Annotated in this window: 49 protein-coding genes and 1 tRNA gene (2 of these 50 running past the window's edge); 26 read left to right on the top strand and 24 right to left on the bottom strand. The window is 57.9% G+C overall.

What is annotated here, in order from left to right:
* Positions 1 to 62 carry the final stretch of a 50S ribosomal protein L31 gene (rpmE, locus tag QOY30_RS01370; protein WP_283742852.1) on the top strand. It extends 160 nt beyond the left edge of the window, so only the last 62 of its 222 coding nucleotides appear in the window; its start codon lies beyond the left edge, outside the window; its stop codon occupies positions 60 to 62.
* A gap of 272 nt (positions 63 to 334) precedes the next feature.
* Positions 335 to 1,978, top strand: a complete 1,644-nt coding sequence (locus QOY30_RS01365) for an ArnT family glycosyltransferase (RefSeq protein ID WP_283742851.1) — start codon at positions 335 to 337, stop codon at positions 1,976 to 1,978.
* Between the two features lie 25 nt (positions 1,979 to 2,003).
* On the opposite strand, the gene QOY30_RS01360 is transcribed toward QOY30_RS01365, so the two are convergent.
* From QOY30_RS01360 to aroC, 3 genes are all read right to left on the bottom strand, one after another.
* A complete protein-coding gene (locus QOY30_RS01360; RefSeq protein WP_283742850.1) occupies positions 2,004 to 3,668 on the bottom strand; it encodes an ArnT family glycosyltransferase in 1,665 nt (554 codons plus the stop codon).
* 1,055 nt (positions 3,669 to 4,723) lie between these two features.
* On the bottom strand, positions 4,724 to 5,032 hold the full coding sequence (locus QOY30_RS01355; RefSeq protein WP_283742849.1) for a hypothetical protein: 309 nt from the start codon (positions 5,030 to 5,032) through the stop codon (positions 4,724 to 4,726).
* A 41-nt stretch (positions 5,033 to 5,073) separates the two neighbouring features.
* Positions 5,074 to 6,168, bottom strand: a complete 1,095-nt coding sequence (aroC, locus tag QOY30_RS01350) for a chorismate synthase (protein WP_283742848.1) — start codon at positions 6,166 to 6,168, stop codon at positions 5,074 to 5,076.
* Between the two features lie 129 nt (positions 6,169 to 6,297).
* Here aroC and QOY30_RS01345 point away from each other — a divergent pair, with 129 nt between their 5' ends.
* The 3 genes from QOY30_RS01345 (at position 6,298) to QOY30_RS01335 (ending at position 8,446) form a co-directional block, all read left to right on the top strand.
* Complete coding sequence (locus tag QOY30_RS01345; protein WP_283742847.1) at positions 6,298 to 7,080, top strand: TatD family hydrolase; 783 nt, start codon at positions 6,298 to 6,300, stop codon at positions 7,078 to 7,080.
* A gap of 84 nt (positions 7,081 to 7,164) precedes the next feature.
* Positions 7,165 to 7,650: a hypothetical protein gene (locus QOY30_RS01340; protein ID WP_283742846.1), complete on the top strand. Its 486-nt coding sequence runs from the start codon at positions 7,165 to 7,167 to the stop codon at positions 7,648 to 7,650.
* Positions 7,651 to 7,714: 64 nt separating this feature from the next.
* Positions 7,715 to 8,446 (top strand): tRNA threonylcarbamoyladenosine dehydratase, encoded by a 732-nt coding sequence (locus tag QOY30_RS01335; RefSeq protein ID WP_283742845.1) that lies wholly within the window; start codon positions 7,715 to 7,717, stop codon positions 8,444 to 8,446.
* Here the strand turns inward: QOY30_RS01335 and QOY30_RS01330 are convergent, their stop codons facing one another.
* Both QOY30_RS01330 and thpR read right to left on the bottom strand, forming a co-directional pair.
* Positions 8,447 to 8,875: a pyrimidine dimer DNA glycosylase/endonuclease V gene (locus QOY30_RS01330; protein WP_283742844.1), complete on the bottom strand. Its 429-nt coding sequence runs from the start codon at positions 8,873 to 8,875 to the stop codon at positions 8,447 to 8,449.
* On the bottom strand, positions 8,875 to 9,420 hold the full coding sequence (gene thpR / locus QOY30_RS01325; protein ID WP_283742843.1) for an RNA 2',3'-cyclic phosphodiesterase: 546 nt from the start codon (positions 9,418 to 9,420) through the stop codon (positions 8,875 to 8,877). The genes QOY30_RS01330 and thpR overlap by 1 nt, the downstream gene beginning before the upstream one ends.
* Positions 9,421 to 9,509: 89 nt before the next feature.
* Between thpR and QOY30_RS01320 the strand changes: the two genes are divergently transcribed.
* Together QOY30_RS01320 and QOY30_RS01315 are read left to right on the top strand one after the other, a co-directional pair.
* Positions 9,510 to 13,367: a DUF3683 domain-containing protein gene (locus QOY30_RS01320; protein ID WP_283742842.1), complete on the top strand. Its 3,858-nt coding sequence runs from the start codon at positions 9,510 to 9,512 to the stop codon at positions 13,365 to 13,367.
* 8 nt (positions 13,368 to 13,375) lie between these two features.
* Positions 13,376 to 14,992: a cyclic-di-GMP receptor FimW-related protein gene (locus tag QOY30_RS01315; RefSeq protein ID WP_283742841.1), complete on the top strand. Its 1,617-nt coding sequence runs from the start codon at positions 13,376 to 13,378 to the stop codon at positions 14,990 to 14,992.
* On the opposite strand, the gene phoR is transcribed toward QOY30_RS01315, so the two are convergent.
* From phoR to QOY30_RS01300, 3 genes are all read right to left on the bottom strand, one after another.
* The gene (gene phoR, locus QOY30_RS01310; protein WP_283742840.1) at positions 14,989 to 16,311 is read right to left on the bottom strand and encodes a phosphate regulon sensor histidine kinase PhoR; all 1,323 of its coding nucleotides are present in this window, start codon (positions 16,309 to 16,311) and stop codon (positions 14,989 to 14,991) included. The genes QOY30_RS01315 and phoR overlap by 4 nt on opposite strands.
* A gap of 66 nt (positions 16,312 to 16,377) precedes the next feature.
* Entirely contained in the window at positions 16,378 to 17,067 is a 690-nt protein-coding gene (gene phoB / locus QOY30_RS01305; RefSeq protein ID WP_283742839.1) for a phosphate regulon transcriptional regulator PhoB, read from the bottom strand.
* Positions 17,068 to 17,142: 75 nt separating this feature from the next.
* Complete coding sequence (locus QOY30_RS01300; RefSeq protein WP_283742838.1) at positions 17,143 to 18,666, bottom strand: high affinity choline transporter 1; 1,524 nt, start codon at positions 18,664 to 18,666, stop codon at positions 17,143 to 17,145.
* Between the two features lie 218 nt (positions 18,667 to 18,884).
* On the opposite strand from QOY30_RS01300, the gene QOY30_RS01295 reads away from it, so the two are divergent.
* The gene (locus tag QOY30_RS01295) at positions 18,885 to 19,295 is read left to right on the top strand and encodes a hypothetical protein (protein ID WP_283742837.1); all 411 of its coding nucleotides are present in this window, start codon (positions 18,885 to 18,887) and stop codon (positions 19,293 to 19,295) included.
* A gap of 92 nt (positions 19,296 to 19,387) precedes the next feature.
* Here QOY30_RS01295 and QOY30_RS01290 read toward each other — a convergent pair whose 3' ends face one another.
* The 4 genes from QOY30_RS01290 to surE are packed head-to-tail and all read right to left on the bottom strand — an operon-like array spanning position 19,388 to position 22,561.
* On the bottom strand, positions 19,388 to 20,227 hold the full coding sequence (locus QOY30_RS01290) for a radical SAM protein (protein ID WP_283742836.1): 840 nt from the start codon (positions 20,225 to 20,227) through the stop codon (positions 19,388 to 19,390).
* Positions 20,224 to 21,162, bottom strand: a complete 939-nt coding sequence (locus QOY30_RS01285) for a peptidoglycan DD-metalloendopeptidase family protein (RefSeq protein ID WP_283742835.1) — start codon at positions 21,160 to 21,162, stop codon at positions 20,224 to 20,226. The genes QOY30_RS01290 and QOY30_RS01285 overlap by 4 nt, the downstream gene beginning before the upstream one ends.
* Positions 21,159 to 21,815, bottom strand: a complete 657-nt coding sequence (locus QOY30_RS01280; RefSeq protein ID WP_349496670.1) for a protein-L-isoaspartate(D-aspartate) O-methyltransferase — start codon at positions 21,813 to 21,815, stop codon at positions 21,159 to 21,161. Before QOY30_RS01280 ends, QOY30_RS01285 begins: the two co-directional genes overlap by 4 nt.
* On the bottom strand, positions 21,812 to 22,561 hold the full coding sequence (gene surE / locus QOY30_RS01275) for a 5'/3'-nucleotidase SurE (RefSeq protein WP_283742834.1): 750 nt from the start codon (positions 22,559 to 22,561) through the stop codon (positions 21,812 to 21,814). The genes QOY30_RS01280 and surE overlap by 4 nt, the downstream gene beginning before the upstream one ends.
* A 706-nt stretch (positions 22,562 to 23,267) precedes the next feature.
* Here surE and QOY30_RS01270 point away from each other — a divergent pair.
* Together QOY30_RS01270 and QOY30_RS01265 are read left to right on the top strand one after the other, a co-directional pair.
* Complete coding sequence (locus tag QOY30_RS01270; protein WP_349496669.1) at positions 23,268 to 25,427, top strand: HDOD domain-containing protein; 2,160 nt, start codon at positions 23,268 to 23,270, stop codon at positions 25,425 to 25,427.
* The gene (locus tag QOY30_RS01265; protein ID WP_283742832.1) at positions 25,427 to 27,676 is read left to right on the top strand and encodes an EAL domain-containing protein; all 2,250 of its coding nucleotides are present in this window, start codon (positions 25,427 to 25,429) and stop codon (positions 27,674 to 27,676) included. Before QOY30_RS01270 ends, QOY30_RS01265 begins: the two co-directional genes overlap by 1 nt.
* 134 nt (positions 27,677 to 27,810) lie before the next feature.
* On the opposite strand, the gene QOY30_RS01260 is transcribed toward QOY30_RS01265, so the two are convergent.
* From QOY30_RS01260 to QOY30_RS01225, 8 genes are all read right to left on the bottom strand, one after another.
* Positions 27,811 to 27,887, bottom strand: a tRNA-Pro gene (locus tag QOY30_RS01260).
* A gap of 30 nt (positions 27,888 to 27,917) precedes the next feature.
* Positions 27,918 to 28,880, bottom strand: coding sequence for an octaprenyl diphosphate synthase (ispB, locus tag QOY30_RS01255; protein ID WP_283742831.1), 963 nt, complete (start codon positions 28,878 to 28,880; stop codon positions 27,918 to 27,920).
* A gap of 85 nt (positions 28,881 to 28,965) precedes the next feature.
* The gene (locus QOY30_RS01250; protein ID WP_283742830.1) at positions 28,966 to 30,231 is read right to left on the bottom strand and encodes an MFS transporter; all 1,266 of its coding nucleotides are present in this window, start codon (positions 30,229 to 30,231) and stop codon (positions 28,966 to 28,968) included.
* On the bottom strand, positions 30,224 to 30,826 hold the full coding sequence (locus tag QOY30_RS01245; RefSeq protein WP_283742829.1) for a hypothetical protein: 603 nt from the start codon (positions 30,824 to 30,826) through the stop codon (positions 30,224 to 30,226). Before QOY30_RS01245 ends, QOY30_RS01250 begins: the two co-directional genes overlap by 8 nt.
* Positions 30,810 to 32,309, bottom strand: a complete 1,500-nt coding sequence (locus QOY30_RS01240) for a sialidase family protein (RefSeq protein ID WP_283742828.1) — start codon at positions 32,307 to 32,309, stop codon at positions 30,810 to 30,812. Before QOY30_RS01240 ends, QOY30_RS01245 begins: the two co-directional genes overlap by 17 nt.
* Positions 32,309 to 34,018, bottom strand: a complete 1,710-nt coding sequence (locus QOY30_RS01235) for an ArnT family glycosyltransferase (RefSeq protein ID WP_283742827.1) — start codon at positions 34,016 to 34,018, stop codon at positions 32,309 to 32,311. Before QOY30_RS01235 ends, QOY30_RS01240 begins: the two co-directional genes overlap by 1 nt.
* Positions 34,015 to 34,515, bottom strand: a complete 501-nt coding sequence (locus QOY30_RS01230) for a GtrA family protein (protein ID WP_283742826.1) — start codon at positions 34,513 to 34,515, stop codon at positions 34,015 to 34,017. Before QOY30_RS01230 ends, QOY30_RS01235 begins: the two co-directional genes overlap by 4 nt.
* Positions 34,512 to 35,642, bottom strand: a complete 1,131-nt coding sequence (locus tag QOY30_RS01225; RefSeq protein WP_283742825.1) for a glycosyltransferase family 9 protein — start codon at positions 35,640 to 35,642, stop codon at positions 34,512 to 34,514. The genes QOY30_RS01230 and QOY30_RS01225 overlap by 4 nt, the downstream gene beginning before the upstream one ends.
* 256 nt (positions 35,643 to 35,898) lie before the next feature.
* On the opposite strand from QOY30_RS01225, the gene QOY30_RS01220 reads away from it, so the two are divergent.
* From QOY30_RS01220 to ubiA, 5 genes are all read left to right on the top strand, one after another.
* On the top strand, positions 35,899 to 37,179 hold the full coding sequence (locus QOY30_RS01220; protein WP_283742824.1) for a protein kinase domain-containing protein: 1,281 nt from the start codon (positions 35,899 to 35,901) through the stop codon (positions 37,177 to 37,179).
* A 20-nt stretch (positions 37,180 to 37,199) separates the two neighbouring features.
* Entirely contained in the window at positions 37,200 to 37,586 is a 387-nt protein-coding gene (gene ridA / locus QOY30_RS01215) for a deaminase RidA (protein WP_283742823.1), read from the top strand.
* A 24-nt stretch (positions 37,587 to 37,610) separates the two neighbouring features.
* On the top strand, positions 37,611 to 38,888 hold the full coding sequence (locus QOY30_RS01210) for a serine/threonine-protein kinase (RefSeq protein WP_283742822.1): 1,278 nt from the start codon (positions 37,611 to 37,613) through the stop codon (positions 38,886 to 38,888).
* A gap of 30 nt (positions 38,889 to 38,918) precedes the next feature.
* A complete protein-coding gene (gene recG / locus QOY30_RS01205) occupies positions 38,919 to 40,940 on the top strand; it encodes an ATP-dependent DNA helicase RecG (RefSeq protein ID WP_283742821.1) in 2,022 nt (673 codons plus the stop codon).
* Between the two features lie 143 nt (positions 40,941 to 41,083).
* Positions 41,084 to 41,947: a 4-hydroxybenzoate octaprenyltransferase gene (gene ubiA / locus QOY30_RS01200; protein WP_283742820.1), complete on the top strand. Its 864-nt coding sequence runs from the start codon at positions 41,084 to 41,086 to the stop codon at positions 41,945 to 41,947.
* A 103-nt stretch (positions 41,948 to 42,050) separates the two neighbouring features.
* Here the strand turns inward: ubiA and QOY30_RS01195 are convergent, their stop codons facing one another.
* From QOY30_RS01195 to QOY30_RS01185, 3 genes are all read right to left on the bottom strand, one after another.
* Positions 42,051 to 43,187: an FAD-dependent oxidoreductase gene (locus tag QOY30_RS01195; protein WP_283742819.1), complete on the bottom strand. Its 1,137-nt coding sequence runs from the start codon at positions 43,185 to 43,187 to the stop codon at positions 42,051 to 42,053.
* Between the two features lie 141 nt (positions 43,188 to 43,328).
* Positions 43,329 to 43,493: a rubredoxin gene (locus QOY30_RS01190; RefSeq protein ID WP_283742818.1), complete on the bottom strand. Its 165-nt coding sequence runs from the start codon at positions 43,491 to 43,493 to the stop codon at positions 43,329 to 43,331.
* A gap of 28 nt (positions 43,494 to 43,521) precedes the next feature.
* Positions 43,522 to 43,995 (bottom strand): rubrerythrin family protein, encoded by a 474-nt coding sequence (locus QOY30_RS01185; protein ID WP_283742817.1) that lies wholly within the window; start codon positions 43,993 to 43,995, stop codon positions 43,522 to 43,524.
* A gap of 256 nt (positions 43,996 to 44,251) precedes the next feature.
* Between QOY30_RS01185 and QOY30_RS01180 the strand changes: the two genes are divergently transcribed.
* The 5 genes from QOY30_RS01180 (at position 44,252) to QOY30_RS01160 (ending at position 47,301) form a co-directional block, all read left to right on the top strand.
* Entirely contained in the window at positions 44,252 to 45,157 is a 906-nt protein-coding gene (locus tag QOY30_RS01180) for a hydrogen peroxide-inducible genes activator (RefSeq protein WP_283742816.1), read from the top strand.
* A complete protein-coding gene (locus tag QOY30_RS01175; protein ID WP_283742815.1) occupies positions 45,154 to 45,801 on the top strand; it encodes a class I SAM-dependent methyltransferase in 648 nt (215 codons plus the stop codon). Before QOY30_RS01180 ends, QOY30_RS01175 begins: the two co-directional genes overlap by 4 nt.
* A 371-nt stretch (positions 45,802 to 46,172) precedes the next feature.
* Positions 46,173 to 46,427, top strand: coding sequence for a winged helix-turn-helix transcriptional regulator (locus QOY30_RS01170; RefSeq protein WP_283742814.1), 255 nt, complete (start codon positions 46,173 to 46,175; stop codon positions 46,425 to 46,427).
* Between the two features lie 35 nt (positions 46,428 to 46,462).
* Positions 46,463 to 46,789 (top strand): hypothetical protein, encoded by a 327-nt coding sequence (locus tag QOY30_RS01165; protein ID WP_283742813.1) that lies wholly within the window; start codon positions 46,463 to 46,465, stop codon positions 46,787 to 46,789.
* 59 nt (positions 46,790 to 46,848) lie between these two features.
* Entirely contained in the window at positions 46,849 to 47,301 is a 453-nt protein-coding gene (locus tag QOY30_RS01160) for a DUF2147 domain-containing protein (RefSeq protein WP_283742812.1), read from the top strand.
* A 26-nt stretch (positions 47,302 to 47,327) separates the two neighbouring features.
* Here QOY30_RS01160 and QOY30_RS01155 read toward each other — a convergent pair whose 3' ends face one another.
* Positions 47,328 to 47,564: a hypothetical protein gene (locus tag QOY30_RS01155; protein ID WP_283742811.1), complete on the bottom strand. Its 237-nt coding sequence runs from the start codon at positions 47,562 to 47,564 to the stop codon at positions 47,328 to 47,330.
* 68 nt (positions 47,565 to 47,632) lie between these two features.
* Between QOY30_RS01155 and QOY30_RS01150 the strand changes: the two genes are divergently transcribed.
* The 6 genes from QOY30_RS01150 to fdhF all read left to right on the top strand — a co-directional run.
* Complete coding sequence (locus tag QOY30_RS01150) at positions 47,633 to 48,541, top strand: LysR family transcriptional regulator (RefSeq protein ID WP_283742810.1); 909 nt, start codon at positions 47,633 to 47,635, stop codon at positions 48,539 to 48,541.
* Between the two features lie 141 nt (positions 48,542 to 48,682).
* Positions 48,683 to 50,341 carry an OFA family MFS transporter gene (locus tag QOY30_RS01145; protein WP_283742809.1) on the top strand — a complete coding sequence of 553 codons (1,659 nt, stop codon included), beginning with the start codon at positions 48,683 to 48,685 and terminating at the stop codon, positions 50,339 to 50,341.
* Positions 50,342 to 50,352: 11 nt separating this feature from the next.
* Positions 50,353 to 50,859: an HPP family protein gene (locus tag QOY30_RS01140; RefSeq protein WP_283742808.1), complete on the top strand. Its 507-nt coding sequence runs from the start codon at positions 50,353 to 50,355 to the stop codon at positions 50,857 to 50,859.
* A gap of 15 nt (positions 50,860 to 50,874) precedes the next feature.
* Complete coding sequence (locus QOY30_RS01135; protein ID WP_283742807.1) at positions 50,875 to 51,312, top strand: NAD(P)H-dependent oxidoreductase subunit E; 438 nt, start codon at positions 50,875 to 50,877, stop codon at positions 51,310 to 51,312.
* A complete protein-coding gene (locus QOY30_RS01130) occupies positions 51,309 to 52,802 on the top strand; it encodes a formate dehydrogenase beta subunit (RefSeq protein ID WP_283742806.1) in 1,494 nt (497 codons plus the stop codon). The genes QOY30_RS01135 and QOY30_RS01130 overlap by 4 nt, the downstream gene beginning before the upstream one ends.
* On the top strand, positions 52,799 to 54,540 hold the 5' portion of the coding sequence (fdhF, locus tag QOY30_RS01125; RefSeq protein ID WP_283742805.1) for a formate dehydrogenase subunit alpha. Its footprint extends 1,096 nt past the window's final position; 1,742 of the gene's 2,838 nt are visible here — the first part of the coding sequence; it begins with the start codon at positions 52,799 to 52,801; its stop codon lies beyond the right edge, outside the window. The genes QOY30_RS01130 and fdhF overlap by 4 nt, the downstream gene beginning before the upstream one ends.

Here is a 54,540-nt window from a genome sequence, read left to right as displayed (position 1 = left end):
CTGCGGGCCGCATCGAGAAATTCCGCAACAAGTACAACACCGGCGCCAAGACCGCCGCTTGATGCAACTTCATCAAGAGTAAAGATCAAAAGGCAGCGCTCGCTGCCTTTTTCTTTTATTCCGACAGAAAACCCCGCCCAGTACAACGCCAGAACGAACGCAAGCCACCCACCCCTGTTCTCTGCCGGACAGGGTGATACTTACGCAAAGCTGGCGCAACGTTGGCCATTAGGTAAGAATGGGGGAACCAGCTGCGCCTGATTAGTATGCACACTATCCACAAGGCGAGCCCATCGCAGCACAAATGCTCAAGATCATCGAATAAAATACATAGATGTACGCTTACTACACCAAGTTAAAAGAACCCGAGATCACGCCGATCAAAGCGGGCTTCCTGTTCCTGCTGTGCGCAACCTGGTTGCTGACCGGACTCATCGGACACGATCCGTGGAAGCCGGACGAAGCTTATGGCTTCGGGCTGATTTATCACATCATCCAGAGCCACGACTGGATCGTCCCGACGCTGGCTGGCGACCCCTATCTGGACAAACCGCCGCTGTATTACTGGACTGCAGCGCTGTTTGCCAAGGCCTTCGCGCCCGTCCTGCCGCTGCATGATGGCGCGCGACTGGCTACAGGCTTCTACACCGCACTCACCCTGCTGTTCGTCGGCCTGACCGGGCGGGAACTGTTCGGCAACAATCGCGGCTGGCCTGCTGCAATCACCCTCATCGGCTGCCTCGGCATGCTGCTGCACGCCCACGAGATACTCACCGACAACACCCTGCTCACAGGCTGCGCCATGATGCTGTACGGCTACGCACTCAGCCTGCGCCGCGCCAAACTGGCAGGCGTGTTCATTGGCATCGGCCTTGGTATCGGCTTCATGAGCAAGGGCGTCGTCGCTCCGATGCTGTTCCTGCTCATCAGCATCGGCCTGCTGCTTTTCCGCAACTGGCGCACACGGGCATATTTCACCACGCTGGGCATAGCCCTGCTCTGTGCACTTCCCTGGCTCATCGTATGGCCATGGCTGCTCTTCCAGCGCTCTCCCGATCTCTTCATTGAATGGGCGTGGACACGCAACATCGGGCGCTGGTTCGACTACGTCCGCAGCGGCAACTTCCGCGAAGTGTTCTATTACCTGAAAGCCTTGCCCTGGATGGCTTGGCCGGCTGCGCCTCTGGCGGCGTGGACGGTGTGGGAAGCGCGCAAACGCATGGTGCAGGAAGCCGAGTTCCAGCTATTGCTGACCAGTTTCATCGTCATGCTTCTCGTTTTGAGTTTTGTGCCCGACATCAACGACCAGAACGGTTTGCCCATGCTGTTGCCGATCTCGCTTCTCGCCACGGCAGCACTTTCCACAGTGCGGCGCGGTGCGGCGAACGCACTGGACTGGTTCGGCATCATGACCTTCGCCCTGCTCGCCATCGCACTATGGTGGGGCTGGGCCGGCCTGTTGCTCGACAACAATGCCAAGATCACGCATTGGCTGAAGGACTACCAACCCGGCTTTGATCCGGCCTTCTATGCGATCCCTTTCTGGATTGCCGTTTCATTTACTGTGCTATGGATCGTGCTGGTGTGGCGCGTCGGTCGCTCGGTGCGCCGCTCGCTCATCAACTGGGCTATCGGTGTCACCCTTCTGTGGGTACTCGTCATGACACTGTGGCTGCCCTGGCTGGATACCGGCAAGAGCTACCGCCACATGGTCGATGACCTCAAGGCGAATCTGCCGCAAAAATACAACTGCATCGCCGGTGTGCGCATCGGCGACAGCCAGCTTGCAATGCTGCAATACTTCGGCGATATCAATACGCGTACCAAAGCGACTCGCGTATGCGACCTGTTGCTGGTGCAGGGCAATCGCATCGCCAAGCCCATCGAAGACGAGATCGGCTGGGACAAGATTTGGGAAGGTGGACGCAAAGGCGACCAGAACGAACGCTTCCGGCTATATCAGCGCGTCGGACAATAACCAGGACTTGGGAAACAAAGCTTCATCATTTCACGCCATCGACTTGCTCGATGCGGATGTCTTCCAGGGGTTCCGTACCTTTGGCCAGACGCAAGAAGCGCGGGAAGGTGCCGGTCTTATGCACCACCCAGCGCCCTTGCGCGACTTGTTCCATGCGCCCCAACCGCCCGCTCATCTGCGCCAATTGCTCGCCGCTGACCAGCAGGTAATAACGTCCGGTCTTGGGTAACTGTGCCGCGTCGTCCACCGCATAACAAGGCGAACGGTTGTACAACCCCAGTTCGCGCGCCACGATATCCATCTGGTACACATAGATCGGCGCCTCCGGCTTGCCCGTCAGTTGCACGTTCGCATTGTGCGCCACACTAATTGCAGTGAACGTCAGCGCATTCGTCAGCGCCAGAAATGTGTACAGCATCGCGATGCCGAACACCGGATACACCAGCACGGCACCGGCACGCAGCTGCTTGCGAGTGATATAGCCATACACCAGCAAGGCAGCGAGCATCGTCAGCACCACGGCCAGCACGACGAGATTAGCCACATATGCGCTCAGGCCCACAGCCAAGGCAACCAGCAGGATCGTTATCGCCAGCTGCACGATAAAAAGCGCACTACCATTCCCGCGCATCGCCAGCCAGTCATGCAGGAATTTCCCGCACAGGATCGCGGCGAACGGAAACAGGATCACCGTGTAGTGATCGAGCTGGAAGCTGGTCGCACTGAACAAGCCAAAGGTGACAAAAAACGCACCGCACAGGAACACAAAACGGGCACGCCCTTCGGTGTCGGGTGCAAAGAACTTGCGCACGCCGGAAACCATTGCCGCCATGAACACCGCCACCCACGGCAGGAACGCCCACAGGAACACCAGCACGAAATAGAACGGATTGCCGTTGGTGTTCTTGATCGGCCCGGTATTGAAGAAACGCCCGAACTGGCTGTCCCACAGGAAGAACTTGATGCCAGAGACATGCGTCTCCCCGAACACCACTTTCTCGGGATGCATATCGAATTGCCGGTACAGCGCGATCACTTCCGGCGCCGTGAACAGCAGCGACAGCGCGAGCGCCAGCAGCCACTTCCCGCTCCACAATTTGTGCCATTGTTGCCGGTACATCCACATGCACACCAGGCCGCTGGTGATGGTGATCAGCGTGAACACGCCCTTGGTCATCACCGCACAGGCGCTGAACAGCGCACCGAGCAGCAGATATTTGATTTTGGTTTGAGCGTCGTAGCGCAGCCAGTAATAGCAGGCGCCCATGATGAAGCCGGTCAGATAGGTTTCCGCCTTCACCTCGATGGAAGAATCCATCAAATGATAGACAGACACATATACCAGCAACGACAGCCATGCCGTCTCGCGTCCATAGAACAGACGCGCGATGCGGTAAGTGTAGTAGCCGCCGATCAGGTGGAACAAAAAGCCCGGCAGGATGTAGGTGAACGCGCTGATGCCGCCGATCTTGAAGGACAACGCCGTGATCCAGAAAGGCATATGCGGCTTGTCCAGCCAGTCCTTGCCGTCCAGCACTAGGTTCGCCCAGTCGTTATTGAGCGCGATGTGCTGGGAGAGGGCCGCGTAGGTGATGGAGTCGCCGCCGTTGATGACGGGGGAGAGCATGGCGGCTGCATTGATGAGCAGGGTGATTAAGATTAGCCATTTGGCTTGGTGGGAGATGTTCATTGTTGCAATGCTACCTTTTTATTTGCTTCCGCCAAACTCCCCGTTCGCGGTTTGTTCCCTCTCCCACCGGGGGAGGGCTAGGGTGGGGGAACACTCGGTGTATTCCCGCTTATCTTAAAACCAACAACGTCGGGGGTAGCCCGACAGCTAGTCACTTTTTCTTGCTTCGCCAAAGAAAAAGTAACCAAAAAGAAGGCGACCCCGGTGCACCGCCCCTTCGGGGTTCCCTGCGTTGCTCAACCAGACAGGCCTCCTCATAAACTCGCACGATCCGCTGCGCGTCCACGTGCTCAAACATATTCGTCGGACTACCCCTGTCTGGTCTGCGCTACTCGGCGGTGTACAGGGGAGAGCAATTCAAAACCGAACCCCAAAAACCAGCGAGGCGGGCAACGCCCGCCTCGCACAAATCCAAAGACGTGCGTGTAACGCACACAAAACCGCCTTTGATTTTCTTTCCCCTGTGCGCCGCCTCGATATTTCACCAACAAGCGGAGGTTTAGGCGAGCACTGTCCGAGCTCCGCGGTAGGGCACGTTTTGTGTGCCCTGTTAGGGCGAGTTGCGCAGCCCCGCTTGTTGGTGAAATATCGAGGGAACCCCGCAGGGGCGGCGCACCGGGGGCGACTTCTTTGGGTTACCTTTCTTGGCAAGACAAGAAAGGTAACTTGCTGCCGGGCAACCCCCGGCGGTTTTTCTTTAAGCCATACGGCTCAATGCCCGTTGGTTATTGCGCCCACATGCTATTTGACAGGCGTGGTAACGCTTACCAGAGAAGGCGGGGATCGATACCCAATCAGTAGATGGGTGAAATATTTCGAACCATCTGGTTTTCGACTGACCATACGTACCTTAATTGCGCCAAATCCGGCATTGCCTAATACAGATGCGAGCAATTCAATTTCTTTTCGTTCCGATCCTGAAATTGAAAGACCCTGTGGCTCTTCATGGAGGAACCCCATAGGTGCGAATGCTGATATTTCTAATCCGCTATTTGAAAGTACATTCCCAAGACTCCGCGCAAATGCAGCCCCCTCTGGATCGCCAGATACCCAACTTATGGTAATCTGCATTGGTAAATTTTAAGCTGTTGTTGCAGGACTTTAGCTTGTTGTAGCGTTACCTCTCGCCAAGCAAGTTGCTCTTTAAGACGTTCTTGTTCAAGCTTAGCCTGAGCTGTTTCGGCCTTTGCTTTCGCTGTCTCCGCCTCATTAGCAGAAATGCGTTCATCGGCAAATTTTTCCCGCACTCCACCGCTCCAAAATACGCCCGCAGTTCCAATCAGCGCAAGTGTTGCGCCAAGAACGAGCAACACATTCGACCATGTATAGATAAAGTCAGCAGCTTGCGACGTAATTGAGTACATTGGTCGTATCAAATATTTATGAGCCACAGGATAAATGACCTCTATCTCAACTTTGGCGTCTCACAAACCACATCCCCATTCTGCGCCCGATTGCGCAAAGCATGATCAATCAACACCAACGCCAGCATCGCCTCCGCAATCGGCGTAGCCCGAATCCCAACACAGGGATCATGCCGACCTTCGGTAGAAACCTTCACCGCCTCCCCCGCCTTGTTGATGGAGTTGCGTTCAATGCGAATACTCGAAGTCGGCTTGATGGCGTAATGCGCAACGATGTCCTGCCCGGTGGAGATGCCGCCAAGGACGCCGCCCGCGTTGTTCGTCAAAAAACCTTGCGGCGTGAGCTCGTCGCCATGTTCACTGCCGCGCTGGGTCACGCAAGCGAAGCCTGCACCAATCTCCACGGCCTTCACCGCATTAATCCCCATCAATGCATGGGCGATATCGGCATCGAGCCGGTCGAACACAGGCTCGCCCCAGCCCACGGGAACGTTGTGCGCCACCACGGCGAGTTTGGCGCCTATGGAATCACCGGATTTGCGCAATGCGTCCATGTAGTCTTCCAGCTGCCCGATGTAGCTCGCATCGGCAACGAAGAAGCTGTTACCTTCCTCATGCAGATCTCCCCAGCTCTTGAACGGGATCTCGATTTCGCCGAGTTGCGCGAGATAGCCGCGCACCTCTACACCGTATCTTTCGCTCAGCCATTTCTTGGCGATGGCACCCGCTGCCACGCGCCCCGCCGTCTCCCGCGCCGAGGCGCGGCCGCCGCCGCGATGGTCGCGGATGCCGAATTTCTGCCAGTAGGTGTAGTCGGCATGGCCGGGACGGAAGGTGTCGGCGATGCTGCCGTAATCCTTGCTGCGCTGGTCCTCGTTGCGGATCAGCAGCGCGATGGGTGTGCCGGTGGTCTTGCCTTCGAACACGCCGGAGAGTATCTCCACCGTGTCCGATTCGCGGCGCTGGGTGACATGGCGGGAAGTGCCGGGTTTGCGGCGGTCGAGGTCGAGCTGGACGTCCTCCTTGCTCAACTCCAGTCCCGGCGGGCAACCGTCCACGATGCAGCCGATGGCCGGACCGTGCGATTCGCCGAAAGAGGTGACGGTGAACAAAGTACCGAATGTGTTTCCAGACATGATGTTATCTCGCTAAATCAGTGCTTGGAGTTTACCATACGCAACATCGTGCAGACCCATGAGAGTCCTTGATGAGAGCCATACTGATGACTGCCGCGGCTGGCAATATCGATCCGAACGTGAATTAACGTGTACACCGACACCCACTGCCATCTTGACGCCGCCGAATTCGGCAACACTCAAGCCGACATCGTGCGCGATGCCCTTGCGGCTGGCGTGAACCGTATTGTCGTCCCCTCGGTAGCGCGGTCCAACTTCGACACCGTGCGCAAACTGTGCGAACAATATACGAACTGCTCACCCGCTTACGGCATCCACCCGATGTACACGGACGATGCCGCGCCGGTCGACCTGGATGTGATGCGAGATTTTCTGAAACAGCACCAGGCGGTTGCCATCGGCGAGATCGGACTGGACTTTTTCATCCCGCATTACAATCAGGCGCGGCAGGAGCATTTCTTTGTCGGGCAGCTGAAACTGGCGCGCGACTTCGACCTGCCGGTGCTGCTGCATATCCGCCGCGCGCAGGACACTATCCTCAAGCACCTGCGCCAGATCAGGGTACGCGGCGGTATCGCCCATGCCTTCAACGGCAGCCGGCAGCAGGCGGATGAATTCATCAAGCTCGGCTTCAAGCTTGGCTTCGGCGGCGCGATGACCTATTCGAGGGCGACACGATTGCGCGAACTCGCCGCCACCCTGCCGCCGGACAGCATCGTGCTGGAGACCGACGCGCCGGATATTCCGCCCGACTTTCTGGAGCGAGGACTGCCGAACGAACCGAAGTACCTGCCGCGCATCGCCGCAACGCTCGCGGAATTGCGCGCGTTGCCGCTGGAGGATATTGCGCGCATCACCTCGGAGAATGTATTGTCCGTACTGCCGAAACTGAAGACGCCCGCCGCACAATAAAATGCCACGAAAGCGGGAAGCCCGTTTATATTCTGATAATGTCCGCCTTGCTCAAGGCCGTATCGAACCAGCCAAGGAATTTAAATGAAGAAATTGCATTGTGTTGCACTCGTTTTCTCAACCCTGTCTCTCGGCGCAATGGCTGACGACTCCGGGCTATTCTATGTGGCCGGTGGCGCCAGTACCGGCGGGGCCAATTTCAGTCTCGGCGCAGGAACAGATATAGACGTGCTGGAAATCAGTTCAATCAAGCTGGGCAATGTAAATGGCAACAATCCGGCCAAATTTGTAGGCTTGTCCCTGGTTCAGAATGCCACTCCGGCCAAGGATTTCAACCTGCTGTTTCGTTTGGGTTTCGGCAAGGCGACCACAGACTTCGGCAATGGCTTGTATGCCTCCAAAGTTGGCTATGGTAACGGGGTCATCTTCGGCGTGGGCGGGCAGTACCGGGTGAACAGTCATCTGGCATTCCGTACGGAACTGAACCGCATCAATTATGCGGCTTCTGCCGATGGCCGGATGTCGGGGCTGGCCTATCCGCTCACCCTCAGCGCTTTGTACATCTTCTGATCATTTTCGCTCCCGCCTGCAGCCCGATGGTTGAACACAAGAACCCCATTTCCGCTTTCTCGTCATGAACAACCCCACCCCGCCCCAATTCACCCGCACCCACATCCTGCTTGGCGATGAAGGTATCGCGAAACTCAAAAGCAAGCATATTTTCATTGCGGGGCTCGGCGGCGTAGGTTCCTATTGCGCCGAAGCTATGGCACGCGCGGGCATCGGCCGGCTGACCCTGCTCGACCATGACAAAGTGGGAGTCAGCAACATCAACCGCCAATTGCCCGCCCTGCTTTCCACGGTCGGGCAATCCAAAGCCGAACTCATGCGCGCCCGCATCGCCGACATCAACCCGGAATGCGAAGTGACGCTGTTGTACGATTTTCTGACCATCGACAACGTGAACGACCTGGTGCCCGGCGACGTGGATTACGTGATGGACTGCATTGATTCCCTGTCCTGCAAGGTTGCGCTGGTGGTGGAAAGCCACAAGCGCGGCCTGAAAGTCGCGTCGAGCATGGGGGCGGGCAACCGGCTTGACCCTTCCCACATCAAGGTGGCAGACATCGGCAAAACGGATATGTGTCCGCTGGCGAAACAGATGCGGCTCAAGTTGCGCAAACACCACGGGATATACAAGGGCATATTGACGGTATTTTCGGACGAGCATCCGAGCGCGCCGCTGCCGCCTGAGCCAACGGGCCGGGGTCGTCCGCGCGCGGTGAACGGCACCATCAGCTACATGCCGCCGCTGTTCGGCTTCATGCTGGCAGGGGCGGTGATCAAGCGCCTACTGGAAGAATAGTCACAGCACTTCCCAGTCCTCGATTCCGCCGTCGATCAGTGTAAACAGCGGATGGAGGGAGGGGCTGGCGATATTGGTCAGCCGTTCATAGGCGGCAAAATCGCGCGCTTTGAGCTTTGCCTTCAGGTGTCTCAACTCGTATGCAACTTGCCCGTCTGTGACAGAAATCTTGACAGCGGGGCCCTTGTGTAAAATCTTGCTCGCATCGAAGTTATAGCCGCGTCGCGCGGCTTCAAGCTGCACGGCCCGCAAATAGGCGCCGATCGCCGCGATCGGATCGGCATGGCTTTTGAAACGCTTAAGCTGCGGGTGGTTGCGGTAGCCCTTGGTCTGGCCCAGCAACACTTTCTGCGCCAGCAGCGTCTCGCGCCACAGGGCAACCAGGCCTTTTGCGTCGAGATGTTGCGGATGGACGGACCAGATACGCATCAGGCGTCCTGCAATGGAAAGTTCGCCAACACTTCATATTTGGCGCCCTGTTCGTCATGCAACGACTGCACCAGCACAAAGTCATTGACCTGCCAGCGGACAGCTTTCATGGGCGGCAAATGGGCATCGCTCCACTGCGCGTTGCGCAGCAATGTGACATGCGGCTTGTACGGACGCGCATCAAAATGGAAACGGTGTCTGCGCAAGCTTTGCTCCAGTTCACCCACCAATTCCGAAAGATGCGGCGGGATCGCATCCGGCGCCGCATAGGCAATGTGGTTATGTCCCCAGTAATGGACCGTCGTCAGGATCAACTCGAATCCCGGGCAGTTCACCTCCCGCGCCGCCAGCTGCAGGGCCTGCAGACGATGTTCGGCCACCTCGCCGAGGAACACCAGTGTGGCATGCAGGGTATCTGCCCGCATCACCCGCCCGCCGCACAAATCGCGCAACGCAGGTTGCCATGCGGCCATGGCAGCACGCTCTGCGTCGTCGGGCCAGCATGCGAAGAACAGGCGCATTTTTTTTTCGTCGGGCTGCTTCATGGCGCCGATGCTAACTCCATTCATGCTTCGGGGTCGAGCAAAGACGAGGGATACTGTAGAATGTGTAACTCGTTGAACTGCAAAAAACCATGAGCGCACGCCTACGCGAAATCCCTTACAACTACACCTCCTTCTCCGACCGCGAGATCGTACTGCGCATACTGGGCAGCGAGGCGTGGGACATCATCAACACGCTGCGCGCCGAGCGTCGCACCGGACGTTCGGCACAGATGCTGTACGAAGTGCTCGGCGACATCTGGGTGCTGACGCGCAACCCGTACCTGGAAGACGACCTGCTCTCCAACCGCAAGCGGCGTGAAGCACTGATCGGCGCACTCCGTCATCGCCTGAATGCCATCGAGGCGCGCCGCGTGGCCACTGAAGGTGCGGCCAATACCAAGCAGGATCACAACCTCAAGGTGAAGCGCCTGCTGGACATCACCCATGCGGCGGTGAACCGGTTCGCCGAAGAATTCGAACACACGTTGCAATTGCGCAAGCGCACCCTGCGCGTATTGAGCCGATACACCCGCAAGGACAACATCCAGTTCGACGGCCTGGCGCGCGTCTCTCATGTGACCGATGCGACCGACTGGCGCGTGGAATATCCGTTCGTGGTGTTGAACCCGGACACCGAGGAAGAGATCGCCCCGCTGGTGCGTGCGTGCATCGAGCTCGGCCTGACACTCATTCCGCGCGGCGGCGGCACCGGCTACACCGGCGGCGCGATTCCGCTCACCAAACTTTCTGCCGTCATCAACACCGAAAAGCTGGATGCGCTTTCCGCGGTCGAACATCTGACGCTGCCCGGTTTATCCTCGCCCTACGCCACCATCCAGTGCGGTGCCGGCGTGGTGACCCGCCGCGTGATGGAAGCGGCGGAAGCCGACAAGCTGGTATTCGCGGTCGACCCGACCTCGGCGGATGCGTCATGCATCGGCGGCAATGTGTCGATGAACGCGGGCGGCAAGAAAGCCGTGCTGTGGGGCACGGCGCTGGATAACCTAGCTTCGTGGAAGATGGTCACGCCCGACGGCTTGTGGATGTTCATCGAACGGCTCGACCACAATCTGGGCAAGATCCACGACGCAGAAACCGCCCGTTTCCGCATCTCGCGCTTCGAAGCGGACGGCAAGACGCCGCATGCCGAACCGGAAATACTGACCATTCCCGGCAGTTCGTTCCGCAAGGCAGGGCTGGGCAAGGATGTCACCGACAAGTTCCTCTCCGGCCTGCCCGGCATACAAAAGGAAGGCTGCGACGGCATCATCACCTCGGCGCGTTTCATCCTGCACCGCGAGCACAAATTCACGCGCACGGTGTGTCTGGAATTCTTCGGCCAAGTGCACGAAGCGGTGCCCGCCATCGTCGAGATCACCTCGATGTTCAACGGCCGCAATGCGTCGCCTGCGCCGATCTTCCTGGCCGGCCTGGAGCATCTGGACGAGCGCTATCTGAAAGCAGTGGGCTATGCCACCAAGGCCAAGCGCACGGGACGCCCTAAAATGGTGCTGATCGCCGATGTGGTCAGCGACGACGAGCGCGCTGTCGGCGAGGCGGCATCCGAGATCGTGCGCATGGCCAACCTGCGCCATGGCGAAGGTTTCATCGCCGTCACCGCGGAAGCGCGCAAGAAATTCTGGCTGGACCGGGCACGCACCGCCGCTATCGCCAAGCACACCAACGCTTTCAAGATCAACGAGGACGTGGTGATCCCGTTGCCGCGCATGGGCGACTATTGCGACGGCGTGGAGCGCATCAACATCGAGCTGTCGCTCGGCAACAAGATCAAATTGCTGGATGCACTGGATGAATTTTTCGCGGGTGAATTACCGCTGCGCTACCAGGACGACGCGCAACTGGGCGCGGCCGAGTTGCTGGGCAACCGCCCGCAGGTTGCACAGCAATTGCTCGCAGATATCCGTACTCGCTGGACGTGGCTGCTGGAGAATCTGGACGCGCCGCTCTCATCCTGCCCCTTCGCACCGGATGATGCACAGGATGCGGTAACCGTGTTCGATGCGGTGCAGCGTCACCTGCTGCGCGCCTCATGGAAGCGCGAACTGCGCGAACCATTGCGCCAAGCCTTCGGCGGCAGCACCTTCCTGCCCATCGTTGATCAATGCGCCGCAATCCACCAGCGCATACTGAAGAGCCGCGTGTTCATTGCGCTGCACATGCATGCGGGCGACGGCAACGTGCACACCAACATTCCGGTCAACTCGGACGACTACGCCATGCTGCAACAGGCCTACGGCGCGGTCGATCGCATCATGCGTCTGGCGCGGGATCTGGGCGGCGTGATCTCCGGCGAGCACGGCATCGGTATCACCAAGTTCGATTACCTCGAACAAAGCGAGGTTGCGCCCTTCGTCGCGTACAAGCAGAAAGTCGACCCCCACGGACACTTCAACAAGGGCAAGCTGTTGCCGGGCAGCAATCTGGAACATGCCTATACGCCGAGCTTCAACCTGATGGAACTGGAAAGCCTGATCCTGGAAAAGAGCGAGCTGGGCAAGATTTCCGATTCGATCAAGGACTGCCTGCGCTGCGGCAAGTGCAAGCCGGTATGCACCACGCATGTGCCGCGCGCCAACCTGCTCTACTCGCCGCGCAACAAGATCCTCGCCACTTCGCTGTTGATCGAGGCATTCCTGTACGAAGAACAGACCCGGCGCGGCGTATCCATCGCGCACTTCGACGAATTCAACGACGTGGCCGATCACTGCACTGTCTGCCACAAGTGCCTCAAGCCCTGCCCGGTCGACATCGACTTCGGCGATGTGTCGGTGGCGATGCGCAACTTCCTGCACAAACAGGGCAAGAAAAAGTTCAACCCGGCCACCGCGGCCTCCATGCTGTACCTGAACAGCACCGATCCGCTCACGATCAAGATCATGCGCAAGGTGATGATCGAGTGGTCGTACAAGGCACAGCGCATCGGCTACCGCATCGCCAAGCATCTGGGCCTGTTCCGCCAGCAAGTGGCGCATCCGCCTGCCACCGTGGGCAAGCCTGCGATCCAGGCCAAGGTGATCCACTTCATCAACAAGCCGATGCCGGGCGGATTGCCCAAGAAGACCTCGCGCGCGCTGCTCGACATCGAGGACAACACCATCGTGCCGGTGATACGCAACCCGCGCAAAGTGAACGAGGATACCGAAGCCGTATTCTATTTCCCCGGGTGCGGATCGGAGCGCCTGTTCGGACAGGTGGGACTGGCGACGCAGGCGATGCTGTACGAGATCGGCACGATCACCGTGCTGCCACCGGGATACCTGTGCTGCGGCTACCCGCAGACGGCCGCGGGACAGGAAGACAAGGGCAGCCAGATCACCACCGACAACCGCGTGCTGTTCCACCGCGTAGCGAACACGCTGAACTATCTCGACATCAAGACGGTGATCGTGTCCTGCGGGACCTGCATGGACCAATTGCTGAAGTACCAGTTCGAAAAGATATTCCCCGGCTGCCGCTTGCTCGACATCCACGAATACTTGCTGGAGAAAGGCGTGAAGTTGCAGGGGGTGCAGGGTACGCGCTACATGTATCATGACCCTTGCCACTCGCCGATGAAGACTTACGCACCGCTCAAGGTGGTGAACGAACTGATGGCGACGCCTGTGGCTCTGAACGACCGCTGCTGCGGCGAAGCGGGTACCTTCGGTCTGAGCGTGCCGCAGATCGCCACTCAGGTGCGCTTCCGCAAGGAAGAAGAGATGCGCAAAGGAGCGGATGCCCTGCGTAGCGATGGCTTTACAGGTGAAGTGAAGATACTCACCTCCTGTCCGGCCTGCCAGCAGGGCTTGAGCCGTTACACTGATGACGCCGGCACGACCACCGATTACATCGTGGTCGAAATGGCGAAGCATCTGCTGGGTGCCAGCTGGCTGGAAGACTATGTGGCAAAAGCCAACAACGGCGGAATCGAACGCGTGCTGTTATAGGAGTGAAAATGCTGCCTCTGGAACCGACTGACGATCTTGCCAGCCCCGCCTTCAAAAATGCGGATTCTTGCACCAGGTGGTTGAGCCAGTTCCAGCTGACCAACCTGAGCCTTGCGCATGGCACGCTGCGCGCCCAACTGGATGAATTCAACCGCTTTCCCCTGCGCGGCAAGGACCGCCTGCAGACGCTGGAGGCATTGCGCGAGACCGTGAATATCGTTCAGGACGATTTCTCAAAAAGACTGTTCGGAAAAAAGTTGCCGCTCGCCGACGAGGATTTCACCACGCTCGTCGCCCTTACCAGCTTGTGGCAAAGCATGCTCAACGGTTACCTGCGCTGCATGCAATCCTGGGATGCGGGAGATACCACGCTCGCATCCGATGCAGCGCTGATTTCTCACCGCTGCCTGCTTTACAGCGGATTGCAGCTCGGGGAGTTCCTGCGTGCAGGATGCGAGCCGGACGGACAATCCTGGCAACGCTTCCACATGATCTACGCATATATCGAGGAACGGGGATTCCAGCAGACGCCTGTCGCCGATAAATTCAACCGTACGGGCCGCCCGGTCTCCTGCCTCATGCTCTACGTCAAATCGTTGTTGCTGCATCGCGCACGTTTGCTCAGCCTCACGCGAGTCCAATGGCATATCGTCGATCGCTGGCTGGAATACTGGGGAGACACTTTCAACATCGAGCCAAATTGCAGCATGACCCGGGAAGATGCGCCGCCGCTGGCTGTCGATCTGGCCGGGTCACGCGGATTGGTCTCAATACACCGGGCCACCAGTGCTGCCAGCATGCGCTTTCTGGCGATGGTTCCCTTGTCCAAACTGATCCGGGTCAAAACCATTCTGCTGCTGCAGGGCCAAACCCCGCAGCAAAATGAGCTCGGGGACGAGCTGAACAGCAATGACTGTATAGAACTCCTGAACCGCCTGCATGCGTGCTGGTGCGAACAACGCGCCGAATCGTTGATGGACGAGCCGCGCGATGTACCCGTTGCGGAACTGTGCTTCGGCCTGGAAAACATCTACGCGCATATCTCGCGCAAGCCGTTCAAGGCGCCGAGCATCGCCGGTATCGCGGACAAGGAAGCGCAGAAACAGATCGAGACTTTCGGTCGTGTGCTGGACCAGACCGATCGCCACAACCTGCTGGAAGTCGGCTTTCTGTCCGAGACATGGCTGGTGGAAGATGATGGATTGCTGCAAGGGCGCCTGTTGCGCAAATTGAATACCGGCGAAAGGCTGGGGCTGAACCAGATCGTCTGCGTGCACAATCCCGAAACGAAAGCCTACAAGGTGGGAGTGATCTCGCTGGTCAGCGTTGCGCGTAGCGGACAACTCTACATCGGTGTGCGCTACCTGCCGGGCAGTCCGCAAACCATGATCGTGCGCGGAAATTCCTGCGGCAACCTGCTTACCAGTGCGGCAGCTGCGCTGATGCTGCCGGAAATACCCAGGCTGCGTATCCCTGCCAGCATTGTCCTCCCGCGAGACTGGTTCCAGGCCGGACGCCGCATCGACCTCGCCTTGAAGGAAAATCCGAACCTGAGCGTGATACTGGGTTTCAGTCTGGACAAGGGCGGCGACTACGAACGCGTCAGTTTCACACCGGCGAGTTAGCTTATCGCGGTCGGATCCTCTTCCGGTATTCGCCGCTTCGCCGGGAAAACGATGCTGAAGGTACTGCCCTTTCCTTCTTCACTGGCAATATTGAGTTGTGCCTGATGACGCATGGCGATGTGCTTGACGATAGCTAGCCCCAGGCCGGTGCCGCCGGTCTCGCGCGAACGGCTGCGATCGACACGATAGAACCGTTCTGTCAGGCGCGATATATGTTGGGGCGCAATGCCAATTCCGCTGTCTCTTACGCAGAACACCATATGGCCGTCGGGCTGCTCATACCAGCGCAACTGAATACCGCCCCCGGGTGGCGTGTAGCGAATGGCGTTGGTGACCAGGTTGCCGAAGGCGCTGTGCAATTCGCTGATGCTTCCGCTGAGTCGTGAGCCGCTTTCGATCTCAAGCTTGAGTTGATGCTGTCCATTGCTCAGCACGCGCCCTTCTTCGAGCAAGGTGTTCATCAAAGCGGGCACATCCACTGTTTCTTCGTGCAATATGTTCTGCTCGTTCTCCAACCGCGACAGGGTCAGCAGATCGTTCACCAGATTCTCCATTCGCTTGGTCTGGTCGCCCATCAGCTGCAAGGCGCGTCTGGCCATATCATTCTCCAGGCTTGGCATATCCTGCATCGTCTCGACGAAGCCGTTGACCACGGTCAGGGGGGTGCGCAATTCGTGCGAAACGTTGGCAACAAAATCGCGGCGCATCGTCTCGATGCGTTCCAGATGGGTGATGTCGCGGCTGATGAGCAGGCGCTTGCTGCTGCCGTAGGCAATCAGCTTGATTGAGAGTACGAGGTCGTCATGCCGCATGCCGCGCAACACCAGCGGTTCGGCAAAACTGTTCCGCGCGAGGTATTGCACGAATTCAGGTTGGCGTGCGAGGTAGGTGATCTGCTGCCCGACGTCGCGATCTCCATCCAGACCGAAATGATGTTCTGCCTGCGGGTTGCACCATTCGATCCGGTCTCCCTCACCCAGTATCACCACACCTTCGGGCAAGGCCGAGGTGGCCTGTTCCATCTGAAGCAGCGCAGCAGCATGTTGCTCGCGTTCCTTGCGGCGGCGCTTGGTCAGCTTGTTAAGTTGCGAAAAAGCATCCACCCACAGACCCGTGCCGTCCGGCACTGCCCGCGTATCCGGGTCGGATAGCCATCGGTTGAAAGCGGCGAGGTTGCGCAAATGGGCAAAATACTGGAGGGTCATACCAATGCCAAAAACCAGTGCGGCTGGCATGGCTCCCGCCGTCAGCCAGAGCAACAATGCAATCAGGAACAGATAGACCGGAAAAATGGAAGCGCGCCGCCAGAAATCGCTCACTATCAAACCTTAGAAATTGACTGGCAGCATTATACGGTGCGAGGCGAATCGTGAGTTCGGCGCAAGTTATTCCCTGGAAAAGCGATATCCGCTGCCGCGTACAGTCTGCACCAGGTTGTCCAGGCCGGAAGGTTCCAGAGCCTGACGCAGGCGACGGATATGGACATCCACAGTACGCTCTTCCACAAATACATGGTCGCCCCAGACCTGGTCAAGCAACTGGGCGCGGCTGTATACACGTTCGACATGTGTCATGAAGAAGTGCAGAAGGCGAAATTCTGTCGGCCCAAGATCGACGATCTGGCCGTTGGCGCTGACACGATGCGTGGTCGGCGAGAGTTCAACTCCTTCCACTCGCACCGTCTCTTCGCTCATTTGCGGCGCACGGCGGCGCAACACGGCACGGATGCGCGCCATGAGTTCGCGCGGCGAAAAGGGCTTGGTTATATAGTCGTCGGCGCCGGATTCCAGCCCGAGTATCTTGTCGCGCTCGTCGGTGCGGGCGGTGAGCATGATGATGGGGATATCGCGTGTACGCTGGTCGGCACGCAAGCGCCGCGCCAATTCGACGCCTGAAGTGCCTGGCAGCATCCAGTCGAGCAGGATGAGATCGGGCAATGCGCGGTTGATCTCGGCCAATGCGGAGGGCACGTCATAAGATTGAGTAGCGCGGAAGCCGCATTGAGCCACGTTGAATGCCAGCAGTTCCTGGATCGCCGGTTCGTCTTCCACTATCAGTATGTTCGCGGTCGTCATCATTTCTCCATCGGTTTCATGTCACTTGGCTTGCGATGGTATGAAAGAATTATGACAATAACATGACAGTTGTGACTAATGGTCGCTTTGATGGCTCGGGTGGTGATGCGGATGTTCGGCCACATGCTCGGTATGGCTGGCCGCGAGGTGATGCAACCCCGCATGTTCAGGCACCTGCGGCAGGGGTCTGGCCACGATGCTGGGCAACAATGAACCGATAACCATGGCAATGGCACTGGCAATGACACCGGCAAACTGGGCCGGGAAAAACGGGTCTTCAGGCCCGAAAATCAGGATGGACAGCCATACCGACAGGCCGCTGAAAATCGCTGCCAGCGCTCCCTGGGTGGTGGAGCGCTGCCAGAATAGTCCCGCTACGAGCGGAACGAAAGCCATGACCAGCGTGATCTGATAGGCGTTCTCGACCATCTTGAAGATGCTGGACTTGGAGTTCATCGCATAAAGAGTGACAACCACGGTAAACGCCAGTGTCACGCCGCGCATGATGTGCAGCATATGCCGATCCGACAGCTTGTGCCCGAGCATAGGCTTGAGGATGTTCTCGCTGAACGTCACCGAGGGCGCCAGCAGGGTGGCCGAAGCGCAACTTTTGATCGCGGAAAGCAAGGCGCCGAAGAACATCACCTGGAAAAACAGGTGCACTTCGGGACGCAGGATCAGGCGCGGCAGTATCATCTGCGGATCGGTATCGATCAGTTCGTTCACCATCTTTGGGTCGATCAGCGTGGCCGAGTAGGCCAGGAACATCGGCACGAAGGCGAACAGGAAATACAGGACGCCGCCGGACACCGAAGCCCACACCGCGATCCTCTCCGTTTTCGCCGACTGCACGCGCTGGAACACATCCTGCTGCGGGATCGAGCCGAACATCATGGTGATCCACGCGGCAGCAAAGCCGATGATCTCCTTGGCATCCAGAGCGGGCCAGAACTGGAACTTACCGGCATCCAGCGCATGATGGACAACCGTGCCCACGCCGCCAACCTCGCCGCTGATCTCGAAACCGATAAACAGCATGCCGATGACGATGATGATCATCTGGATGAAGTCGGTGATCGCCACCGCCCACATGCCGCCGAAGAAGGTATAAATAAGGATCGTGCCGGATCCTATCCACATCCCCATGACCTTGCTGATCTCGCCGCCGGATACTACATTGAACACCAGGCCGAGCGCCGTGATCTGCGCACCCACCCAGCCGAGGTATGAGATCACGATGGCGATAGTGGTGAGCACCTCGACGCTGCGACCGAATTTCTTCTTGTAGAAATCGCCTATGGTCAACAGGTTCATGCGGTACAGCGGCGCCGCAAAAAACAGCCCGACCAGGATCAGGCACATGGACGCGCCGAACGGATCGGCGACAACGCCATGCAAGCCGTCCTTGAGGAAAGTCGCCGGAATGCCGAGCACCGTTTCGGAACCGAACCAGGTGGCGAATACGGTTGCGGTCACCATATAGAAAGGCAAGTGGCGTCCGGCGATGGCGAAATCCCGTGTATTGTGAACACGCGTGGCGGCATACAGGCCGATGCCGACCGAAATGATCCAATAGGCAATGACGAACCACAACAACATATGAACACCCCGGGATTGATCGATGCTGCTTATTTTATCAGCGTTCCCGAAAAGGAACAGACGGCTGCGGCCTCACGCTTCTGATGCCGATCAATTTGTGATGTGGTCGACTTGGCATGCACGGTCAAATAGAATCGCGATTCGGACATCGCCTTGACTTGCCCCTGATGCCAGGCGTTTGATGACTTCATTACTGCCATTTTGCGAAGGATATTGAAATGACAAAACGTCTCAAAACCATTTGCAGCTGCCTGCTTGTAGTTGCGGCTGCTGCGGGCTGCGCAGCTCCCAAACCCTTGCCGTTTCAGCTTGTCGATTCGGAATCCAGGGTACAAAAGGGAATGCTCTTCCCGGGCAGGCAGCTGATTGAAGCGATGGTTGATGGACAGCTGTATAAGGGGTTCTACATTTTTGCCAGCGGCGAGGCGTATTCTGAAACCTTCGGAGGCTGGCGGTCTTTCCCCCGCGATACGCAAACGACTTACTCGTCCAATTCGGCGCGCGCGCAGCTAGTATCCGACAAGGGACAACGCTTGAGCTGCGAGTTCCTGTTCGAATCCAGACGCGCCATCGGCGAATGCCGTTCGCCTTCGGGTGCGGTTTATCAATTGATTGCCGACGGTAACTGAATCAGCTGTGTTGAGGATCGTGCAGTGACCCGCAACACACAGTAAATTTCAAGTCACCCGTTTCATCATCGCAATTATCTTAATTGCCCTGATTAAACCGTCACCCTCACATCCACGCCCAACATGCGGATTCGCGTGGCGAAACCTTCCATCAGCTCGCTCGACAGGGCAGATAAACGCGGTGCTTCAGCCTGCAGTGAAGGCCTTGCCAAACCATAGAGCAGCACACCCCGCGGTTTGATGCCGCCGCGCAACAGCCCTTTGATGAAAGTCACATAGTCATCTTCGTCCTGCGCATCCGGTGCTGCGCCGTCCAGCGCGAACCAGCAGGTTTGCAGCCAGGTATCGGGACAGCATGCGATTGCGGCAACCAGGTTCTGCCGCACCTTGTCCATCGTCGTTTTGGTGTCGTTGATGCGCTGCATGCCTTCCTCGCTGGCGCGATCCAGTTTGAACCAGACTTCGCCGCTGAGTTGCGCTATGCGGCGCAGCCCCTGTTGCACGTTGTCGCGCTGCATGAGGCTGCCGTTAGTGATGAGCACAAGCTTGAGATCGGCGGGTTTGTGCCTGGCGATGAGCTCGATGACTTCGGCGAATTCCTGCGCACTGGTCGGTTCGCCGTTGCCGGAGATGGCAATGTCGTTGATGCGCCGTGCTTCGGGCGGCACGCGTTGCATGAAGTCGCCGTGCTGCAATTCGTGCAAAAACCCGCCGAGTTCCTTTTCCAGCAACGGCAGGTCCACGGGAGGCGCAGTGCCGCGCGCCAGATCCGGCACCTGACAGTAAATGCAGCGCCAGTTGCAGGCATTGTTCGGATTGAGGTTGATGCCGATGGAGACGCCTCCCGCGCGGCGCGATACGACCGGATAGACGTAGCGCAACCCGGCGCTGTCGCGGCTGTGATCGGTAACGCTTAGAGAACCCTCGCTCAAGATTTGATCAAAGGCAGATACTGTGCCGGATCCACGGGCCTGCCGAACTTGCGTATCTCGAAATGCAGCTCGACCTGAGTGGCATCGGTGTTGCCCATCTCGGCGATCTTCTGCCCCTTGCTGACGTTCTGGCCTTCCTTCACGAGTATCTGGTCATTGTGCGCATAAGCGCTGAGATAAGTCTTGTTGTGCTTGATGATGATGAGCTTGCCATAGCCGCGCAATCCGCTGCCGCTGTACACCACTTTGCCCGCCGCGCTGGCCACCACAGCCTGGCCGCGCTGGCCGACGATATCCACACCCTTGCGGTTATCGCTTTCTGAAAATCCGGCGACCAGCTTGCCGTTGGTGGGCATGCCCCATTCCAGCGGCTCTTCATTATCCACTGCGTGCGTTGATGCGCCCGCCGGTCTGACCGGCACAGCAGCTGCCACCACTGGCGTCGCCGCCACCGATGCCGCCGATTCGTTCTGCAAACGTTCTGCCTGCACCAGGGCATTATCGGTATAAACCAGCTTGCCCACCTTGGGATAGCTCTTGGTTGCGCCCTGCTCGGGAACTTGCGAAGCCATCACCGGCCTGGGCACGTCTTTGGGCGCTGAACCCGCTACTGGTATATGCAGTTGCAGTTGCTGGCCAACCTTGATCGCTGCCGGATTTTCCAGTTTGTTCCAATCAGCCACGTCGCGGTAATCCACGCCATGCAGGAACGCGATGCTGTAAAGCGTATCGCCCTTTTGCACGACATATACCCGCGTAACCGTCTCGTAAGCGGAATCCATGACCGGCACAGGTTTTTTGGCAGCAGTTTGCGTCGCTTTATCTGCTCCGTATTCCATCACAGGAGCACGGTGCCCATTCGGAGCGGTTGTCCCACAACCCGCAAGCAAAGTGACCAGTGTCAACGTTGCCCACGGCAGAATCTTTCTGTTCATGCTTTCCCCATCACCAACGGTACGAATTTCACGGCTTCCAGGCGGCTTTCACGAAAACCGGTCTCTTCACGCTCGATCAGATACAAATATTGTTCCTGGGTTCCCATCGGTAGCACCATTCTACCACCCACCGCAAGCTGCTCCCGCAGCACGGCGGAGAGGGCGGGGGCGGCACAGGCCATGATGATGCCGTCGAACGGGGCCTTATCCGGCAAGCCCGTGGCGCCATCCGCATAGCGCAGATTGACATTGAATATCTTGAGCTCGCGCAGCGTTTTTCTGGCGCGTTCATACAAAGGTTGTATACGTTCGATGGAATAGACTTCTTTCGCCACCTTCGCCAGCACCGCAGCCTGATAGCCGCAGCCTGTGCCAACCTCCAGCACGCGGTTGAGCTGCTTGCCGTTGCGCAGCACTTCTGTCATGCGTGCAACGATATAGGGCTGCGAGATCGTCTGCCCATGTCCGATGGGTAACGACACATCGTCGTAAGCGCGGGTCGCCAGGGCCTCGTCGATAAAAATATGGCGCGGCACTTCGCTCATCGCCGCCAATACCGTTTCGTCACGGATACCTTCGGCACGCAATCTTTCTATCAACCGGCCACGGGTGCGCGCAGAAGTCATACCGATGCCGGCGTGGCGCAAGTTCACTTTTGCGTCCCTATCCAGGAACGAACCGCATCCAGCTGGTTGTATTGGGTAAGATCGATCTGCAGCGGCGTGATGGAAACCCGGCGTTGCGACGTGGCGAAGAAATCCGTGCCCTCGCCCGCGTCCTGCGCCTTGCCCGCCGCACCGACCCAGTACACCGGCTGGCCGTGCGGGTTGCTGCTCTTGACCGCCGGCTCGGCCTTGTGCCGCTTGCCCAGGCGCGTGACTTCCATGCCCTGCAGTTGCTCGTGCGGAATGTCCGGCACGTTCACGTTGAGCAGCCAGGGATGCGAATTCGCCTGCGTCATGAAACGCTGCACCAGATCCACCGCAACCTTGCCGGCCGTGTCGTAATGCACGGGTTCATGCCGCGCCATCGAGATCGCGATGGCGGGAATGCCCAACAGAAAACCTTCGGTCGCCGCGGCGACCGTACCGGAGTAAATGGTGTCGTCGCCCATATTCGCACCGGAGTTGATGCCTGACACCACGATATCGGGCTGCGTATCCAGCATGCCGGTAACGGCGAGGTGCACGCAATCGGTCGGCGTGCCGTCGACATAGTAGAATCCGCTCGATGCCTGGCGCAGATTGAGCGGACGATTGAGCGTGAGCGAGTTGCTTGCGCCGCTGCGGTCGCGTTCGGGTGCGACCACCACCACGTCGGCGATAGCGGAAAGATGTTGAAACAAACATGCCAAACCCGGCGCAAAGTAGCCGTCGTCGTTACTGATCAGAATGCGCATAGGGCAAGAAGTAATTGATGAGAAAAAAAGGCCAAATGGGTGTCATAGTTCTTGGCGATCGGGTTGGCGCGTCAAACTCTGATCGCGGTGACGAATGTTAGCCGCCTTTCCGCTTTGCTTCCAGCCTGTTTTGCCCATTACTCACTTCACTCAAACACAACTTTTTTGAATCTGAGTTCTCGATAGTTGACTCGGCCTGTTTGGACTTGCAGCCATTCCCCCACATCGGCCCGTTGAAATTACCCGACACAGAATCGCCTTGATTCCCTATGAATGTAGGCGCTGAGCGGTTGTTATACGCATCAGGCCGATAAGCTACCCATGAAGCTGGCTGGAGCTTTTTAGAAGAAATTTCAAATTTTCCTTAGCCACTCCGATTGCCCTTAACAAATGCATGGTTAATAAGCTAACCATATAATTTAATTAACTAAATAATTAATCACAATTCCCATAATCAAGCAAATGGATTAACTTGCGTCGTTAACTCCTTAATAATAATGAAAAATAACATCCAATATCTGTTGACTTTTTGCTTGGCTTTGTTAGATTTAAACTCCAAGGGCGCGATTTCATTGAAAGGTTTACTTTGTATAGCCAAGTAACCGAACCGCGGATCACAAGTTGCCTAGATGGCATGAGTGATCTATTGGGGATTCATCCCGTAGTGAATTATTGACTGGCAACTTTTCAATGGTTACGCGCAAGCATGCAAAAATCTGATCAATCAATTCGCAATCGCTTGTTGGTAGCCCGACTACCGGCGATGCCTCAGATACTCGTCAAGTTAATTGATCTCTGCCAAAGAGATGATGCAGGCATGGGCCAGGTAGCGAAGCTCATTGCGCACGACGCCGGCATGACCGCCAGAATCCTGGGCATTGCCAACAGCTCTGCTTATAGCCACAGCAGTCTCCAGTTGGGATTGACGCAATCGCTCAATACGCTCGGCATCGAGATGATCAAAACGCTGGTGATCAACGAATCGGTATTTCAAACTTTCAGCAGTTTCTCACGTTTGAACCGCGCAGATCTTCGCGGCTTCTGGCTGCACGCCCTTAAAACCGCGGTAATCGCACGCGAGCTGGCAAAAAAATTGTCCTATCCCCGCAGCGAGGAAGCCTATCTTGCAGGCTTGCTGCATGACGTGGGGCGACTGGCGCTGTTAAGTGCCGCGCCTCAAGAATACTCATCCAATTTCAAGGCTGAGGATGATGAACATCTATGCTCGATCGAAACCGGCTCCATGGGTATTTCCCATGCGGAAGCCGGTGCATGGCTCATCGAACAATGGAACCTGGATTCCTTTTTGGCCGACAGCGTGCTTTACCACCATGAACCGGTTGCCCGGTTGCAATCGGTTCATCCCCTGATTCGTCTCGTTTGCCTTGCTCACCTGCTGGGCAGCTACAAAAGTGACACTCCCGCAGTGGAGGGGGCTGCCGCTTTGTGTGGCATTGATGAAACCGACATACAGGTCATCCTGAGCAGCGTGAATGCTTATACAAAAACCGCAGCCACTTATTTTGGCATTGACCTGACCGAGGCCGATCAAGCGACACCGTCCGGCGAATATGTGCCGCAGGAATCTGCCGGGAGCCGGGTCGAGGACAGGCTTGCCGACGAAGTTCGCAACATGGCTCTGCTGTCGGCATCGGTCCAGACTTTTTCGGGTATTCGCAGCGGAAAGGATCTGCTCGAATCCATCGCCCGGTCAGCGCGTGTCTTGTTCAACTTCGAGGACATGGTCGTCTTCCTGCAAGATGCAAATTCCCAGGCACTGGTAGGTTTTCCCATCGGGGATCGCCAACAGCGGCTAAACGGATTTTCCATCCCGTTGGCGGGTGGCGGGACCATAGCCGAGTCGGTATCCAACCGGCGGATTACCTTTGCCAAACGCGACGACAGTTCGCTTGGCCTCGTTGAAGCACAATTGCTCAGGGCCATGGGTACCGAATGTCTCGCTTACATTCCCCTGATTGCCGGGCAATCCTGCCTGGGAGTTCTGGTAGGGGGACTTTCACCGGCGCAGCTTAATGAGCTCTGGAGTCAGGAACGATTCCTCAAATCTTTTGCGACGCAGGCGGCCGCATCGCTGGAATCATCCACCGCTGCACGCAATGAAATCGAAAAACACATCGCCGCGACAAATCAAGCTCATCGGGAAGCATCGCGCAAGATTGTCCATGAAGTAAACAACCCTCTGTCGATCATAAAAAATTATTTGGGTGTCCTTGATGACAAACTCACCCGTCAGGAGCCGGTCAACGAAGAACTATCGATTCTCAACGAAGAGATCGACCGGGTCAGTCGCATAGTCGGGGGGTTCGCCAACCCGGACGCAACTCCGCAAGAAGATACAACGGAGGTTAACAACGTTCTTAAAGATGTGGTACGGTTATTCTCCGTTAGCCGCTTTTTGCCAGCCTCCGTGAAAATTGCAGTCAAAACGACTGACGAGCCTGACGTGATGCAAGGATCTGCCGACCCTCTCAAACAGATACTCCTGAATCTGATCAAGAATGCGGTAGAGGCGTTACCCAAGGGCGGGATAATTGGCGTCAGGAACAATGGGCGCATAACACGTGAAGGTCGCGCCTATATCGAATTGCGTATCAGCGATAACGGAGCTGGAATTCCGGCAGATGTTTTGGCTAACCTGTTTTCGCCGGTGCGCAGCAGCAAGGGCGGAGAAAATCGCGGACTGGGCTTGAGTATCGTCCAGGGACTGGTCAAAAAGATCAACGGGTTTATCAGTTGCCGTAGCGGAGAATCGGGAACGACATTCGAGATTCTCCTTCCCGCTCATGAGGCTACCGCCAACTATGGCAGCGAGCCGAAACAAATCTCGAAACATGAGGTAAGTTGATGATGAACACTATTGAAGAACATAAGTTGGCCTTCATGAACTTTACCTCCGGTCTGCTGGGTGGCGGGGGAGTACAAATTGACATCAAGCCGCCGTCCCGCGTTCTTCTGGTTGACGATGAACCAAGAATGCTCAGCAGCCTCGGCGAACTCCTCAAAACAGGCGGTTATCAGCTGGCTACTGCCGTATCCGGTTTTGAAGCGATAGACCACTTGGGCAAGGGCAAATTTGATCTGGTCATCCTCGATATGTCCCTTCCGGACATAAGCGGTCGTGAGGTCATGGACTTCATCATCTCCAGCGATGTGGACACGGATGTGATCGTGGTCAGCGGAAACAACGATATTGATTCTGCAATCGGAGCATTAAAGCGCGGCGCATTCGACTACTTGCGCAAACCCTATGCCCGCGAAGAACTTCTCAAAGCGGTCGGAAACGTCCTGAAGCAACGCGACCTTAAGGCGGACAACCAGCGCTTTGCCTGGCAGCTTGAAAGTTCCGAAAGAGTCTACCGGTATTTCGTTGAAAACTCTCCGGACATCATCTACACGCTGAACAACGAAGGCATGTTTACATTTGTAAACAACCGGGTCGAGCAATTGCTCGGATTGTCGCGCGAGGAACTGATAGGCAAACACTATTCTTCACTGGTTCACGACGAAGACAATGAACTGGCCCGCTATGTTTTCATAGAACGCAGAGTCGACGAACGCGCTTCCCGCAATGTCGAGCTGCGACTCAGGAGTCACAAGGGATATTGCGAAAGCCGGACATTTGAAAACTCTCTTCTGACCATCTCGTTCAGCTCAATGGGAATGTACGCGCTGAACCAGAACGAAAACAACCCCGAGTTTCTTGGAACCTACGGAGTTGCGCGGGATATCACGGAACGCAAGCGGGCCGAGGAGTTGATCGCCTATCATGCCTATCACGACATTCTGACCGACCTGCCCAACCGGGTGCTGTTCAAGGACCGCCTGGGCCTGTCGATCATTCAATCTCAGCGGAACGAGACCAAACTGGCGGTCATGTTCATAGACCTCGACCGCTTCAAGCTGGTCAACGACTCGATGGGCCATGTCAGGGGTGACGAGCTCTTGCAGCAGGTCGCCGTTCGATTGAAAGAATGCTTGCGCCGGAGTGACACGCTGGCCCGTTTGGGCGGAGACGAATTCATATTGTCCATCCCCGACTTGCGGGACAGGCAGGACGTCGCGGAGATCGCAGAAAAATTTCTCGATTGTCTGCAACAACCGTTCTTCCTCGGCAGCACCGAAGTGCGAATTTCAGCCAGCATCGGTATTGCCATGTACCCGGATGACGGTTCATCCATCGAGGAACTGGTGCGGCATGCCGACCTGGCCATGTACCACGTCAAGGCGCAGGGGAAGAACGGCCATTCTTTCTATGACAGCTCAATGGTTGATGCATCGCACCAGAAACTGGTGGTCGAGCAAGATCTGCACAGAGCGCTGGAGCGCGGTGAACTTGAAATGTACTACCAGCCTCAAGTGGATGTATCAACAGGTCGTATTGTGGCCGCAGAAGCCCTGATGCGCTGGAATCACCCGGAGCGGGGCTTGCTGACACCCAGCGAGTTTTTGCCTTTTGCTGAAGAAAACGGCCTCATGATCCCCATCAGCGACTGGATGCTTGAGTCCATATGCAATGACCTGATCGAGTGGAATACGACATTGAACGAACCGGTCAGGGTAGCGCTGAACCTTTCGCCGCAGTATCTCGAACGGGGAAAGTTTGTTGAAAAGCTGACCAGCGCGCTGAAACGTCACGAAATTTCCCCGCAGCAAATAGAAATCGAAGTCACTGAAAACACCTTCATACGCAACCCCGACCATGCAATCGAGCAATTCAACAGACTGTGTCAGCTCGGCGTGAGCATTGCAATCGACGATTTCGGCACCGGCTATTCTTCCCTCGCGTACTTGCAACGGTTCTCGATCCACACGCTCAAGATCGACCAATCATTTGTGAAGGAAATCCATTGGGAGAGCGCCCATTCGCCCATCATCCTCGCCATCATCTCCATCGCGAAGGGGCTCGGCTTGAATGTGGTCGCCGAAGGTGTTGAAACAGAAATCCAGTCGAGATATCTGGAACGCGCCGGCTGCAATATCATGCAGGGATACTTGTATCACCGCCCGATTCCCAAAACCAAACTAATTCAAAAGCTGGCTGAACTGGAATCAGAGCAACTGGAAAAATCCTTCGAACAGGCCGGCGCGAAATAATCTGAAAGCCACGCACTGCAACTCTTTCCGAAATCCCGGTTAGAGGGCGCGCTGAATTATGCACGTAGCCATACGAAATTGATTGGCTTTCCCTGTCAGGGAATTTGGAAAAAACTGCTTTGAACCAAATTGATTGGTCGGGGTGAGAGGATTCGAACCTCCGACTCCTGCGTCCCGAACGCAGTACTCTACCAGGCTGAGCTACACCCCGCTCATGCAGACCGGACGGTCTGCCGTGAAACTAAAATTGCCGCGTCGCGGCAAAGTTTGCCAATTCTAACAGACACTGCTTGTATTTAGTATCGGCAAGCGATGCAATCGCGGCGCAAGCAGCCTCGGTTTCGCGCAAAGCCTGCTGCCGCGTGAAGTCCAGCGCACCGGTATCGCGAATGATCGTCAGCACTTCGGAGAACTTGCCCACATCGCCCTGCTCGATGGCGCCGCGCACCACGCCAGCCTGTTCGCTAGTACCGTGCTGCATTGCATATATCAACGGCAGCGTCGGCTTGCCTTCGGCCAAGTCGTCGCCGAGATGTTTACCGGTCTGGGCTTCGTCGGCGGAATAATCCAGTACATCGTCGATCAGCTGGAACGCGGTGCCGAGATGCATGCCGTATTTCGAGGCTGCTTCCTCGTCGGCGGCGGATGCCCGGCCGAGGATAGCACCGAGGCGCATTGCCGCCTCGAACAGCTTGGCGGTCTTGCAGTGGATGACGCGCATGTAGTTGGGGATATCGACGCTGGCATCGTGGCAGTTGAGCAGCTGCAACACCTCGCCCTCGGCGATGACGTTGGTGGCGTCGGCCAGCGTCTGCATCACGCGCATCTCGCCCACATCCACCATCATCTGGAACGAGCGCGAATAAAGGAAGTCGCCGACCAGCACGCTGGCGGCGTTGCCGAACAGCGCGTTGGCAGTCTCGCGCCCGCGGCGCAGTTCGGATTCATCCACCACGTCGTCGTGCAGCAGGGTCGCGGTATGGATGAATTCCACCACTGCCGCCAGATCATGGTGGTGTTTGCCGGTATAACCGAAGGCTTGCGCGGACAGCAGCACCAGCGCGGGACGCAAACGCTTGCCGCCGCTGTTGATGATGTATTCGCCGACCTGATTGACCAATGCCACTTCGGAATGCAGACGTGCGCGGATTACCGCATCCACCGCCGCCATATCCGATGCGAGTAATTGCTTGAGGTTTTCCAAAAATACTTCCTATTCTGAATATGCAGTGTTAACCGGCGCATTCACGCGCTCTTTTCGGGAACGCGCATTGTCGCATAAAGCCGCCCTATCCGATAACCGGCTCGCTTCGCCGCAGATACAGCCCCATTCCCACACCGGCCACGCTGAGCGCAACCACATAATGCGCTGGCGCCAAGGCATCGAAGCGCAAAAACAGGCTCACCAGCACCGGCGTCAGTCCGCCGAACACGGCATAAGCCACGTTGTAGGCGAAGGATAGGCCGGAGAAGCGCACGGCAGGCGGGAACAGCTTCACTGCCACGCTGGGAACCACACCGATCACGCCGACAAAGAAACCGCTGAGTGCGTACAGCACATTGATATCGGCAGGCGCCACGCTCATCCGGCTGTAGAACAACCAGGAAGAGGCACCCAGCGCCACGCAGCCTGTCGCCAGCACGCGCCCGGCACCAAAGCGGTCTGCCAGCGCACCGAAGGTGATGCAGCCGACGCTCAGAAACAGGGTCGCGATGCTGTTCGCCTGCAGAGCGATTGCGGCAGGTACCGCAAACAGCTTCTGCACCAGGGTCGGTGTCATCAGGATCATCACCACGATGGCGGCGGAAAGCAGCCATGTCATCAGCATCGTGAGTATCACCGCCGGACGGTGTTCGCGCACCACCGTCTTCAGCGGCAACTCGTCAGCCAGTTGCTGCCGCGCCTGCATTTCCCTGAATACCGGTGTTTCATGAAGGTACTGGCGCAACCATACCGAGACCAGCCCGAACACACCGCCCAGAATGAATGGCACGCGCCATCCTTCCGCCAGCAATTCGGCAGGTGTATAGGAACAGGTCACGGCGCCGGCCACCAGCGAGCCGAGCAGGATGCCGCCCGTCAACCCCGCAGTCAGCGTACCGCAGGCGAAACCCACATGGCGCCGGGGTACATGCTCGGACACGAACACCCAGGCACCGGGCACTTCGCCGCCGATGGCCGCCCCCTGGAAAACACGCAAGGCCAGCAGCAACAAAGGCGCCCCTATCCCGATCGTCGCATACGTCGGCAGCAGGCCGATGGCCAGCGTCGGCAACGCCATCAACAGGATGCTCAACATGAACATGCGCTTGCGTCCGAACAGGTCGCCGAAATGCGCCATCACGATCCCGCCCAAAGGACGCGCCAGATAGCCCGCTGCAAAGATGCCGAAAGTTTGCGTCTGGCTCAGCCAGTCCGGCATATCGGGCGGGAAAAACAGTTTCGAGATCGCCCCCGCGAAGAATACGAAGATGACGAAATCGTAGAATTCCAGCGTTCCGCCCAGCGCGGCCAGCCCCAGCGTGCGGTAGTCGTTGCGGCTCAAATTAGGCATGCTTGTTTCCTCTCCAGCGCGACAGCCCTGTCTTTAACTGCACCACCAGCGCGTAGATTGCCAACCACGGATCAAGCAAATAGTCCCACAGGTTGGGCGATTCGTACCAGCCGGCGCTCCAGGCCGCAACAGCCAGGGCAATACATAACGCGAGCAGCGTGGAGTAGCGCAAACCGGCCCAGACCGCCAGTCCCAGCAATGCCGCCATAAACCACAGATTACCGTAACCCAGGCGATAAGGATCGAACATGCCCAAGCCCAGCGCAAGGGGATAGAACAGGACGGCTGCGATCAGGATTGTCGTCAACATCGCATGCCGATCCTGGTCACCGAACAGCACTTTGCCGGAGAACGAACGTGCCGATGCCAGCGCCAACAATACCAGCGTGGAAATGCTCAGGTCGCCCGTCATGCCGCGCACAAAACCTGCCGCCGAAACGCCCCACAATGGAATCGAGACAATCACGATCGCTGCAACCAGCAAGCCTGCCCGCCTGGGCAGCGGCAATGCTTTCACGTACGGCAGGCGCACCAGCAGCGTGACAATGGCAAGCGTGATTCCAAACAGTCCGGTCAGATCAGTGTCCAGTTGCATTGTTGGCCTTCTTCAAATGACGGTTCAACCAGAGCTGGTCGAACATGACGTGCTTGATGAACACCCGGTTCCAGGTGTAGGTGAGATGGAAGTCGCCGTTGCGCGCCTGGATCAGGTAGGGATAGGAAAACTCGAAGTTGCAGCCGCCATCCGCCCGCACCCTGGCCTTGGCGGAATCCACGTATTCGTCCAGCGTCGCTTCGGGAACCAGCGCAAGACGCGCATCGGAATTCAGAAGCAGCCCCTGCACGATATGCATGCATTGCTTCTCGTCCAGTTTCTTGTCGCGTATCACGCTCATTTCTTCCAGGCGACGCAGTTCTTTCCAATTGACGCCGCCGTCAGTCGACAGCATCAGCGACAGACTGTCGCGTCCCTGCTCCTGGTGGTTCAATACTGCCAGTAGCCGTCCGTCCGGCAGTGCCGTGGCCGACAGTGCCGCATCTGGATTGGGGAAAGAGGACTTCTTCACCCCGCTCCAATGCTGCCCGCCGTCTTCGGTGCTCAGACTGCGCGCAAGATGCGGATTGTCCTTGCCCGAATAGCGCGTCAGTACCAATGCGTCGTTCGGGCTCTTCAGCAGCACCACCGGCTGCAGCGTGCCTTGTCCGGCACTGGCCAGGCGCTGTTTGTCGATCACATTGCCTGCCGCATCGAGATGCAGGATTTCCGCAAACTTGCTGAACGACTCGTGGTATGCCGGCACCCCCATCGATCCGTCGGCATACAGGAACGGAGTGCCTTTCACCAGGGTGCTGATATTGATGAACGGCGAGGTGATCAGGCGGCGCGGCGCGCCCCATGTCTCGCCGTCGTCGTTCGAGGTCATCATCGTGATGGAGCTGCCTGCCCAGCCGCCCATCGATACCGTCACATAGAAAAGACGCAATGTGCCATCCGCTGCGCGGGCCACCACCGGGTTGCCCAGTTTGGAGATATAACGATGCAAGGCGCGCTGCGTGCTCGCACGAGTGGCCACTACCTGCTCGGCACCCCATTCATCCTTGACCGGATCGAACACCGCACTGTTGACGGTCACGTCCGACGCACCTTCTCGGCTGCCGGAGAACCAGAAGGCGCGGATGCGGCCACGACACGGTGGGGCGGAGCCCTCTGGTGCGGGAGTGGCCGCATCGCACCTCCTCCCGCAATCGGCTGGCTTCGCCAGTAACGTGTCGGAGGTGCACCCGTCCTTGAGCTCGACAAGTGAAGACGCATGTGTCTGCACATGCAGACGGGAAGAGGCGAAATGGCTCTCGAAGCGGCCTGCGACAACATTCGGCTCATTATCCCTGCGGAAACGGCGTCTGCCCTTTTTTCGTACCGGCGGTTTCTTTTCGGCAACGGGTTCTGCAGCAGGCGGATCGATGACTGGCAGCCGGAATCCAAAGGCTGGGCCGGGTTGTTGACTCGCCTTGTACATTCCGGAACCGAAAGCCAATATGACGATGACCAGCGTAATGGCGCGCTTTAAATCCACCATCAACGGCACCCTTCCTTGTTTGTATTGGATATATTGGAATCCACCACGGCGGATTCGACCAGCAATTCTTTCACGAAAAGGTATTGGAACACATCCCCCTTGAACATCGCACGCAGCTCGTCTGCATTTTGCCTTCCGCGTATTTCAAGTCGCTGTCCGATCACCTGGCAACCTGCACAGGGTTCGGCGTTGAGCGGGAGTTGCAACGCGAACAAGCGGTAGCGCGCTGCCAAGTCAGCGGGTTTCAGGTTCCAGCTCTCGTCGTAACCATGCACACGGGCACCGGGAAGCATGAAGCGGTCTCCTTCATCATGCGCTCGGAAGTTGCAAGGCACCCACACGTCTTTGCTCTGAACATAGCGTTGGGCGACTTCGTTGTACCTGCCAAGAGCACCATCGAACGGCCGCAAGAATGCAGCCAGGGACAGGAAGACAAGCAACACCACCACATTGGCCACACTGCGAGTGGACCTGGGGGAAAATGACGCAAATATTGCCAGCGCCAGCGTCACGCCCAACAGCAGCCAATAACCCCAACCGTACATTCCGGCTGCCTCGTTCTGCAAGTTCCGGGCAAGGAAAGCCAGTAGAACAAGCACTGCATCAGCCGCAACGAGTGTGACTACAAATACCCAGCGCGGGATGCGCTGCCAGTTCAACGCACACAGCACTGCCACTCCCGGCATGGCTTCCAGCAGGTAACGCGCGGACCGCTGGCTGGGCACGGCAAACACAATGAACAGGACAAACATCCAGACCCACAGCATCTTTTCGACATCGCCAAGCTGGCGCCTCTGCCGGTAGGCCACAAGAAACAATGCCGCAACCGGGAAAGCCAGCAGACCCGCATTCATGGGATAACCCAGCAGCAATGCCCAGACACTGCTTCCACCCCACAATAGTTGTGCCCAGTAACCGGCACCGTGCGCCTCGAATTTGCCCGCGTTTTCGCCGACCACGAATTCGCGCCACACGGATTGCGGATCGGGGTCGAACGCGAACCATAGTGCGAACAGGGACAACGCCACGATGCCCGCCAATACCGGCTTGTAGGCCTCTTTCACAATGAACTCACGCCATTGATAACGGCACTGGTGCAGATACCACCAGACCAGAACCAAACCTATCGGCGCCAGCAACGCAAAGGATTTATACAGCAGGCCGATACCGATCTCCAGACCCAGCAACAGCGGCACAAACAACCGGGACTCGAAACTGAACGGGCGCCAATACAGCAGCGTGAAAAACGGCAGGAAGAACCAGAACACCTCCGGCGGGTTGACCAGAAAGGGTCTGCCGTATCGATAGGTGCTGAAAAAAGTGAGATAAGTCAGTGCTGCGACAAAGCCGGTTTCCATCTGCCGCGACAGTCTCCCTGCCAGCAGAAATACCAACATGGCGGTAAGCAGCGTATAGATCACACTGGGATAGCGCAGGTGCCACAAGTCCCAGTCCTGCCCCCAATGCGTGGAAGCGATGCCCTGCCAGAACAACAATGGTGGCTTGGTGTTGCGCATGCCGTCGAGTTCGGATTGCAGCGGCAACAGGTGCCCGCTCGCCGCAGTCAGCCGCGTGATGTGCTCATACGGATATTCATCGCCGTTCTTGGGAATATGCTGGCTGTCCAAGCCGTAGAAATAGACGAAGACAGCAAGCGCAAGCGCCAGGACATTCCACGCCAGATGTAGTCCTCCCAGCCGCCTGTTCATGGACTATCGTTATGCGGCGGCTCGGGGTGCCGAACCAATTTCAGGCGGCCGAACGTCCAGATATCATTGAGCACAAAGTTCAGGACGCTGGTCAGGCCGATGGCGATGAGATTGGCGATCTGGTAGAAGAAATGCGGCGCGAGCAAATTGGTGAACACGATCTGCAATGCGATGCTCAGCCAGCATGCCAGCGTGTATTGCCAGAACTGCGCGATCCAGGGTTTGTGATGATGTTGTGTACGGTCAGCCCAGGTCCACAGGCGGTTCCAGAAAAAATTGTTCACGGTGGCCAGGAAGATGGCCAGTGCCAGCGACAGATTGAGCTTGAGCTGGGACGACTGCACGGTGCTGAAAAAATGCTCCTGCCCCAGATACAGCACGCCAAGATTGACCGCCGTACCGGATGCGCCCACAGTACCGAATTTCAGGAAGCGTTTGGAAAAAACGCGACGGAACAACGAAGCCAGCGAGAGATGCAAATTCAGCAGCGTGCTCATGCGGGGAGTCCCTGCTGCAGCAATTCGCGCGCCTTGACCAGCACCTGCGCCGGCGTGATCGATTGCAGGCACTGGTTGTTGCCGTCGCACGGCGAGTTGCGGTGGTTGTAGGCGGTCAGGCAGGGCGAACAGGACAGCGCGGTGTACAGGCAATGGATATTGGGCGCCAGCGGGCTGTACAGCGCCGGTGTCTCCGGCCCGAAGAACACCAGCGTGGGCAACGGGGTGAGCGCCGCGAACTGGCCCGGCCCGCCGTCATTGGTCACCAGCAAAGACGCCCGATGAAAGATCGCCAGCAGATGTCGCACCGATTTCGTATAGCCGGTCAGGTCGATACACATCGGATGTTTGCAGTGCGCAACGATCTCCTGCGCCAGCGGCTTGGCATCGGGCAGGCCGATGAGCGCGACCGCATAGCCTTCCTGCAACAGCGCATCGCACAACTGCTTGTAGGAAGCCGGCGGCCAGGCGCGGATGGGCAGGATGCCACCATCGGGATAGACCAGCACCAGCTTCTTGTCTTTCAGGATGGCGAAATCGTTGTGCAGTTGCGCGGTGATGCGCGCTACTTCTCCCTCGGCGAATTGCAGTAGCGGCGGCGCGCTCACCTCGTGTGCGGCAGCCTTGGCCAGTGGCCGTCCCTCCGACCCGATGGCGGCAACCATCGTCAGGAACTGCTGCGACAAATGGCGATAGGGGTTGTACAGCACCGGCCGGTTGATAAAGGATCCGCGGTACAGGCCTTCCTGCGTATGCGGCTGGAATCCCACGTGTATTGTGGCGCCTGACAGATAGGAAAAAATGGCGCTCACCCGCGAGAACAGCTCGCAATCGATCACGACATCGAAGCCGGTACGCCGCATGGTCAGGATCGCCCTGAGCGTATCTGCCGCAAATCCGCTTAACGATTTGTCCCGGATGGTGATGACATTCTCCGGCGGCATCACGCCCAGCAAATCCAGCACTTCGCGGTTTTTGGCGAACATCAGGATATGCAGGGAAGCATCGGGATAGCGCTTGCGCAGGTCGGCGAACATCGGCTGCGCCAATACCAGGCTGCCCATTTCCGAAAGCAGCACGATCAGGATGCGTCTGGGTTGGGCGACGACCGGTTGGCCGAAGATCATTCGGCGAACTCGTTCGAACAACGAAATTACCCAGCAGATTGGCATTCCGGCCCAATGGTCGACTGCACGTTGGAATCTAATATTCAATGAAGAGTGTCCGGTAGTAGGGTTTTGGACTGCAGCAAGGCCGCGGCATTATCGGCGAAAGCACTGCTTTCAACAAGCCAGCCAGCACTCACATCGGCACCCGCCAGTTGTGGAACAGGGGCTTGTTCGTGTAGATTCTGTGCACTTCTTCACCGAGCAAACCACCAAAATGCAACAACTTGGGGCACTGGGCAAATACACCCTCACCAAAAAACTCGGGCAAGGTGCGACCAGTACGGTGTATCTCGCTTTCGATCCTTTCGCGAAGCGCGAGGTGGCGATCAAGGTGTTGAAACAGGATATCCTGAGCGACCCCAGGATGGGCAAACTGTACCAGCGCCAACTGGATAACGAAGCCTCGCTGGTGGGCAAGCTGTCGCATCCGCACATCGTGTCGATCTACGATGCGCTGATCGGCGACGATGCCAGCCACATCGTGATGGAATATGTGAGCGGCGGTACGCTGGAAAAATATGCCGAGCCCGGCAACCTGCTACCCGTCGACCGCGTGGTGGACTACATGTTCAAATGCTGCCGCGCCTTGAACTATGCACAGTTCAACGGCGTTATCCACCGCGACATCAAGCCCGCCAACATGCTGCTCACCGAGGACGGCGACATCAAGATATCCGACATGGGTGCGGCGCTGCTGCTGGACATCGAACAGACGCAGATCAACAACATCGGTTCGCCCGGCTACATGTCGCCGGAACAACTGCGCAGCGAGGCGCTGACGCACCAGACCGACATCTATTCCCTGGGTGTGGTGATGTACCGCCTGCTCACCGGTTACTTGCCATACAAAGCGGAAAACCTGCCGGCCCTGTGCCAGCAGATACTGCATGCCACACCGCCGACCCCGCGCAACCTGCGTCCCGACATCCCGCCGCAGCTCGAACGCGTGGTGCTGCGCGCCATGCACAGGGACAGGGGCGAGCGCTACCAGAACTGGAAGGATTTCGGCAGCGATCTCGCTGCCTTGGGGCGTTTCGAACAAAAGGCCATCGAGATCAACCAGACCGAGCAATTTTCCACGCTGCGCGAGATGTCCTTGTTCAAGGACTTCACCGATATCGAACTGTGGGAGATACTGCGCGTCGGTGAATGGCAGATGCAGCCCGCGCAGACCGTCCTCATGCGCGAAGACGAGATGGGCGACGTCTTCTACATCATCATCGAGGGAAGCGTGAGCGTGACCAAGAACGGCCGCCTGCTCAACCTGATCCGCAGCGACGACTGCTTCGGCGAGATGGCTTACATCAGCGGCAGGGTCGTTCCGCGTTCCGCCACCGTCACTGCCGGCACCGAAGTCACGGTACTTAAAATATCGCCGGCGCAACTCGCAAAGCTTTCCGACCATTGCCAGCTGCATTTCAACCAGGCTTTCTTGCGCGTCATGGCAGACCGTCTCAGGATGGCCGACGACCGCTTCGCCAAGCTCGCAAATTAGAACAATTAAAGGAGAACATCATGTCGAACAAATTCGTGATCCAGACACCCGATGCCCCCGCCGCCATCGGCACCTATTCGCAAGCCGTGCGCGTGGACAATACCGTCTATCTCTCCGGCCAGATCGGCCTCGATCCCAACACCATGAATATGGTCGAAGGCATCGAAGCGCAGGTTCACCGCGTATTCCAGAACCTGCGTGCCGTCGCCTCGGCGGCGGGAGGGAGCCTGGACGATATGGTGAAACTCAACATCTACCTGACCGACCTTGCCCACTTTGCCAAGGTCAACGAAGTCATGGCGACTTATTTTCATCAGCCTTACCCGGCGCGCGCCGCCGTGGGCGTCGCTTCCCTGCCGCGCGCCGCACTGGTGGAAGCCGACGGCGTGATGTTTTTGCAGGAATGATCCTTGTCTATAAGTAGTCACCCAATGAGCCAGGGATCGCATATCGGCAGGTACCGTTTGATCAGGAAACTGGGAAACGGCGGAACCAGCGTGGTCTATCTCGGACACGACCCGGTTGAAGACCGCGAGGTCGTGCTCAAGTTGTTCAAGCAGGCTTTCCTGTACGACCCGAAGAACGGCAAACAGAACCGGAGGCAACTGGAGATCGAAGCCGCGCTTGCAGGGAAATTGGTGCACCCGAACATCGTCACCACTTACGAAGCGGTCATCAGCGACAGCATGAGTTACATCGTGATGGAATACGTGGCTGGCGGCACCCTGGAAAAGCACATTTACCCGGACAACCTGCTGCCGCTCGACCGCGTGGTCGCCTATATGTACAAATGCTGCCGTGCGCTCAACTATGCGCAATTCAACGGCGTGATCCACCGTGACATCAAGCCGGCCAACCTGCTGCTGGCCAACCCGGACGAGATCAAGATCGCCGACCTGGGCGCGGCTGTCCGCACCGACCTCGAAGATACGCAAAACAGCGTCGGCTCTCCCAATTACATGTCGCCGGAACAAGTGCGCGGCGACGAGCTTACCCACTCGACCGACATCTATTCGCTGGGCGTTGTCATGTATCGCCTGCTCACCGGCCGTTCGCCGTATACGCCGAAAAATCTGGCGCATCTGTATCAGCAGATATTGCACGAAATGCCCATCCCTCCGACACAACACCGTACAAACCTGCCGCCGCAGCTGGAACGCATCGTGATGATCGCCCTGCAAAAAAAACCGGGGGACCGCTTTGCCACCTGGGGCGATTTCGGCAACCAACTCGCCGCACTCGGGCACTTCGAAAAAAGCGACATGGAGATCAACGAAAACGAAAAATTCACCGCCCTGCGCAAATTGAAAATGTTCCAGGATTTCACCGACATCGAGCTGTGGGAACTGTTGCGCGTCGGCGAATGGCAGAAACAACCGGCAAAGACCTTGCTGTTGCGCGAGGGAGAGCTGGGGGATGCGTTCTTCATCCTGGCCGATGGCGGCGTCACCGTGTCGCGCAACAACCGTTTGCTCAACACGCTGAGTAGCGGCTCCATCTTCGGCGAGATGTCCTACACCAGCCGCAAACAGATGCCGCGTTCCGCCAGCATCACTGCCACCACCGAGGTCACCGTCATGAAGATACTGCCCGGCCAGCTTGACCAGCTCTCCGACCGCTGCCAGCTGCACTTCAACCAGGTGTTCCTGTCCACGCTTGCCGACCGGCTGCGCGTATCGGATGATCGCCTCGCCAAGATTGCGACTTAGCTTCAGCAGTACCGCCTCGTTCCCGGATATGTGCCATTGAAGATCGCCCCCGCCACACAGAGCAAATTCGCCAAACTCGGCATCCATACCCCGTTCGATCTGGTGCTGCATCTGCCGTTGCGTTATGAAGACGAAACGCGGATCACGCGTATAACCGATCTCGTCCCCGGTGAAACGGCGCAGGTGGAAGGCGAAATCATCCACAGCGAAGTGATGTACCGCCCGCGCCGCAGCCTGGTGTGCCAGTTGCAGGACAACAGCGGCATCCTTTATCTGCGCTTCCTGAACTTCTATCCCAGCCAGCAGAAGCAGCTCGCCGTCGGCAAAAAGATCCGCGCGCTGGGCGAACCGCGCATGGGGTTCTTCGGCGACGAGATGGTGCATCCGAAATGCCGCGTTGCAGGAGAATCCGTTCCGCTGAAGCAGGCACTCACGCCCGTCTACCCGACCACTGCCGGGCTGCCGCAAATCACGTTGACCAAACATATTCACGCCGCGCTGAACGAACTGGCACTCGACGACACGCTGCCGGAACAGATCCTGCAGCACCTGCACCTGCCGGATTTCGCGTCCAGCGTGCGCCTGCTGCACCAGCCGCCGCCGAACATCAACGAGGACGCATTGCTGGCACGGGCGCATCCTGCATGGATGCGCATCAAATTCGATGAACTGCTGGCACAGCAACTGTCGATGCGCGTGCATTACCGCGAACGAAGCCGGCGCATCGCGCCCAAACTTGCCGCACACAACCGGCTTACCGATGCGTTGCTGAAAGACCTGCCGTTCGCCCTCACCGGTGCGCAGAAAAAAGTGTGGCATGAGATCAGCGCCGACCTCGCACGTCCACATCCGATGCAGCGCCTGTTGCAAGGCGATGTCGGCAGCGGCAAGACTGTGGTCGCCGCGCTCGCCGCGTTGCAGGCTATCGAGAACGGTTATCAGGTTGCGTTCATGGCACCGACCGAGATCCTCGCAGAACAGCATTACCTCAAGCTGCGCGACTGGCTGGCGCCGCTCGGCATCGAACCGGCGTGGCTCTCCGGCAGCCTGAAGAAAAAGGACAAGGCGGCGGCGGCCGAGCGCATCGCGCTGGGCGATACCCAACTTGCCATCGGCACGCACGCGCTGTTCCAGACGTCGGTCGAATTCAGCAAGCTGGGATTGGTCATCGTGGATGAGCAGCACAAGTTCGGCGTGCAGCAACGGCTGGCCTTGCGCGGCAAAGGTGCGGAACCTCACCAACTGATGATGAGCGCCACGCCGATCCCGCGCACGCTGGCGATGAGCTACTACGCCGACCTCGACGTGTCGGTGATCGACGAGTTGCCGCCGGGCCGCACGCCTATCGTTACCAAGCTGGTCAGCGATGCCCGACGCGAGGAAGTGTTCGAGCGCGTGCGTGCCGCCTGTCTCGAAGGCCGTCAGGCCTATTGGGTGTGCCCCCTGATCGACGAATCGGAAGCGCTGCAATTGCAAACCGCACTGGAAACATTCGCCACGCTCACACAGATATTCCCCGAAATCCGCATCGGCCTTGCGCATGGCAAATTAAGTAGCACCGAAAAGGCGCAGACCATGGCTGCATTCAAGACGGGTGAGCTGCAACTGCTGGTCGCCACCACCGTTATCGAAGTCGGCGTGGATGTGCCCAACGCCAGCCTGATGGTGATCGACCATGCCGAACGCATGGGACTGGCCCAACTGCACCAGCTGCGCGGTCGTGTCGGGCGTGGGGCTGCCGAGAGCATGTGCGTGCTGCTGTTCCAGCAGCCGCTGTCCGAACTCGCCCGCGCCCGGCTCAAGATCATCTACGAGAACACCGACGGTTTCGAAATCGCCCAACAGGACCTGCGCCTGCGCGGCCCGGGCGAACTGCTAGGCGCAAGACAGAGCGGCGTGCCCATGTTGCGTTTCGCCGATCTGGCCGAGGACGACAAGCTGCTGGACAAGGCACGCGACATCGCCGACGAGATGCTGCGCGACTTTCCCGAGGCGGCGCAGGCGCATCTGCAACGGTGGATGGCGAATGAGCCGGATTATTTGCGGACTTGAGCCACTTCACTCCCTTCTCCCGCGGGCGGGAGAAGGGCCGGGGATGAGGGCGGGTGAGCAACGCATCAATCGGCTTCACAACAACGCCCCTCACCCCAACCCTCTCCCGCCCACGGGAGAGGGAGTTAGCATAAAATATTGCCATGAACCTCACCGAACGCCTGCACCTCTACCTCCAGCTCACCCGCCTGCACCGCCCCATCGGCATCCTGCTGCTGCTATGGCCGACTCTGTGGGGCGTGTGGATCGCGGGCAACGGGCATCCGTCATTGCTCATCGTATTCATCTTCACGCTGGGCACCGTACTGATGCGCTCCTCCGGCTGCGCGGTGAACGACTATGCCGACCGCCACATCGACAAGCATGTGGAGCGCACCAAGGACAGGCCGCTCACCAGCGGCAAGGTCAGCGAGCGCGAAACGCTGTGGCTGGCGGTCGTGCTGGCGCTGATTTCTTTTGCACTCATCCTGCCGCTGAACCCGCTCACCTGGCTGATGTCCTTCCCCGCCGCTTTCCTTGCCGCCAGCTATCCGTTCACCAAGCGCTTCTTCGCGATTCCGCAAGCCTACCTCGGCATCGCCTTCGGCTTCGGCATCCCGATGGCATTCGCCGCACAGCTCGGCGAAGTGCCAGCCGTCGCGTGGGTGTTGCTGCTCGCCAACATCTTCTGGTCCATCGCCTACGACACCGAATACGCCATGGTGGACCGCGACGACGACATCCACCTCGGCATCCATTCCTCGGCGCTGTTCTTCGGCAAATACGACGTGATCGCAGTAATGATTTGTTACACCCTTACCTTGCTGCTGCTGGCGGTGGTTGGCTTAATGGCAGGCTTGGGATTGGTTTATTTTGCCGGCCTGATCGTCGCGGAAAGTATTGCGCTGTATCACTACAAACTCATCAGGGATCGCAGCCGCGAAAAATGCTTCGCGGCATTCCTGCATAACAACTGGTTCGGGGCGGCGGTGTTTGCGGGGTTGGTTGGGAATTATTGGATGCAATAAATATGCTGGGTGGGTAAACAGCTTTTTCGTTTGCCCACGCGGTAGCGCACCATTTGCAACACAACTACATCGTGGGCACAGAAACGTGCCCACACTACCAAGCTTACACCGCAAGCCTCTTCGCCATCTCGTTCCGTTCCCCCGCATATTCACCCGTGAGCACGAACCCGCTCAGTTTGTTCAGCGCATCGACAAACTCCATCTTCACACCCTGCCCCGTCGCCATCTCCTGCCATACGCCGATTGCATCGCGCGCCACCGGCGACACAGCAACGGGATGCGCTGGCGTCTTGACCACCACGGGCATGGCGGGGAACACCACCTTCGCGTCTTCGCCGTTCAGCACGCGGGACAACGCCCGGCCCGCATGCATGATGGGCAGCACGAACGGCAGCACCTTGCCTTCGATCTCGGCGCAGTCGCCCATCGCATAGATTGACGCGTCGCTGGTGCAAAGCCGTTCGTTCACCACGATGCCGCGGTTGACCGTGATGCCGGCATCGCGGGCAAGCTGGGTTCGTGGGCGCAAACCGACAGCGGAGAGCACAAGGTCCGCCTGCATGCTGCTGCCGTCGGCAAGGGTCAGCGCATAACCGGCGTCTGCCTTGTTCACGCTCTGCACGGACGTGCCGAAGCGCCATGTCACGCCGATCTTTGACAACGGTTCCAGCAACTGCTTGCCGGCCTGTTCCGGCATCAGGCTGGCGAGCGGATAGGCGCCGCGGTCGATGACGCTGACGGTGTATCCCGCAGTCGCAAGGTCGTTGGCGAATTCGCAGCCGATGAGCCCACCACCCATGATGGCGATGGATTTTGACGCACCCAGGGCTACGCGCAGCTTTGCGTAATCCTTAAGGTCGTTCACGGACAGCACTTCATCCACCGCGTCGCCTTGCAACGGGATGCGAATCGGGTCGGCACCCAACGCGAGCACCAGCTTGTCGTACTCCAGCATCCCGGACGTGGTGTCCAATTGTTTGCTGCCGCGATGGATGGCATGGACATCGGTATCCACCAGCAGTCCAATATCGAGCTGCTTCGCCATGTCGGCTGCTTTCGTCAGGACCAGGCTGGCCGCATCCTTGTTCTGTGCGAAGGCGTTCGACAGCATGGGCTTGGAATAGTAGTCGCCGTTGTCGCGTGTCACCAGCGTGATAGGGATATCACGGTTCAGCTTGCGCAGTTCGCGAACGACGGTGTAGCCCGCCAGGCCGCTGCCCAGCACGATGATGGGGTTCATATTTGCTCCTGAAAAACTTGGTTTCTAATGATATGGCTCGAACAAATATTCCGTTCTTGTTGAGCTTGTCGAAACATGAACGGCCTCATGGCCTTCGACAAGCTCAAGCGAACGGGCTTCACGCCCCGACCAGTCCGATGGTCAGACCTCGACCATCTCGAAATCCGCCTTCGCCACTCCGCAATCCGGGCACGCCCAGCTTTCCGGAATGTCCGCCCAGGCCGTGCCGGGTTTGATTCCTTCTTCCGGCATACCGACCTTTTCATCGTAGATAAAACCACACACCACACATTGCCAAACTTTCATTTCGTTCTCCTTGTCGATTTATTTTGTATCACGCTGTAATTTTTGCCAATGTTGCGCGGTATTGGTTGGCATGCCGTTCTTCCACCCTGGCCAGTGCCGCGAAGCGCTTGGCTGCCTTTTCCAGAGTAGCCTTGAAGAGTGCGGCGTGTTCTTCCGACTCTTCGATCTGTTGTTTGATCTCCGAAGCCGCCGCCGCATCGCCTTCCTGCTGCGCAGTCTTCAGGAAACCGGGGTACATCTCGGTGTACTCGTAGGTCTCGCCTTCGATCGCCATCTGCAGGCAGCGCTCCGTGCTCATTTCGGCTTTTGGATAGAGCAGGTCGAGGTGGCCCAGTGCGTGTTGCACTTCCTGGTTTGCCGTCTCCTCGAAAACCCTGGCGGTTTCCTCGTCGCCTGCCGCCCGTGCTATCTTGGCAAAGTAACGGTACTTGATATGCGCCATCGATTCACCGGCAAATGCCGCTTCGAGATTGGCTATCGTTTTGATCTCCGGTCGTTTCATGTTGCTCTCCTGTCTGGTTGGTTGATGAAGTGGTTTGTTGCCCACGGACGCAATGTAGACTTCGGCACATGATCAATCCAATTGATTGTTCAAACCGAGTTGATTTATTATGCAAATCACATGCCTCGTCATCCCGGCGCAGGCCGGGATCCAGTGGGTTGAATAAATCCTGCGAAGCAGGGCAAAACCAAAAGCATGTTGAATAACTACGCTGGATTCCGGCCTGCGCCGGAATGACGGCTTAAAAGGAACCGCCATGACACTCAACGAACTGCGCTTCATCGTCGCTGTGGCCCAGGAACTCAACTTCCGCCGCGCCGCGGAAAAATCCTTTATCAGCCAGCCGGCTCTGTCTCTCGCGATCCAGAAGCTGGAGGAAGAATTGGGCCTTAAGATATTCGAGCGCGGGAAAAGCGACATCACCATTACGCCCGTCGGCACCGCCATTGTCGAGCAGGCGCAGCGCGTGCTTGAAGAGGCCGAACGCATCCGTGAGATCGCGGCCCAGGGCAAGAACCAGCTCGCCGCACCTTTGCGCATCGGCATCATCCACAGCGTCGGCCCGTATCTGCTGCCGGACCTGATCCCCGCGCTGAAAAAGGTTGCGCCGCACATGCCGCTGGAGGTGGAGGAGAACATCACCGCCAATCTGGACAACCTGCTGCGCAACGGCAAGCTGGATGTCATCATCATCGCACTGCCATTTGGCGATACCGGCATCCTCACCCACCCTTTGTATGACGAACCGTTCGAGGTGGTCGTCAGCAGCGAGCATCACTGGGCTGACCGGCGCAGCATCAAGGCCGACGAGCTTGCCGGTGAAAAGGTGCTGCTGCTGGATTCGGGACACTGCTTCAGCAACCAGGTGGCCGAAGCGTGTCCCGATCTCAGCCGCAAAGGCACGGATACCCAACACGGCACCTCGCTGGAAACCATACGCAACATGGTCGCCTCCGGCCTGGGCATCACCGTGCTGCCGGCCTCGGCGAACAGTGTGCGCTACCGCAGTCGGCTGCTGAAAGTCATCCCGTTCGCCAAACCGGTGCCAGCGCGGCGCATCGCGCTGGCCTGGCGCAAAAGCTTCGCACGCACACAGGCCATCGAGGCGCTGGCAAAAGCTGTCGCCCAGGCCAAGATCACCGGCATCACCCATCTGCCATGACCCTGCACGATCAACCCTACCGCCAAAATCCGCTCCTGCGCCTGAGCTACAGCCTCATCGCACCGCTTTACGATGCCGTTATCGAGCGCCCGATGCGCAGGGCGCGGCAACAATCGCTGCGTGCACTGCCTACCGATACAAGCAAACGGGTATTGATCAGCGGCGTGGGGACGGGTTTGGATCTGCCCTGGCTACCGGCGCTGCACCATTACACCGCACTCGATTTCAATCCGGCGATGCTGGCGCGAGCCAGACCACGCAGCGAAAAAATGGGCGTGCAGTTCGTGTTTGGCGACAGCATGGCGCTGCCATTCCCGGATGAACATTTCGATCACGTCATCCTGCATCTCATCGTCGCCGTGGTACCGGAACCGCAACGCTGCCTGAGTGAGACAATGCGAGTGCTAAAACCCTGCGGCACGGTCATCCTGTTCGATAAATTCCTGCAACCGCAACAACGCGCCCCTCTGCGGCGACTGTTCAACGTGGTGACCCGCCGTTTTGCCACACGCATGGATGTCGTATTCGAGGAAGTATTGAGCAGCACCCCTGAACTTGAAGTGATCAGCGATACGCCTATGCTTGGAAGCGGGTGGTTTCGCGGGATTCTGTTAAGGAAATCGGCTAATCAATCTTTGAAATAATTATTTAGTTATTTGATAGTAAAGGAAATTTTAATTTTTCAACCAGTCGCCCAGTTACAGGCTGTGAGTTGCAGAACTAATCCCTGAATCACGGGTCTGACATGATGCCCGGTTCATGCGGGCGAAAGACGATGTCTTACTTAGACGTTGATTTATAAAGGAGATTGTGAATGAGCGACAAAAGCACTGGCAAAACTTTCCAAGCCGACACTGGGTTCAAGATCGCATTTGGCTGGCTTACAGCTGCAGCCGTATCGATTGCCAGTTGGGCTGGTCTCGCTTAAAGTCTACTTTATCTAGACTGGTTTTTACTTCGGAAGGCGGTTCAAACCGCCTTCCGGTATTTTGACTACTCAATACCAAAACATAAAATGAACGAAATACTGCAACTCCTGAAAACACGCGGCGAACGTTTGGATTCCGAAATCGCCGAGGCCACCGGAATTTCACTCGCCAAAGTTCGCGCCCATGTATCCGAGCTCACTGCGCGGGGCGAGGTGATGTCATGCCATTCGACCCGTTATGAGAAGGGCAAGAAGATCGAGGGAATCAGATGCCGGGTAGCCGGATATATTCCACCGGCAGCGCCGGGCAGAAAATCAAAGGCCCAACTGAAGTTGTCTTGATTCCGGGTTGTCCACGCGATCTTATTTGAACAGGCATGGGACGTCGCAATCACTACCATGTCTACGTGATTGAGTTGTCGAAAGACGTGCTTTACGAAGGCCGGTTCAGGAAATCCAATCCCGGCTATATCACGGGCAAGCCGTGTGTTTATGTCGGAATGACGGGACTGGATCCGGACATTCGCTTCGACAAACACAAGGCAGGCATCCAGTCCAACCGATATGTAATGAAATTCGGATTGCGGTTGTTGCCCGAACTTTACGAAATCTACAATCCGATGCCCTATGAGGCAGCGTGCGATCTGGAAGTGGAGCTGGCAATCGACCTGCGCGAATCGGGATATGGTGTTTGGCAGGCATGATACGCAACATGGAAATGCTGCTGTAAACTTCACTGAACGATATCCGGAGAAATCTCAGCATGGCATTCAACTTCAAGACGGCAATTGCGTGCATGTTGCTGTCTGCAGTTCCTCCCATTGCCTGGTGCGGGGAACTGGAAGGTTTGTGGCAGGAATTTGACGACCGTACGGGAAATCTTGAAGCCCTGATACGCATCAAGCATCTAAGCGACAACACCTATGAGGGGAACATAGAAAAAATAATTCCCGATAAACCCGAGAACGCCGCAATGCTCTGCTCTGCCTGCACCGGCAGTTTATACAATCAGCCGCTCTTGGGGATGCGCATATTGTCCGGCATGAAGCGCAAGGATGAACTCACTTTTGAAGGAGGCACCGTCCTCGACCCCGATGAAGGGAAGATCTACCGCTGCCGCATCCGGCTCTCGGAAGACGGCAAGACGATAGAGGTAACTGGTTATGTCGGTTTGGCCTGGTTGGGACAATCCGAGATATGGAAGCGCGCCGACTAGACATTACAAGGATATATCCAGTGAAATCAAAATTTGCTGTTTTCATTTTGCTCACCCTTGCCTGCTTTGGGGCATTTGCTTCCGGCGCACCCTGGTACAAATGGATAAACAGGGCAGATAGAACGATACTGTGCGCGCAAATTTCCCCCGGCAACACTTGGGTAAAGTACCAAGGTCCCTTCATGGAATCGCAATGCAAGAAACCCGGCAATCCACAGTAATGTATTGACGCTAGCCACGAATTTCAAATAGCCGTTCAGCATCGTTTTTTCGCTCGGATTAAAGTGTTGCCCGAGGCTCAGCTTTCGGCGATGATGGGGAAATCAACGCTATGATGATCGCCCGAAAATATCTCTACCTGATCGCCCTGGCCCGCGAGAAACATTTCGGTCGGGCTGCGCTTGCTTGTCATATTTCCCCCTCTACTCTTTCAGCCGCGATCAGCGACCTTGAAGCCGAACTCGGCGTCGCCGTGGTCGAGCGCGGCAAACAATTCACCGGACTTACCCCCGAAGGTCAATGCGTCGTCGACCATGCACATCGCATGGTTGCCGGAGAAGAAGGTTTGAGGCAGGAATTGGCCAGCCTGCGCAATGGGCTCAGCGGGCACCTGCGTCTGGGTGTGATCCCCACGGCGCTGACCGTGGTCGCTTCGCTCACTTCCGCTTTCTCACGCCGTCACCCGTTGGTAACAATCGATGTCTTGTCGCTTTCCACCAGCGAAATCCTGTCGCGACTGCAGGATTTCGAAATCGATGCCGGCATCGTCTATGTCGAATCCGGCCTGGCAGCGCGCCAGTTACTCACCATTCCCTTGTGGAATGAGAATCACGTCTTATTGACTCCGTCAGGCGGCCCTTTCGAAGGTCGCGACAGCGTGACCTGGATTGAGGCTGTGCAAGTACCGCTGTGCCTGCTCACTCCCGACATGCAAAACCGCAAGACCATCGATGCTGTTTTTGCCCAGCTCGGCTGCACGATACAGCCCACGCTGGAATCGAACTCCCTCATCAGCATGCTGGCACATGTCTGTTCCGGTGCCTGGTCGGCCATCTTGCCGCACAGCGTGCTTGATCTGATCGGCGTACCGGCAGGAGTACAAGTGCTGCCGCTGACCGAACCCGCCGTGGCATGGGCGACCGGGTTGGTCGTGCCACAGCGTGAACCGCGTTCGCCGATGACGGAAGCCTTGCTTGTGGAAGCTCATAGCCTCAACGATTCGTTCGCCAAAGACGAATAGGCGTTCGGTATTTCCCGCTTTCAACTCCCAACCGATTGTCGTAGTTTCAACTATGGAGAGATAATCCAAATCGCCCGTCACCAGCAACACTGTTCCACATACTGGTAAGGCGGATTTTTTTTAAATGACTGAGGAGAATACATGGCGAACGCACTTGCTTCAGGAGCACCCGCGACACCCGGTTTTTTAGACAGAGAAAGCACTATCGCCAAGCCCGGCTTCAATCGCTGGCTGGTTCCACCCGCCGCCCTTGCCATCCACCTGTGCATCGGTATGGCTTACGGCTTCTCGGTGTTCTGGTTGCCGTTGTCCAAGGCAATAGGCATTACACAGCCTGTCGTTTGTCCGTCGGACATGGGATTTTTCGCACAAATGGTCGCGACATCCTGCGACTGGAAGATCTCCATGCTGGGCTGGATGTTCACGCTGTTCTTTGTATTCCTCGGTTCCTCTGCGGCGATCTGGGGCGGCTGGCTTGAACACGCCGGCCCGCGCAAGGCGGGTGTCGTGGCCGCCTTCTGCTGGAGCGGCGGTCTGGTGATCTCTGCACTGGGTGTCTACATGCACCAGATATGGATGCTCTGGCTGGGCTCGGGCGTCATCGGCGGCATCGGCCTCGGCCTGGGATATATCTCGCCGGTATCGACCCTGATCAAATGGTTCCCGGACAGGCGCGGTATGGCGACCGGCATGGCGATCATGGGCTTCGGCGGCGGCGCGATGATCGGCGCCCCACTGGCCGACAAGCTGATGAAATATTTCGCCACTCCCGCCTCGGTCGGCGTGTGGGAGACTTTCCTGACACTGGCAGTGATCTATTTCATATTCATGATGATCGGCGCGCTCGGCTATCGCGTCCCCGACCATGACTGGAAGCCTGCCGGCTGGCAGCCTCCCGCAGAAGCTTCCAAGGGCATGATCACCGACCGCCATGTGCATCTCGACGTGGCCTGGAAAACACCGCAGTTCTGGCTTATCTGGGGGGTACTCACACTGAATGTGACTGCAGGTATCGGCATCATCGGCATGGCATCGCCCATGTTGCAGGAAGTCTTTGCCGGAAAACTGATCGGCGTCGATCTCGCATTCAACGACCTCAATCCTGCACAAAAAGGTCAGATCGCTGCCATCGCTGCCGGCTTCACCGGCCTGCTTTCTCTGTTCAACATCGGCGGTCGTTTCTTCTGGGCATCGCTCTCGGACAAGCTTGGACGCAAGATGACCTATTCGATCTTTTTCCTTCTCGGTTGCGCGTTGTACGCGTCAGTCCCGAGCCTGGCATCTGCGGGCAGCCTGGCTTTGTTCGTTGCCGCCTTCTGCGTCATCCTGTCCATGTATGGCGGCGGTTTCGCCACCGTGCCCGCCTATCTCGCCGACATGTTCGGCACCAAGATGGTCGGCGCCATTCACGGTCGTCTGCTGACCGCCTGGGCAACAGCCGGTGTGCTCGGCCCGGTGCTGGTGAACTACATCCGTGAATACCAGCTCGATCACGGCGTGGCCCGTGCCGATGCCTACACCATCACCATGTATGTCCTCGCCGGACTTCTGGTGCTGGGTTTCATCTGCAACTGGCTGGTCAAGTCGGTAGCCGAACAACACTACATGACGGAAGAACAATTGAAGGAAGAAAACAAGCTTGCCAACGACACCCACCAGCATTTCGTTGCGGACGTCGGCGCTTTGACCCAGGAAGCAAGCCACAGCTGGAAGGTTGCGCTGGCATGGCTGGCGGTATGGATACCGCTCGGCTGGGGTATCTGGATGACGTTGCAGAAGACGCTCATTCTGTTCAAGTAATAGCGCGTGCAATGAGCCTGATCGCAAAACTCAGCGGGGATGGGGCAGCAATACCGCCCCGTCCGGACAGTGTCAGCATCGTCAAGGCCTGGGTCGGATCGCTGCTTGCGATCGGCGCAGTAGGTCTGGCCGCAAGCAGCATGCAACTCGCCCTGGTACTCGGCTCCTTCGGGGCGTCTTGCGTGCTGGTCTTCGGCTATCCGGACCTGCCCTTCAGCCAGCCGCGAAATGTATTTTTTGGACACATTCTGTCGTCGGCAACAGGGTTGCTGTTCCTGACCGTCTTCGGCCCGCATTGGTGGGCGATGGCATTGGCAACCGCAACAGCCGTGGCTTTGATGATGGCAACACGCACGACGCATCCTCCGGCGGGGTCGAATCCCGTGATCGTTTTCCTGACGCAACCGGGCTGGAACTTTGTTCTGTTTCCCACTGCCTTAGGTGTAGTCATCCTGTTGCTGGCGGCATTGGTCTACAACAACGTCTCTCGTAAAAGTCGCTACCCAAAATACTGGTAGCCTGGAACTATCCCCATGATCACCAAATTGAATGCCATCTTCGGCAAGCATCAGCATCAAGCGGGTTCTCTGCTGCCCATCCTGCACGACGTCCAGCACGAGCTGGGTTATGTGCCGGATGAAGCGGTTCCACTGATCGCAAAAGAACTCAATCTGTCGCGTGCCGAAGTGCACGGCGTCATCACCTATTACCATCACTTCCGCCGCACACCGCCGCCCAGGCATGTGGTGCACGTGTGCTGCGCCGAAGCCTGCCAGGCGAACGGCAGCGAAGCGCTGGCCGAGCATGCTGCGGCGCGCCTGCAGCACGGCGATATTTCAATGGAGCCGGTCTATTGCCTGGGGCTGTGCTCGATCGGCCCTGCCGTCCAGATCGACGAGACGACGCTGCATGCGCGCGTGACGCCGGAGAAGTTCGACTCGCTGGTAGCCGCGTTGGGAGAACGCTCATGAGCATCACCGTTTACGTTCCCGGCGATGCGGCTGCGCTGGCGCTCGGTGCCGACGACGTTGCTGCTGCCATCACGATCGCTGCGGCAAAACGCGGCACGAAAATCAATCTCGTACGCAACGGATCGCGCGGCCTGTTCTGGCTGGAGCCGCTCGTTGAAGTTGCCACGCCACAGGGCCGCATCGCCTACGGACCGGTGACGGTGAACGATGTGCCCGGCCTGTTCGTTGCCGACTTCATTTCAGGCGGCAAACATCCGTTGCGCTTGGGCAACATCGAAACCGTCCCCTATCTTGCCCGGCAACAACGCGTCACCATGCGTCGTGTCGGCGTGATTGATCCGCGTTCGCTGGAAGATTATCTGGCGCACGGCGGCGGGCGAGGCCTCGCCCTCGCCCGTACATTGGCGCCCGCTGCCATCGTACAACAGGTCACCGATTCCGGTTTGCGCGGACGCGGCGGCGCCGCCTTTCCCACGGGCATCAAATGGAAGACCGTGCTCGATACGAAGTCTGCGCAGAAATACATCGTGTGCAACGCAGACGAAGGCGACTCGGGTACCTTCTCCGACCGCATGCTGATGGAAGGCGACCCGTACTGCCTGATCGAGGGTATGGCGATCGCCGGTCTCGCGGTCGGCGCAACACACGGGTACATCTACGTGCGTTCTGAATATCCGCATGCCATCGCAGCATTGAATGCCGCACTGCAGGCCGCGGGCGACTGGCTGGGTGATTTCCATATCGAAGTGCGCAAGGGTGCAGGTGCCTACGTTTGCGGCGAGGAAACGGCGCTGCTGGAAAGCATCGAGGGCAAACGCGGCATCGTGCGCAGCAAGCCGCCGTTGCCCGCGATCTCCGGCCTGTTCGGGCAGCCGACCGTCATCAACAACGTCATCACCTTCGCCAGCGTGCCGGACATGCTGGCGCAAGGCGCTGCCTCCTATCGCGACCTGGGTGTGGGCCGTTCGCGCGGCACGTTGCCGTTCCAGCTCGCGGGCAATATCAAGTTCGGCGGTCTGATTGAAGTGCCGTTCGGATGTACGCTGCGCGAACTGCTGTACGACTACGGTGGCGGTTCGCGTTCCGGCCGCCCGCTGCGCGCGGTGCAGGTCGGCGGCCCGCTCGGCGCCTACCTGCCCGAGTCGCAGTTCGACACGGTGCTCGACTATGAAGCCTTCGCGGCCATCGGCGCCGTGCTCGGCCACGGCGGCATCGTTGCCTTCGACGACACCGTGGATATGGCCAAACAGGCCCGCTATGCCATGAAGTTCTGCGCGCTCGAATCCTGCGGAAAATGCACACCCTGCCGCATCGGCTCGACACGCGGCGTGGAGGTCATCGACCGCATACGCACCGGTGCATCCGAACAGATTCCGTTATTGCGCGACCTGTGCGACACCATGGCACTCGGCTCGTTATGCGCCATGGGCGGCATGACGCCTTACCCGGTGCTGTCCGCACTCAATCATTTTCCGGAGGATTTCCAATGAACGACCTCGATTACGGTACTCCCGCGGTGATCGCCGACCGCGAAGTCACCTTGAACATTGACGGCATTGCGGTGAGCGTGCCTGCCGGCACTTCGATCATGCGTGCCGCCGTACAGGCCGGCATGATGATTCCCAAGCTATGTGCAACGGATTCACTGGCGCCATTCGGCTCATGCCGCTTATGCCTGGTCGAGATAGAAGGTCGGCGCGGCTACCCGTCTTCGTGCACGACGCCTGTGGAAGCCGGCATGAAAGTGCGTACCCAATCGGCGAAACTCGCCGATCTGCGGCGCAATGTGATGGAACTGTATATTTCGGACCACCCGCTCGACTGCCTGACCTGTGCCGCCAACGGCAACTGCGAACTGCAGACCGCCGCGGGCCAGGTCGGATTGCGCGAGGTGCGCTACGGTATGGCGGGAGCCAACCATTTTACGGATGCGAAGAAGGACGAATCCAACCCCTATTTCACCTTCGATCCGGGCAAATGCATCGTGTGCAACCGTTGCGTGCGCGCCTGCGAGGAAACGCAGGGCACGTTTGCGCTGACCATTTCCGGCCGCGGCTTCGAATCGCGCGTCTCGGCGAGCCAAAGCCAGGACTTCATGGATTCCGAATGCGTCTCCTGCGGCGCCTGCGTCAATGCCTGCCCGACGGCAACACTGATCGAAAAAACGGTAATCGAGAAAGGCCAGGCCGAACACTCGGTCCTGACGACCTGCGCCTATTGCGGCGTCGGCTGCGGCTTCAAGGCGGAAATGAAAGGCAGCGAGGTTGTGCGCATGGTGCCGTGGAAAGACGGACAGGCCAACGAGGGTCATGCCTGCGTCAAGGGCCGTTTCGCCTGGGGTTACGCGACACATCCCGACCGCATCACCAAACCGATGATACGCGCGAAGATCAGCGACCCATGGCGTGAGGTGTCCTGGGACGAAGCCATCGCCTATACCGCCCGCGAATTGCGCCGTGTGCAGGAAAAACACGGCAAGAATTCGATCGGTGCGCTGGTGTCCAGCCGCTGCACCAACGAGGAAGATTATCTGGTGCAAAAGCTGGTGCGCACCGCCTTCGGCAACAACAATGTGGATACCTGCGCACGCGTCTGCCACTCGCCGACCGGCTACGGCCTCAAGCAAACCTTGGGCGAATCGGCCGGCACGCAAACCTTCAAATCGGTCGAGAAGTCCGACGTGATCCTGATCATCGGCGCCAACCCGACTGACGGCCACCCGGTGTTTGCGTCCCGCCTGAAACGTCGCGTGCGCGAAGGCGCGAAGCTGATCATCGTCGACCCGCGCAATATCGATCTGGTGAACGGCCCCCACGTTCGCGCCAGCCATCACCTGAAACTCCGGCCCGGCACCAACGTTGCAGTGCTCACCGCACTGGCGCATGTGATCGTGAACGAAGGGCTGCTCGCGGAGAGCTTCATCGCCGAACGTTGCGAGACTCAGGCCTTCGCCGATTGGAGAGAGTTTGTCGCGCGACCGGCCAATTCGCCCGAAGCGCTGGAGGCGGCTACCGGCGTGCCTGCCGCCGAAGTGCGCGCGGCAGCACGTTTGTATGCGACCGGCGGCAACGCTGCCATCTATTACGGCCTCGGTGTCACCGAGCATTCACAGGGTTCCACTGCCGTGATCGCCATCGCCAACCTCGCGATGGCCACCGGCAATGTCGGACGCGAGGGCGTGGGTGTGAACCCGCTGCGCGGACAGAACAATGTGCAAGGCTCCTGCGA

The organism is Sideroxydans sp. CL21 (genome assembly GCF_902459525.1).
Taxonomy (GTDB): Bacteria; Pseudomonadota; Gammaproteobacteria; order Burkholderiales; family Gallionellaceae; genus Sideroxyarcus.
This window is presented reverse-complemented; position numbering and strand designations above follow the sequence as displayed.

What these genes read in the sequence shown, in the direction of transcription:
- QOY30_RS01220 (WP_283742824.1), top strand. Translation starts at nt 35,899, where the DNA reads ATGCAACAACTTGGGGCACTGGGCAAATACACCCTCACCAAAAAACTC.
- QOY30_RS01225 (WP_283742825.1), bottom strand. Translation starts at nt 35,642, where the DNA reads ATGATCTTCGGCCAACCGGTCGTCGCCCAACCCAGACGCATCCTGATC.
- QOY30_RS01140 (WP_283742808.1), top strand. Translation starts at nt 50,353, where the DNA reads ATGAGCCTGATCGCAAAACTCAGCGGGGATGGGGCAGCAATACCGCCC.
- QOY30_RS01245 (WP_283742829.1), bottom strand. Translation starts at nt 30,826, where the DNA reads ATGCAACTGGACACTGATCTGACCGGACTGTTTGGAATCACGCTTGCC.
- QOY30_RS01135 (WP_283742807.1), top strand. Translation starts at nt 50,875, where the DNA reads ATGATCACCAAATTGAATGCCATCTTCGGCAAGCATCAGCATCAAGCG.
- QOY30_RS01240 (WP_283742828.1), bottom strand. Translation starts at nt 32,309, where the DNA reads ATGGTGGATTTAAAGCGCGCCATTACGCTGGTCATCGTCATATTGGCT.
- QOY30_RS01250 (WP_283742830.1), bottom strand. Translation starts at nt 30,231, where the DNA reads ATGCCTAATTTGAGCCGCAACGACTACCGCACGCTGGGGCTGGCCGCG.
- QOY30_RS01130 (WP_283742806.1), top strand. Translation starts at nt 51,309, where the DNA reads ATGAGCATCACCGTTTACGTTCCCGGCGATGCGGCTGCGCTGGCGCTC.
- QOY30_RS01320 (WP_283742842.1), top strand. Translation starts at nt 9,510, where the DNA reads ATGAGCGCACGCCTACGCGAAATCCCTTACAACTACACCTCCTTCTCC.
- QOY30_RS01210 (WP_283742822.1), top strand. Translation starts at nt 37,611, where the DNA reads ATGAGCCAGGGATCGCATATCGGCAGGTACCGTTTGATCAGGAAACTG.
- QOY30_RS01160 (WP_283742812.1), top strand. Translation starts at nt 46,849, where the DNA reads ATGGCATTCAACTTCAAGACGGCAATTGCGTGCATGTTGCTGTCTGCA.
- QOY30_RS01185 (WP_283742817.1), bottom strand. Translation starts at nt 43,995, where the DNA reads ATGAAACGACCGGAGATCAAAACGATAGCCAATCTCGAAGCGGCATTT.
- QOY30_RS01265 (WP_283742832.1), top strand. Translation starts at nt 25,427, where the DNA reads ATGATGAACACTATTGAAGAACATAAGTTGGCCTTCATGAACTTTACC.
- QOY30_RS01175 (WP_283742815.1), top strand. Translation starts at nt 45,154, where the DNA reads ATGACCCTGCACGATCAACCCTACCGCCAAAATCCGCTCCTGCGCCTG.
- QOY30_RS01360 (WP_283742850.1), bottom strand. Translation starts at nt 3,668, where the DNA reads ATGAACATCTCCCACCAAGCCAAATGGCTAATCTTAATCACCCTGCTC.
- QOY30_RS01165 (WP_283742813.1), top strand. Translation starts at nt 46,463, where the DNA reads ATGGGACGTCGCAATCACTACCATGTCTACGTGATTGAGTTGTCGAAA.
- QOY30_RS01190 (WP_283742818.1), bottom strand. Translation starts at nt 43,493, where the DNA reads ATGAAAGTTTGGCAATGTGTGGTGTGTGGTTTTATCTACGATGAAAAG.
- QOY30_RS01335 (WP_283742845.1), top strand. Translation starts at nt 7,715, where the DNA reads ATGAACAACCCCACCCCGCCCCAATTCACCCGCACCCACATCCTGCTT.
- QOY30_RS01270 (WP_349496669.1), top strand. Translation starts at nt 23,268, where the DNA reads ATGCAAAAATCTGATCAATCAATTCGCAATCGCTTGTTGGTAGCCCGA.
- QOY30_RS01170 (WP_283742814.1), top strand. Translation starts at nt 46,173, where the DNA reads ATGAACGAAATACTGCAACTCCTGAAAACACGCGGCGAACGTTTGGAT.
- QOY30_RS01315 (WP_283742841.1), top strand. Translation starts at nt 13,376, where the DNA reads ATGCTGCCTCTGGAACCGACTGACGATCTTGCCAGCCCCGCCTTCAAA.
- QOY30_RS01295 (WP_283742837.1), top strand. Translation starts at nt 18,885, where the DNA reads ATGACAAAACGTCTCAAAACCATTTGCAGCTGCCTGCTTGTAGTTGCG.
- QOY30_RS01150 (WP_283742810.1), top strand. Translation starts at nt 47,633, where the DNA reads ATGATGATCGCCCGAAAATATCTCTACCTGATCGCCCTGGCCCGCGAG.
- QOY30_RS01235 (WP_283742827.1), bottom strand. Translation starts at nt 34,018, where the DNA reads ATGAACAGGCGGCTGGGAGGACTACATCTGGCGTGGAATGTCCTGGCG.
- QOY30_RS01155 (WP_283742811.1), bottom strand. Translation starts at nt 47,564, where the DNA reads ATGCTGAACGGCTATTTGAAATTCGTGGCTAGCGTCAATACATTACTG.
- phoB (WP_283742839.1), bottom strand. Translation starts at nt 17,067, where the DNA reads ATGACGACCGCGAACATACTGATAGTGGAAGACGAACCGGCGATCCAG.
- QOY30_RS01145 (WP_283742809.1), top strand. Translation starts at nt 48,683, where the DNA reads ATGGCGAACGCACTTGCTTCAGGAGCACCCGCGACACCCGGTTTTTTA.
- surE (WP_283742834.1), bottom strand. Translation starts at nt 22,561, where the DNA reads ATGCGCATTCTGATCAGTAACGACGACGGCTACTTTGCGCCGGGTTTG.
- ridA (WP_283742823.1), top strand. Translation starts at nt 37,200, where the DNA reads ATGTCGAACAAATTCGTGATCCAGACACCCGATGCCCCCGCCGCCATC.
- QOY30_RS01330 (WP_283742844.1), bottom strand. Translation starts at nt 8,875, where the DNA reads ATGCGTATCTGGTCCGTCCATCCGCAACATCTCGACGCAAAAGGCCTG.
- QOY30_RS01365 (WP_283742851.1), top strand. Translation starts at nt 335, where the DNA reads ATGTACGCTTACTACACCAAGTTAAAAGAACCCGAGATCACGCCGATC.
- QOY30_RS01230 (WP_283742826.1), bottom strand. Translation starts at nt 34,515, where the DNA reads ATGAGCACGCTGCTGAATTTGCATCTCTCGCTGGCTTCGTTGTTCCGT.
- thpR (WP_283742843.1), bottom strand. Translation starts at nt 9,420, where the DNA reads ATGAAGCAGCCCGACGAAAAAAAAATGCGCCTGTTCTTCGCATGCTGG.
- QOY30_RS01180 (WP_283742816.1), top strand. Translation starts at nt 44,252, where the DNA reads ATGACACTCAACGAACTGCGCTTCATCGTCGCTGTGGCCCAGGAACTC.
- aroC (WP_283742848.1), bottom strand. Translation starts at nt 6,168, where the DNA reads ATGTCTGGAAACACATTCGGTACTTTGTTCACCGTCACCTCTTTCGGC.
- QOY30_RS01340 (WP_283742846.1), top strand. Translation starts at nt 7,165, where the DNA reads ATGAAGAAATTGCATTGTGTTGCACTCGTTTTCTCAACCCTGTCTCTC.
- QOY30_RS01355 (WP_283742849.1), bottom strand. Translation starts at nt 5,032, where the DNA reads ATGTACTCAATTACGTCGCAAGCTGCTGACTTTATCTATACATGGTCG.
- QOY30_RS01195 (WP_283742819.1), bottom strand. Translation starts at nt 43,187, where the DNA reads ATGAACCCCATCATCGTGCTGGGCAGCGGCCTGGCGGGCTACACCGTC.
- ubiA (WP_283742820.1), top strand. Translation starts at nt 41,084, where the DNA reads ATGAACCTCACCGAACGCCTGCACCTCTACCTCCAGCTCACCCGCCTG.
- QOY30_RS01285 (WP_283742835.1), bottom strand. Translation starts at nt 21,162, where the DNA reads ATGAACAGAAAGATTCTGCCGTGGGCAACGTTGACACTGGTCACTTTG.
- QOY30_RS01300 (WP_283742838.1), bottom strand. Translation starts at nt 18,666, where the DNA reads ATGTTGTTGTGGTTCGTCATTGCCTATTGGATCATTTCGGTCGGCATC.